Raw genomic sequence first — 57,671 nt, 5'->3', positions numbered from 1 at the left:
CGAACTGCACTCTGTACGACCCCGAGCTGACCGGCGCGGGACTGGAACAACTCGTGCCGCAGAAGCGGCTCGCCGAGGTGAGCGACTTCCAGGACCTGCCGATCTGGCGCCGGCTGGTGGTCGACACGGCGGCGGCGCTGCTCGCCGAGGTCGGCGGCGTGCTCGTCGTCCCGATGACGCTGCTGCGCCAGGAGTACCGCGACGAGATCTTCGGCGGGCTCGCCGCCCGCCGCATCCCGGTGCGGCATGTTTTGCTGGCAACGGATGAAACGATACTGCTCAAGCGTATCGCGGGCCGGGCCGCCCACGGTGACGACCACGAGGCGAACGAGCGCAACCGGCAGTGGTGCTACGGGCACATCGAGCCCTACCGCGCCGCGCTCGACTGGCTCACCGCGGACGCCCACAAGATCGACAACACCTGCCTCACGGCCCGTCAGACAGCCGTGTCCCTCGCGGCGGCCGTACAGACCGGCGCGGCCGCCGTCTGCGAGATCGTCCAGACGCCGGAGCCGACGGGCGAGACCGTCGCTGCGGGCGTGCTCCTCTTCGACGAGCGGGACAGGGTGCTGCTGGTCGACCCCACGTACAAGCCGGGCTGGGAGTTCCCCGGCGGCGTGGTGGAGCGGGGCGAGGCGCCCGCCCGCGCCGGGATACGGGAGGTCGCCGAGGAGATAGGGATCGAACTCACCGAGGTGCCGGGGCTGCTGGTGGTCGACTGGGAGGCGCCGCGGCCCCCGGGCTACGGAGGGCTGCGGCTGCTGTTCGACGGCGGGGTGCTGCCCGCCGGGGACGCGGGCCGACTGCTGCTGCCCGGGCCGGAGCTGCGCGGCTGGCGCTTCGTGGACGAGGCGGAGGCGGCCGTGCTGCTGCCCCCGGCCCGCTACGCGCGCCTGCGCTGGGCGCTGCGGGCCAGGGAGCGCGGGGTGGTGCTCAACCTGGAGGACGGCGTCCCGGTCGGCTGACGCCCCCGTCGGGCGCGGCGTGCGGACGGGTACGGACACGGACGCGGACAGCGGGGCGAGGACGGGGCGGGGAGAGCGTGTGCCCCGGGCCCGGCACCGGCGGGCGCAGCCGGTGCGGGACGCCCGGCCCGGCACCGGGGGAGCCCCGGCACCGGGCGGACCGTCCCGCGTGCCGTCAGGCCCGCTTGGAGCGCGCGTAGTTGGCCAGGAAGTGGGCCTCCGCCACGGAGAGCCGCTCCAGCTCCTCGGGCGACACGCTCTCGTTCACCGCGTGGATCTGCGCCTCCGGCTCGCTCAGCCCGATCAGCAGGATCTCGGCCGCCGGGTACAGCTCGGCCAGCGTGTTGCAGAGCGGGATGGAACCGCCCATACCGGAGGTCTGCATCTCCTGGCCCGGGTACGCCACCCGCATCGCGTCGGCCATCGCCGTGTACGCCGGGCTGGAGGTGTCCGCGCGGAACGCCTGGCCCCGGCCGATCTGTTCCACCGCGACCCGGGCGCCCCACGGCGTGTGCTTCTCGATGTGCGCGGTGAGCAGCTCGGCCGCCTCGGTGGCGTCCTGGCCCGGCGGCACCCGCAGGCTCACCGTCGCCCGCGCGCTCGCCTGCACGGACGGTGTGGCGCCCACGACCGGCGGGCAGTCGATGCCCAGGACGGTCACGGCGGGGCGGGCCCAGACCCGGTCGGCGACCGAGCCGTGCCCGATCAGCCCGACACCGTCGAGCACCCTCGCGTCCTTGCGGAAGTCGCTCTCCGGGTAGTCGAGTCCGTCCCAGTCGCCTTCGGCGGCCAGCCCGTCCACCGTGGTGGAGCCGTCCTCGGCGCGCAGCGAGTCGAGGATCCGGATGAGGGCGGCGAGGGCGTCGGGCGCCGCCCCGCCGAACTGGCCCGAGTGCAGGTTGCCTTCGAGCGTGTCGACGGAGACCCTGACCATGGCCATTCCGCGCAGTGTCGCCGTGACCGTGGGCAGCCCGGTCCGGAAGTTGCCCGTGTCGCCGATCACCACGGCGTCGGCGGTCAGCAGCTCGGGGTGCGCCTCGGCGTAGCGCTCCAGGCCGCCGGTGCCCTGCTCCTCGGAGCCTTCGGCGATCACCTTGACGCTCACCGGCACCCCGCCGTTCGCCTTGAGGGCGCGCAGGGCCAGCAGATGCATCAGGAAGCCGCCCTTGCAGTCGGCCGCGCCGCGTCCGTACCAGCGCCCCCCGCGCTCCGTCAGCTCGAACGGCGGGCTCAGCCAGGCGTCCTCGTCCAGTGGCGGCTGCACGTCGTAGTGGGCGTACAGCAGCACCGTCGGCGCGCCCTCGGGGCCCGCCAGCAGCCCGTACACGGACTGTGTGCCGTCCGGGGTGTCGAGGACGGCGACATCCTCGAACCCCTCGGCCCGCAGCGCGTCCGCCACCCAGCCGGCGGCGGCCTCGCACTCGCTCCTGGGGGCCACCGCGACGTCCGCCACCGAACGGAAGGCGACCAGTTCCGCGAGCTCCGTACGGGCGCGGGGCATCAGGGAAGCTACGGTCTCGGCGATCGGATTCGCGGTCATGGGCACGCTCCAGGTGGGTACGACGTTGTTTCAGTCAGGTGTACGTCGAAGGCAGTGTCGATCCTCCCACAGTGGGTGTGCGGCGTCGGCGCCGTAGGATGCCGTTCGACAGCAGGGGCCACCGGTCGGATCAGGAGCAGAAGCACATCGTGAGCAGCGAGAACGCAGACGCCGGAAGTGTGCACGACGAGCCGGTGTGGGATGTCGTCGTGGTCGGCGCAGGGCCGGCGGGAGCCTCCGCGGCATACGCGGCGGCGGTCGCGGGCCGTCAGGTGCTGCTGCTGGAGAAAGCCGAGTTGCCCCGCTACAAAACGTGCGGGGGAGGAATCATCGGCCCTTCGCGGGACTCGCTGCCCCCGGGCTTCGAGCTGCCGCTGAAGGAGCGGGTGCACGCGGTGACCTTCTCGCTGAACGGGAAGCTCGCCCGCACCCGCCGCTCCAAACGCATGCTCTTCGGGCTCATCAACCGCCCGGAGTTCGACGCGAGTCTGGTGGAGCACGCCCAGAAGGCCGGGGCGGTGCTCAGGACCGGCGCGGCCGTCTCCCGCGTCGAGCAGCACGGTCCTGCCGTGCCCGACCGCCGGACGGTCGCCGTCGTCCTCTCGGACGGCGAGACGGTGCTGGCGCGGTCCGTGGTCGGCGCGGACGGCAGCGCCAGCCGGATAGGCGGCCACGTCGGAGTCAAGATGGAACAGGTCGATCTCGGCCTGGAGATGGAGATCCCCGTCCCGGCGACGGTCGCGGAGGACTGGGCCGGGCGCGTGCTCATCGACTGGGGCCCGCTGCCGGGCAGTTACGGCTGGGTGTTCCCCAAGGGCGACACCCTCACGGTCGGGGTGATCTCGGCGCGCGGCGAGGGTTCGGCGACCAAGCGCTATCTGGAGGACTTCGTCGCGCGGCTCGGGCTGGCAGGGTTCGAGCCCTCGGTGTCGTCCGGGCATCTGACCCGGTGCCGCAGCGAGGACTCGCCGCTGTCGCGCGGCCGGGTGCTGGTGTGCGGGGACGCGGCGGGACTGCTGGAGCCGTGGACCAGGGAGGGGATCTCCTTCGCCCTGCGCTCCGGCCGGCTCGCGGGGGAGTGGGCGGTCCGGATCTCGGAGTCGCACGACGCCGTGGACGCCCGCCGCCAGGCGCTGAACTACGCGTTCGCCGTCAAGGCGGGGCTCGGTGTGGAGATGGGCGTCGGACGGCGGATGCTCTCGATCTTCGCGCGCCGTCCCGGGGTCGTGCACGCGGCGATCACGGGTCTGCGGCCCGCCTGGAACGCCTTCGCGGACATCACCCGCGGTTCGACCACGCTGGCCGGCATCGTGCGGACCCACCCGGTGGCCCGGCGCGCGCTGGACGTGCTGGACCGCAGGCACGCGGCGGCGAAGGACGGCGGCGCCGGTTCGCCCGCCGAGCCCGCCGGCGCGGCCGCCGAGGCCGGCGGTGTTCCGGAGCCGGGCGCCCGGGACTGAGCGGGTCTCCGGACCGGCTCGCGGCAACGGCCCGCGGGCACCGATGTGCAGGACCGGTTCTGCGGGGCCGGTCCTGCCGGCCACGCGTCCCGCCGGGCCGGCGCTCGTGGGTGGGCCGGCGGCGGGCCCGTGGAAGGCGTTTCCGCCGGCCGTACTGGGCCGGTGGCGACGACCCGGAACCCACGGGGCCGGCCTGGCGGCCGTCCCTCTTCCTGGCCTTCCGCGTCCTCGTGGGACCACCTTCACGGCGCGCGTCCAGCCCGACCGGGTGCCGCTGGATGTGGACGCGGGGCTGCCGCTCCTCGCGGGACCCGCCCTGCTGGTGCTGCGTCACCGCCACCGCGCGGTCTGCGTCTTCGCCGTCCAGGCCACCGTGCCGGCCTACGTCGCCCCGGGCTGTCCGTACGGGCCGGTCGTCCGGGTACGCCGCGAGCGGTGGGCCCGGGAAGCCGCCGAACGGGCGGCGGCCAGGAAGCGGCGGGAGGGTGAGGAACGGATGCGCGTCGCCCGGGGTCACCCGCCGGCTCATCGCCGAGTTCGCATCCCGTTCCGAGGAGTCGGTCGCCTGCGGGACCGGGCGATCTCACGGACCGGGAGCGCGAGGGGATGGCCCTCGTCGGAATCGGCCGGTCCGACGTCGAGATCGCCCGCCGACTGGTCGTCAGTCCTCTCGCGGCCAAGACGCACGTCAGCCGGACGATGGTGAGGCTCGGCGTCCGCGACAGGCCCAACTGGTCGTGCCGGCCTACGAGTCGGGTCCGGTGAGGCCGGGCTTACCGCCGCGGCCCCGGAAGCGCCACAGCACCTGGACGACCCGCGCCACGAAGACGAGCCCCGCGACGGCGGCGCCGCCGGGCAGCAGCGCCGGGGGCAGATCGAGCCAGTACGTGGGAAGCGCGACGGCGGCGAACACCAGTCCCGCCGCGAGCACTCCGGTCGCCAGCGCGAAGCCGATCTCGATCGTGACCGCGTCCCGCTCGGCGTCGCTCCGTGTCCCCACGCGGATGAGTCTGGCCGAGGCGACGGCCCGGGGCAAGCCGCGGGTACGGCATGACGACGGCCGAGGCGTCCCGCCGGAGCCGGACGCGTGCGGGCAACCGGCGCGGGGTGACGACGCCGAGCGCCCCGGGTGCCGGGGAGGTCCGTACGGGCCGCACGTCGTCCACCCGTTCGGTAGCCGGTAGCCGGTGCCCGTGGCAGCCGGGGTGTCGCTTGGCCCGCCCGGCCGCGCCCGTGGGCGGGCAGACGCCTACGCGCTCACCGGCCGCGCCGACGTCTTGCGTGCCGCGTACCCGATGGCCGCTGCCGCCGCCGCCAGCAGGGCCACCGTCGTCAGCGCGAGCGGCAGGGTGAACCAGTCGCTGAGGAAGCCGATCGCCGGCGGGCCCAGCAGCATCCCGCCGTACCCCAGCGTGGACGCCGCGGCGACACCGCCGGGTCCGGCCAGCGCGCCCGCCCGTCCGATGGCGACGGGAAAGATGTTGGCGAGGCCGAGACCGGCCACGGCGAAGCCCGCCAGCGCGGCCCACGTGGACGGCGCGAGCGCGCCGAGCAGCATGCCGAGCGCGGCCGCGACCCCGCCCCCGACCAGTGCGTGGGTCTGGCCGAACCGTTCCATCAGGGCCGTACCCGACAGCCGGCCCACCGTCATGGCGAGGGCGAACAGCGCATATCCGGCGGCGGCGACCCCGGGGGAGGCGCCGAGGTCCTGGGTCAGATGGAGGGCGCTCCAGTCGGCCATCGCTCCCTCCCCGTAAGCCGTGCACAGCGCGATCATCCCGAAGAGGAGCACGAGCCGCCCGGTGCGCCGGTCCGGCCGCCGGCGCCCGGCGGCCGTCCTCCGTGCCTCGCGGTCCGGTCCGGGCGGGGCGTTGCGCAGCAGCGGCGGCCCGGCGAGCGCGGTCACCAGCAGGCCGACGCCGGTCAGCAGGGAGAGGTGGACGGCGGGGGAGAGTTCGCCCGCGACCAGGCCGCCCAACCCCGCGCCGATCATGCCCCCGAGGCTGAACGCGGCGTGGAAGCTGGAGATCACCGGGCGCCGCAGCGCGGCGACGAGATCGACGGCGCCGCTGTTCATCGAGACGTTCAAGGCTCCGTAACCGGCGCCAAAGGCGAGCAGAACCAGGCCGAGAGTGAGGGCGGAGTGCGTCTGCGGCGGCAGGGTGATGCTCAACGAGAGCAGCACGGCGCAGACCACGGTCACCGGATGGCTGCCGAAGCGCCGGCAGAGCCGGCCGGTCAGCGTCATGGTCACCACCGCACCGGCGGACACCCCGAGCAGGGCGAGCCCCAGATCGCTCGCGGAGGCCCCGGTCTGCTGCTTGATGGCCGGGATGCGGACCACCCAGCCGGCGAACAGGAAGCCGTCGAGTGCGAAGAAGACGGTGAGGGCGGCACGCGACCGGGACAGCGCGGAGGGCGGGGACGTCCGGGACCCGCGCAACGGCGGGAAGGGGAAGGGGCGCCGAGGCGGTCGGGGCTGTGCGCCATGGGGCCCGGAGCGCCCTCCCCGCACGGCGGACCTTATTTTGTTCAGATTGGGCACAAAGTGAGGATAGGTGCCTCGTCCCCTCCGTACAAGGCGACCGTACGAGGCGCCCTCGACGCGTGGGGATCATGGGAGACTCGCCTCCATGGACGGCAAGGGGACCACCACCCGGGCAAGGCTGGAGAGAGGCCGCGGCGCGCTCGGCCCGGCACTGGAACTGGTTCACACGGGCCGCGCGCCCACCCGCGCCGTGCTCACCGCGGAGCTGGGGGTGACCCGGGCCACGGCCGGCGCCGTCGCCGCCGAACTGGAGGCGCTCGGCCTGATCCTGGTGGACTCCAGGCCCGGCGCGGCCGCCGGATCCCAGGGGCGGCCCTCGCACCGGCTGTCCGTGGACGAGAGCGGTCCCGTCGCGCTCGCCGCCCAGGTGCACGCGGACGGATTCCGGGTCGCGCTGGTCGGGCTCGGCGGCCGTATCGTCGCCACCGCGCCCACGCGCGGTACGGTCACGGCCGACCCCGCGCAGGTGCTCGGCGAGGTCGTGGAGGCGGGCGCCGCGCTGCTGCGCGCGGGCGGGCACCGCTGCGTGGGCGCCGGTCTCGCCGTACCGTCGGCGGTCGCGGAACCGGAGGGCACCGCCCTCAACCCCCTGCATATCGCCTGGCCCGCCGGGGCCCCGGTGCGGGAGATCTTCGCCGAGAAGGTGCGTGCGGCGGACATCGACGGCCCCGCGTTCACCGGCAACGACGTCAACCTCACCGCTCTCGCCGAACACCGGCACGGCGCGGGCCGGGGCGCCCAGCATCTGCTCTGCGTCGCCACGGGGCACCGCGGGGTGGGCGGGGCCCTCGTCCTCGACGGCCGTCTGCACAGCGGCAGTTCGGGTCTCGCCCTGGAGGTCGGCCATCTCAGGGTCAACCCGGAGGGGCGTCCCTGCTACTGCGGCGGCAAGGGCTGCCTCGATGTCGAGGCGGACCCGCTCGCCTTCCTCACGGCGGCGGGCCGCGCGCCGGGTCCGGAGGTCTCGCTGCTCCAGCAGTCGCGCGATCTGCTCCGTACGGAGTACGCGGACCCTTCCGTGCGGGGAGCCGCAGAGGAGCTGATCGACCGGCTGGGGCTCGGGCTCGCCGGGCTGGTCAATATCCTCAACCCCGACCGGATCATCCTCGGCGGACTGCACCAGGAGTTGCTCGACGCCGATCCCCAGCGGCTGCGCGCCGTCGTCGCCGACCGCAGCCTGTGGGGCCGCAGCGGCGGCGTGCCGATCCTGCCGTGCACGCTCGCCCACAACAGCCTTGTCGGCGCGGCCGAGTTGGCATGGCAACCGGTACTGGACGACCCGCTGGGCGCGCTCGCCCGCTAGTGGCCCGGGTCCGGCACCGGGCCCGGGTCCAGCACCGGCCCCGGTCCGGAACCCCGTCCGGACTCCGGCGGCCCGGCGCGGGTTCGACCCCCGCGGACAGCCGCGCGGTCATGTGTCCGCAGCCGCCGTGGGCAGGGGCGGCGCCCCTGGTGCTTCCCCGGGCCGTGGTTCCTTCTGTTCCCGCTGATGTGGGGGGCCGTCTTCCTCGGTGCTCGGCCGCCGTTTCGCCGCGGGCGAGGTCGACGAGGACGAGTGCCGGCGGCGGCTGTCCGTGCCGGACGGGCGGTTCGGCCGGACGGACAGGCTCGGGGCCGTATGAACGCGCGGGACCGGTGAGCGCGCGCTGCCCCGGTGGTCGTGCCGCGCCGGGCGGAGGGGCCGGTGCGGTCCGGTGGAGCCCGGGTCAGCCGACCATGGTGGACCGGGCCGTGCGGCGCCCGTGCTCGTGGACCGCCGCGCCGAACACCGCGCCGGGAAACGGGCCGTCGGTCGTCGCGCCGTACACCGCGCGCAGCGGCAGGGCGAGGGCGGAGGGCGGCGCGGGCAGGGTGAACCAGATGCTCTTTCCCGTGTCGCCCCGGCGCCTGATGCCCCAGCTCTCGCTGACGGCGGCGATCAGCGCGAGACCTCGGCCGCCGGTGTCGAAGAGGCCCGCGTGGTTGACGGCGGGCAGCCGCGGATCGTGATCGCTGACGGAGACGGTGAGCCGATCGAGCAGCAGCTCGATGTCGACGGTGCAGATCTTGTCCGGCTCGGCGTGCCGGTGCACGTTGGTGAGCAGCTCGGTGACGCCGAGTGCCACGCGGTCGATCAGCGGATCGAGACGCCAGTAGCGCAATTGCGCCGAGGTGATTCTGCGGACCTGTCCGATCCGCGACGGCAGGGCTTGCAGCTCCACCGTGCAGTGCCTGCTGGGAAGGCTTATCACGGCTGCGACTCCCCGAATGAGGTCCGGAAGAAGACGAAGATCGGATCCGAAGCGACGCGCTGCTGATCCCGCCCGGCGCGGCCGAAGCCTCACGTCACCGCCGGTTAACCCTGAGTGATATGAGTCCAGCGTGACTCAGGGGTCGTGACTTCGCAACTCGCGGACGCGGGACCGGCCGACCCCGCGCCGACGCGGCTGCCCGCTCGCGGGTCGGTGCGGTCGGCCGCGGGGTCAGTGCGGTTGGCGCAGCCCGGCCACGAGCACCTCGGCCAGTCGGCGCGCGTCGTACCGGGGGTCGCTGTCCGCGCCGATGCAGAGGTTCCCGACGCCGCGCATCAGTTCCAGGGCGTTCAGGTCGGAGCGGATCTCGCCCGAGGCCACCGCCGCGTCGAGCAGTTCGGAGCAGACGGGCACGAGACGGTCGAGGAAATAGGCGTGCAGGGTCTCGAAGCCGCTGTCGCCGGACCGCAGCACGGCGGCGAGTCCATGCTTGGTCACCAGGAAATCGACGAAGAGGTTGATCCATCGCCCCAGCGCCGCGTGCGGGCTCGCGCAGGTCGCCAGCAGGTCGGGTCCGGCCTCGGCGCACGCCTCGACCTGATGCCGGTAGACGGCGATGATCAGGTCCGCACGCGTCGGGAAGTGACGGTAGATCGTGCCCGTCCCGACACCGGCCCTGGCGGCGATGTCGCGCACCGGCGCCTCCACGCCCGACGTCACGAAGATCGCGGCGGCCGCGTCGAGCAGGGTCTCCTCGTTGCGCCGGGCATCCGCCCGCTTGGGCCGGGCCGATCGCCCCGCGTCCCCGTCCCCGTCGCTGTCGCGCACCGCGCAGTCCTCTCCGCTACCGAGCCCGTCCGGCGGAGCAGAGTTCCGGCGGATTGGCGGAACGATGTTCCGATTGCCCATGATGCCAGAGCGGAGAGGGCGGCACCCAAACGGGCGGGTGCCGTGCCGTGCCGGGCGGGGCGAGCCGCGCCCGGCGGGCGTACAGCGTTATTTCTCGGTCAGGGCCTGGCTGTGACTCGCTCTGCTCACGGTCTCCATGAAGCGTCTGACCAGTGCCGTCGCGTCCGGTCTCAGGCCGCGCTGCCCCATGGTCAGCCGGTAGCGGATGCCGTTGACCGTGGCGATGGTGCTGCCGCTGCCCGCGAACCACGGCCGCGCGGCTCTCACGGCCCGCAGGGGAGCGCTGTCGATCACCCGGCCGTAACTGGTCAGCAGCGCCAGCCTGCCGTCCTGGATCAGCACCTGACCGGCCGTGGTGAGTGAGCGGGGCCACCGCTCGATCAGGACTCCACGCGCGTTGAACTCCGGTTCGGCCATGGCTTCTCAGCCCCCTCCATGCCATTTCCTGCGAATCCCGGTAAATCCCCTCAAGGCAGTGTGCACAAGTATCCGGCCGCGCACCAGGGCGCACCCCGCGCAGCGCTCCCGCCCGTCCCGGCCCGTACCCGCGCGCTCCCTCCAGTAGGCATCCCTATGGAACCCCAAAGTCAGCGTTTGCGCAGGTGATGGCGGTACGGTGCGGTCGGGGTCCGGATCGAGGAGTGAGGAACGCCGCACATGACGCACAGAGACGTAGCCGGTTCCGGAGCCGGCGGCGGGGCCGGGTCCGGCGAGGGCGGGACGCGCGCCACGGCCGGACCCGCTGCCACGGGTCCCCTGCCGTCCCCCGACGGCCGCGCCACGGCCACCATCGACATGGACCGCAGCGATCCCGGCTACCGCGCGTGGCTCAAGGAGGCCGTACGCAAGGTCCAGGCCGACGCCAACCGCTCCGCCGACACGCATCTGCTGCTTTTCCCGCTGCCCGAGCGGTGGGGCATCGACCTCTACCTCAAGGACGAGTCGACCCACCCGACCGGCAGCCTCAAGCACCGGCTGGCGCGTTCCCTCTTCCTCTACGGACTGTGCAACGGCTGGGTCCGGCCCGGGAAACCGGTGATCGAGGCGTCCAGCGGCTCGACGGCCGTCTCCGAGGCGTACTTCGCGAAACTGATCGGCGTGCCGTTCATCGCGGTCATGCCGCGCACCACGAGTCCCGAGAAGTGCCGGCTGATCGAATTCCACGGCGGACAGTGCCACTTCGTGGACGAGGCCCGGATGATCTACGAGGAGTCCGCCGGGCTGGCCGCCAGGACCGGCGGCCACTTCATGGACCAGTTCACCTACGCGGAGCGGGCCACCGACTGGCGGGGGAACAACAACATCGCCGAGTCGATCTATCAGCAGCTGAGGCTCGAACGCTATCCGGAGCCCACCTGGATCGTCGCCACGGCGGGCACGGGCGGCACCTCCGCGACCATCGCGCGCTACGTCCACTACATGCAGTACGACACCCGGATCTGCGTCCCCGACCCGGAGAACTCCTGCTTCTTCGACGGCTGGACCCGCCACGACCCCGGTGCGCGCAGCGAGCGCGGCTCCCGCATCGAGGGCATCGGCCGGCCCCGGATGGAACCGAGCTTCGTGCCCGGCGCCATCGACCGGATGATGAAGGTGCCGGACGCGGCGAGCGTGGCCGCCGTACGGGTCCTGGAGCGGGCCATCGGCCGCAAGGCGGGCGGCTCCACCGGCACCGGGCTGTGGAGCGCGCTGAGGATCGTGTCGGAGATGGTCGCCGCCGGCGCCACGGGCAGCGTGGTCACGCTGCTCTGCGATCCGGGCGACCGCTATCTCGACAAGTACTACTCGGACGCCTGGCTGGCCGAACAGGGCCTGGACATCGCCCCGTACACGGTCACACTCGACCGCTTCCTGGCGACGGGGTCCTGGCCGGACTGACTCTCGGACACCTCCCGGGCTCCGGCCGGCGCCTCCCGGCTCCACCGGCACCCGCGCAGAGCGACGGGCGCTCGGTCCGCCGGACAGTCGTACGGTCATACTCCGGCCATGACTTCAGAGATGATCAACGCGGCGTCGGCAGGCACCTGGGAACTCGGCGACCTGAAGGTCAACCGGATCGGATTCGGCGCGATGCGTCTGACGGCGAACGCCGACGGCACCCCGAGCGACCGGGAGCGGGCCACCGGAATCCTGCGCAGGGCACTCGAACTCGGCGTGAACCACATCGACACCGCCGCCTTCTACTTCTCCCCGCTGCGCTCCGCCAATGAACTGATCAACCGGGCGCTGCACCCGTACCGGGAAGGGCTGGTCATCACCACGAAGGTCGGCCCCGGCCGGGACCCTTCGGGCGAATGGGTGTGGGCCACCCCCGAGCTGCTGCGCGGTCAGGTGGAGGAGAACCTGCGCCAGCTCGGCCGCGACCACCTCGACGTGGTGAACCTGCGCCTGCCGCGCAGCGCCAAGGACGCGTCGATCGCCGCGCACTTCGGGGCGCTGGCCGAACTGCGCGACGAAGGGCTCATCCGCCATCTGGGCATCTCCCACGTCCGCGCCCCCCAGCTCGCCGAGGCGAGGTCCATCGCCCCGGTGGTCTGTGTGCAGAACGCGTACGGGATCGGCGCGCCCGCCGAAGAACGCGCGATCCTGCGGTCCTGCGGCGAACAGGGCATCGCCTACGTGCCGTTCTACGCGATAGCGGGGGCGGGGCGCGAAGCCGGGGTGACCGGGAGCGAGCACGCGCAGGTGCTCGCCGTCGCCCGCGCGCACGGCGCGTCGCCCGCCCAGGTCCGGCTGGCGTGGACCCTCCAGCAGGGGCCGCACGTGCTGGCCATCCCCGGCACCGGTGATCCCGATCACCTGACCGCCAACGTGGCCGCCGGGACGCTACGCCTCACTTCGGAGGAAATGACGCTCCTGGACGGGGTGGACCCCGGCCGAAAAGGTGAGTGAACCGGGCGACACCGGCCGGTTCACAAGGGGGCCACTGGCCTCATACAGGTTCGTCGTCCATACTGCCCGCCGTGGAGCAGCGCATAGATCCGAAGATCCAGCCCGAGTTCGCCGTGGGAACAGACCCGGCATACATCCCCGGACTGACGGCCCCCCGCCCCGGGGCGTCGGACACCGCGACGGAGGAGAAGACGGATCCGGCCGTGGAGCCGGAACCCGGGGGCACCGTCCTCGACGACGCCGTCCCGGAGGGAGCCGGCCGGCCGGACGGTTTTGACGCCGAGGCTGAGCCGGAGGAGGAGGCAGAGCCCGAGAAGCCCGAGACAGCGGAGGCTGAGACGGCGGACACCGCGGACGGCCCCGTTTTCGAGGTCAGCGACCGGCGCGGTTCGATCGCGGCCGACCACGAAGGGGTCAGGTTCCGGCTGGACGAGGAAGAGGCCGACTTCCGCTGGGACGAGATCGGCGCGGTGGAGATCACCACCCCCCGGTTCGCCCGGCGGTTCACCGTCACCGTCCACGTCTCCGACCGCCGTTGGTTCACCGCCGAGGTCGAGGCCCCGGCCAGGAGCAGCCTGAAGGAGTGGACGGCGGACCTCGACAAGGTTCTGGACACCTACTTCGAGGAGTCCTGACCGACCGAGGGCCCGGTCACCGATCGGCCAGGAGCTGATCAATCGTCAGGACTGTCCGAAGGGCGCCCGGTTGAGCGGCCGTCCGGACCCCCACCCGGGCGGTCCCCGGGGCGACCGCGCAGCAGACGGTCGACGGCGCGCCCGAACACCACCCGTCCGGTGCGCGCCGTCAGCGGATCGAACAGGCGCGGCAGCCGGCCCACCCGCAGGTCCTCCTCCCAGCACACCCGGGTGACGCCCCCGCCGGCCGCGTCCTCGCGTACCCGGATCTCGGCCCAGCCCGTGACGGCCCTGCCGCGCTTCTCCAGGCGGCAGCGGCCCGGCACGCCCGGCGCGGGCGGCTGCCAGTGGACGACCTCCATCGGGTCGTCGAACGCGGCCGGGCCGATCCCGCTGCGGGCCACGAAGCGCGTCCCGACCCGGGTGGGGCCCGGGGTCACGACGGAGATCCTGGTGAACGGGACCCCGTTGGCGTGCGCGGGCCAGTCGGTGAGCCGCCGCCATGCCTCGTCGGCGAGGAGCGGGGGCGTACGGTCGATACGGAAGACGCTCACCCGGCGATCGTAGGCCGGACCGCGTCCCACGGCCGCACACCGCCACAGCGCGGCGCACGTCCACAGCGGGCCGCCGGCCGCCGGACGTGGTCCGTACGGCCCCCGCAGGACCGTCCGGGCCCCTGCCTAGGGGCGGCCGGGGTCCGCTTCGGTATCCGGGCCCGCCACCACCAGCCCCGGCAAGTGCTCGGTGATCTCCTCACGGGCCCCCTCCGACAGCCCGGCGTCCGTCACCAGGGTGTCGACCTGGCCGAGGGTGGCGAACGAACTCAGCCCGACCTTCCCCCACTTGGTGTGGTCCGCGACGACCACCACCCGGCGGGCCGACCGCATGAAGCGCCGGTTCGTCTCCGCCTCCCCGAGGTTCGGTGTGGACAGACCGGCCTCCACCGAGATGCCGTGCACCCCGAGGAAGAGCACATCGAAGTGGAGCGAGCGGATCGCCAGATCGGCCACCGGACCGACCAGCGAGTCCGACGGGGTCCGCACCCCGCCCGTCAGCACCACCATGGCCGCTCCCGGCCGCGCCCCGCCCGCCCCGCCCGTCTGCTGCTGCGCCGTGTGGAAGACATCGGCCACCCGCGTCGAGTTGGTCACCACGGTCAGCTCGGGAACATCCAGCAGATGACGCGCCAGCGCGAACGTGGTGGTCCCGCCGGACAGCGCGATGGCGCTCCCCGGCTGGACCAGGGCCGCCGCCGCGCGGGCGATGTCCTCCTTGGCGGTCAGCTCCAGCGCGGACTTCGCCTCGAAACCGGGCTCGTGCGTGCTCGCCTCGACCACCGGCACCGCGCCGCCGTGCACCTTCTCCACCACGCCCTGCCGGGACAGCGCGTCCAGATCCCTGCGCACCGTCATGTCCGAGACATTGAGCCGGCGCGTCAGCTCGTTGACACGGACCCCGCCGCGCCGCCGCACCTCGTCCAGGATCAGGGCGCGGCGCTGCTCCGCGAGAAGGCTCTGATTGTCGCTCACCGCCTGGCGGGTCCTTCCGCTTCGTCCATGGGGAACTCATCCTCGCACGGGGACCCGGCACCCGCCCCGGTGGTTGGCGGTGGCGGGGGCAGGGGAGATTCGGTGACGACCGGGTGCGCGACGGCTGTCGTGGGCGATTCTGGTGGGCCGCCGTGCCACCGTTCCGTCTCCGTTTCCGTCTCCGCACGTGCCCCCCGCCCCCGCCTCCGACCTCTGCCCCGTACCGGCCCCTTCCCTCTCCCGCCACCCCCCTGTCCTGTCACCGTGAGAGCGAGCCCCCCAAGTGCCCCCTGACACACCGGAACCGCAGACACCGCAACCACGAAGCGGCGGAGCCGCCCTCGAACTGCTCGTCCACGGCGTCGGCGGGGCCACCCCACAGCAGATGCTCGACGACCCGCGCGCCGTCAGGATCACCGGCGACGAGACCGCCGCCGTGTACCGCCGCCCCGACGACGTCGACGCCGAGCTGCACCCCGAGCGCTACCGCGACCGCCCCATCCCGGAGGCGTACTGCTGGTCCCACCTCACCTCGGGCAACGGCTCACGGGCCCTGTGGCTGCTGCTGCTCCCCTTCATGGTGGTCAACCTCGCCCACTGGATGCGGCCGGCCAGCAGGGGACTCGCCAAGTCCCAGCGGATGTACGGGGTGTTGGTCCGGCTTGTCGCGCTCACCCTCACCATCCTGCTGACGGCCGCCGCCTGCGAGGTCGCCCTCGACCTGACGGCGTGGCAGTGCGCCGGGTCCGCCGAGTGCGTCGCCCACCGCTCCTGGCTCGGCTTCCTGTCACCGGAGCGGCACGGCTGGTGGTCGCAGCCCGGCCGCAGGCTCGCCCTGGCCGCGACGGTGCCGACGGCGCTGGTGGCGCTGTTGTGGTACCTCTCCAACCGGACCTGGAGCGCGTACGAGGCCCAGCGTCCGCCCGGCGACGAACGTCCGAGTGTCCGCATCGGCCCCACCGCCCCCGGGCCGTCCGCCGCCGAGACCGTACGGCCCGCGCTCGGCCGGCCCGGCTTCTGGTACGGCCGCAGGCTCGTCGCCCGGCTGCGCGCCGCGCACACCGCCGCCGGATTCCTCACCGTCGCCGCCGCGCTCACCGCCGCCGGGGCCGCCCACGACCGGCGGACCGGGAGCCTGCCACTGGCGGCGATCGGCGTGCTGCTCCAGGCGACGCTGCTGTGCTGCGCCGCCGTCGTCGTGTGGGTGGTGTGCAGCAGGGGCCGCAGCGAACGCAGGCGCGACGGCTCCCTCGACGGGCTGCTGACCACCCGGCTGCCCGAGGGCTCGCTCGTCGTCCTCGCCCTCGCCGTCGTGTACGCGGGCTGGTCGCGGCCGGACTGGGTCTCCGGCGGCGCGGTCCCCGGCAATCTCATCTTCCGGGGGCTCGCCCTGGCGCAGGTCGTGCTGATCGTCGCGCTCGTCGTGATCGCCCACCGGCTGTACGGCCGTGTGCCGCAGCCGCGCACCGCGATGCGCGGCCTCGGCGGGCCCGCCGTCGCGATGCTCGCCTGCGCCCTGGGCGGCGTGATGACCGGCGGCGTGGCCCAGCGCGTCGCCGACTGGCTGGACGGCGACGCCACCCCCGGCATGGGCGGCGGCCTCATCCCCGGTCCGCCGGTGCTGCTGAGCTGGCAGGCGTCCATCATCCCGGTGCTGATCGTCATGCTGCTGGTCCCGGCGGGCGTGCTCGCCGTCCGCACCGCGCGCACCGCCCGCGCGCTCGTCCCCGGCGTCGAAAAGGAGTACGGCCCGGTGCGCGGCGACACCCTGCGCAGCCGTCAGGTGGCGGGCGCCCGTGCCAGGGCCGCGCTCACCGACGCCATGCCCCGGCTGGTCGGGGTGATCGCCGGCTCCGCCCTGCTGCTCGGCGCCGCCGCCGTCGCCGGATCGTGGCTGAGCGGCGAGGTGCCGGGGCAGGCCGCACGCGGCACCGACTCGTTCGTGGAATCCGTCGCGGACAGCGCGCAGGCGGTCGGCTCCTGGCTGATCGGGCTCGGCTTCGTCCTCTTCGTCACCTGGGGCCGACGTGCCTACCGCGACCCCTCGGCCCGCCGCACCATCGGCATCCTGTGGGACGTGGGCACCTTCTGGCCGCGCGCCGCGCACCCCTTCGCACCGCCCTGTTACGCCGAGCGCGCCGTCCCCGACCTGACCTGGCGCATCGTCGCCTGGACCGGCCGTACCGGCGGCAGACTGGTCCTGTCCGGCCACTCCCAGGGCAGCGTGCTGGCCGCCGCGGCCGTCTGGCAGCTGCCGGCGGCCACCCGCCACCGCGTCGCGCTGCTGACGTACGGCTCGCCCCTGGAGCGGCTGTACGGCCGCTGGTTCCCCGCCTACTTCGGCACCGGCCAACTGGCCCAGTTGTCAGGCGAGGTGCACTGCTGGCGCAACCTGTGGCGGGCCACCGACCCCATCGGCGGGCCTGTCAGAGTCCCCGCCCGAGGCGAGCGCCCCGAGGTCGACCGGGGACCGCTGACCGATCCGTCGGCCTACAGCCGTACGGTGGAACACCCGCTGCCCGAGCCGATCCTCGGGCACTCCGACTACCAGGCCGACCCCGTCTTCGCGGAGGAACGCACCGCACTGCTCGACCGGCTGCCCCCACCACTGCTGCCCCCGCAGCGCGACGAGCGGCGCGCTCAGGACAGTTCGGGCAGATCGTCCGGGTAGAGCAGGGTCAGATCGTCGGTGCTGGTCTGCGGCAGCTGCGCCACCCGGCCGGCGTGCCGCTCCACCATCGACTCGAACGTCTGGCGCGCGGTACGGCCGTTGCCGAAGGCCGGCCCCTTGGGCAGGGCCGTGAAGTAGCTGAGCAGGGCCTCGGCCGTGCCCTCGCCCAGCCGGTACTCCTGCTCGTCCGACTGCTGCCGCACGATCCGCAGCAGCTCCTCGGGCTCGTAGTCGTTGAAGGTGATGGTCCGTGAGAAACGGGACGCCACACCGGGGTTGACGGTCAGGAAGCGGTCCATCTCGGCGGTGTACCCGGCGACGATCACCACCACCGCCTCCCGGTGATCCTCCATCAGTTTCACCAGCGTGTCGATGGCCTCCTTGCCGAAGTCCCGCCCGGAGTCCTCGGGGGAGAGGGCGTACGCCTCGTCGATGAACAGCACCCCGCCGCGCGCCCGGTCGAACGCCTCCTGGGTACGGATCGCCGTCGACCCGATGTGCTCGCCGACCAGGTCCACCCGGGAGACCTCGACGAGATGGCCGCGCTCCAGCACCTTCAGGGAGTGCAGGATCTCGCCGTAGAGCCGGGCCACCGTCGTCTTCCCGGTGCCGGGGTTGCCCGTGAAGACCAGATGGCGGCGGACCGAGGCCGCCTTGAGGCCCGCCTCCTTGCGACGGCGGCCCACCTCGATCATGTCGGTGAGCGCCCGCACCTCGCGCTTGACGCTCTCCAGGCCGACCAGCGCGTCGAGTTCGCCGAGGACGTCCTCGGCGTCACGCGCCGTCGTCGCGGGCGCGGTGTCCGGCGCCGCGGTGACGGTGGCGGGGGCCGGCGGAAGCGCGCCGAGGAGTCCGGGGGAGGACTGCCGCGCGGTCAGCGTGGCCGGAGCCTCGGCGGCCGGGGAGGACGCGCCGGGGGACGGCGGGGCCAGCACACCGCTCTCGTCGCTGGTGCAGTCCTCGGCGGTCGGCCCGTCCTCGGCGAAGTCGTACCCACCGCGCGCGCACCGCTCCGTACGGCACCGGGTGAGCGTCGTACGGCAGCCGTCCATCACATGGAAGCCGTATCCCCCACTGCCCGTCACCCGGCAGTTGTGGAAGGTGCCCCGGCCCTCGGCGGAGACGTAGAAGCCGGCCTCGGCGGTCGAGGTCACCGTGCAGCGCTCGATGGTGGGGTCGGCGCCCTTGGTGACGATCACTCCGGTCTGGACGGTGTCGATCGTGCAGGAGTTGAGGGTGCCGCCGCTGCCGTGGTCGCGGAACCAGGCTCCGGTGGACGCCTCCCTGATCCGGCAGTCGTCGAGCTGCGCGGTCGCGCCGTCGCTCACGGACACCGCCGTGTTGCGCACCTGGGAGATGTCACTGTCGACCACGTCGGCGCGGGAGCCCCGGTCGAGGACGAACAGCGCGTCGGGCACGTCGTGCACCCGGCAGGAGTCGAGCACGACGGTCGCGCCGTCACTGATCCAGACCGCCGGATAGTCGCCCGTGCTGTCGTGGATCTCGCACTGGTTGGCGTCCACCCGGGTCCCCGGATCCCAGACGGAGAGTCCGTTGCGCCCGAAACGGCGCACCGTGGAACGGGTCAGGGTCAGCACCGAGCGGGAGCGCAGATCGACCGCGTTCTCCGGGATGTCATGGATGTCGCAGTCGGAGAGGGTCAGTACCGCGTCGGTGTCCAGGGTTATCCCGTCGGCCGACGTGCGGTGCACCGAGGAGTCGGTGAGATGGGCGGCGGCACGGGACGCGATCTGCACACCGGTGCCCTTGATCTCGTACACCTCGCAGCCGATCGCCTCCAGGCCGCTGCCCTCGCCGGTCACCGAGAGCCCGGAGCCCGAGGCGTGGTGGACGCGGCAGCGCTCCAGCCGGGGGTGCGCGCCGCCGCGCACGGAGATGCCGGCCTGCCCGGCCGCGACGATCTCGCACTCCTCGAACACCCCGCCCGCGCCGTCGAGCACCCCGATGCCGACGCCGGCCGGATTGTCCACCGTGCAGCGGCGGACGGTGGGCCTGGCGGCTCCGCGCACCTCTATGCCCGCAGCGGAGCGGGTCACGATCCGCAGATCCGCCAGATCGGGAGTGCCGTCCTCCACCAGCAGCGCGGGGGCCGTCGCGTCCTGGCCCTCCACATGCAGGTCCTGGACGGTGGCCGAGGCACGCACCGTCAGGGGCACGCCGTCGGCGGGCGCGATACGGACGGAGCCGAGCGAGCCCTCCGGGCCGCGCAGCGTCACCGCCCGGGTGACCACGAGGTTCTCCCGGTACGTGCCCGGCGCGACGGTGAGGATGTCGCCGTCGCCCGCCGCCTCCAGGGCCGCGGCCAGAGAGGCGTACTCGCCCGTGCGGCGGCGCCAACGGGATGTGCCGGTGTGCGTCACCTGGACCGTGCCCTGTGCCATGGCGTTGTTCTGTCCCCACCTCGTGCGATTGCCCGTGCCGTGCCGTTCCGGGGGCCTGCCCCCGTTTCCCGGCCTGGGCTGCGGACCGGGCGGCACCACCGTAGCGCGCGTGGCGCCGCGCAGTTGACGCGAGAGCCGGGTCCGGCCCGGCCTGCGACGGTACCGGGCGGGCGGCTCAGCCGCCCGCCCCGGTGCGCCCCCAGTCGGGACCGGTCCGCGCCCACGCCCGGTCCAGCCGCTCGTACCGCCGTTGTACCAGACGCCATACGATCAGCCGTCGGCCGCACTCCACCAACGCGACGGCCAGCACCGCCGATCCGAAGCCCGCGAGGGCGGAGTGGACCCGGGCGGCGGTCGCGGTCATCGGGGCCCGTGCCTCGTCGCCCTCCCGGTCGGTCCAGAAGACGAAGGTGTCGCCGGGGCGCGGCGCGCGCAGTGGCGAGGAGAGCGTGCCGGTGCGGGCCGACCCGTCCGGCGCGCGCCAGGTGGCCACCACCCGGCGGCCCGGGTCGCGCTGTTCGGGCGACTCGACGTCGTACACGATCATGCCGCGCTCCTTCGGGACCGCGACCACCTCGGCCTTCGTACGGTGCCGTTGTTCCTGCTGGAGCCGTACGGTCTCGAGCAGCGAGGCGTCGATCGTGTCCGCGCAGACCAGGCCGACCGCCGGCGCTGCCAGCGCGATCAGCACGGCGGCGGCGAGTGCCAGCCATGCCTCGACGAGATCGGTGCGGCGGCACAGGGGGTTGCGCCGCCAGCGCCGCAGTCCCACGATGGTGCGCACAGTTCCGCACCCCCTTCCGCACTCCGTTGTAGCCCCGGGCCACCGAGAACGCGTGCGACGGCCGGGAAGAGAGAGCAACCTCACCCGGTCCTCAGCGCCGTCCTTTCAGCTGCCACACCGCCCCAACAGACTTACCGCGCGGCGCCGTTGGGAGGACCGGCGGGAGCGGGGGCACGGCGCTCCAGGACGGTCACCGGGTCGCCCGCCCGCAGGGTGCCGGTGCCCTCGGGGACCAGATTCTGCCCGAAGACCAGCCGGCCGTCGAAGCGCCGGTGGCGGCCCAGGGTGCGCAGCGGTTCCCGGCCGCGCTCGGCCGTGCGCTGGTCCGTGGTGGTGATGACACACCGCCCGCAGGGCTTGGCCACCCGGAAGGTCACCTCCCCGACGGCGATGCGCCGCCAGCCGTCCTCCGCCCAGGGCTCCGTCCCGGCCACCACCAGATTGGGCCGGAACCGGTCCATCGGCAGCGGCGCCTCCGCCGGATGATCCCCCTGCCGCACCAGGGCGTTGAGGGCGTCGAGGGACGCGAGCGTGGTGACGAGCAGGGGGAACCCGTCCGCGAAGCTGACCGTCTCCCCGGGCCGCCCGTAGTCCGGATCGACGGGCCGCCGCCGGGCCGGGTCGTCGAGATGCACGAGCCTGACCTCCACCCCGAGGTACCTGCTCAGCCGACGGTGCACATCGCACGGGCCGGCGGCCGCCGGCACCGACTCGACCCGCGTCCCGAAGATGTCCACCACCGTCGTGCCGACGGCCGCGCCCCCGCCCGTGGTCCTCCCCGCCGGGCCTCCCGCCGGCGGCACCGCGACCGTCAGCGGCTCCAGACCCGGGCCGGACAGCCGGACCCCGCCGTCCGGCCGCGGCTCGACCGCGATGAGCGCCAGCCGCGGCTGCTGACGCTGCGTGACCGCCTTCCCCGTTCCGTCGATCAGCGTCCAACGCCGGTCCCCGGCAAGCCCCCACGGCTCCACGACGGCGCCGGCCGGCGTGTGCCCGGCCATCGACTTGACCGGATGGACCCACAGGGCGTGCAGAACGGCGTCGGGCGGCTTCGGCATGACGCCATCCTGCCACCGGCCCTCGATCTCCGGCGGCCCGGACCACCGAGGAGCGCGGAACGGTGGCTCCGGTCAGTACCCCCGGGTCTGGTAAGGCCGGTTGTACGGGTCGTCGTACGCGGCGGGCTGCGCGGGCACGGGCCGGGGGGCCGCGGGACGCATCGCCTCGTAGCCCGTACCGGGCATCGGGCGCTGCGGCTGCTGCTGGGGCTGCTGCGCCTGCGGGTAGGGCTGGCCCGGGTAGCCGCGCGGCGCGCTCTGCTGCGGAATGTACGGCGCCGGTGCCTGCTGGAGCGGCATGGGCTGCGGCGCCGGCTGCATCTGCTGCTGTTGCTGGTAGCCGCCGCCGTACGACGGCATGGACTGCGACGGTCCCGACGGCAGCGCCGGGAGAGCGGCGGGCAGGGCCGGCAGGTAGCTGTTGTTCGTGTCGTACGCGGCGGGCACTCGGATCGGGGCGATCTGAGGCGTGCCCCGCTCCGCGACCAGGGAGTCGTAGATAGGGGTGTCCGGGAAGGACGGCGCGGAGTAGTAGCCGCCGCCGTAGGTGGAGCGGGGGGAGGTCATGGAACATAAGTTAAGCCACGGTGCGCCGGGTTGGGGAGTCGGTAAGGCGCTTGTTTTGGGAGGTGTGGGTGACTTCGGATCCCCAATGCGAGCGAACTTGGGAAAATCGGTCGTCTTCGCGTGTTTGGATCGTGTAAAGGGCGAGCTGACGGTGGGTTACCGGCGGGTCCCGCCGGGGTCCGCCGGGGCTGCGCCGATTAGGTTGGACGGATGGAATCCTCGGGCGCCGCGACTGATGATGGGGGCGATCATGTCCATGCTTAAAGGAGCGAATCTTCCGGTGTCCGCACCGGCTGTCCGGGTGGAATTGGGATGGGGTTCAGGACCGGGGGTGCCGGACGTCGACGCCTCCGCGCTGCTCCTCGTGTCCGGCAAGGTCCGTTCCGACGCCGACTTCGTCTTCTACAACCAGCCGGAGCACACCTCGGGGGCGGTACGGCACGAGGGGAAGCGGTCCGGCGGGAACGGCTTCACCGACACCCTCGCCGTCGACCTCACGCGCGTGGAGCCCACCGTCGAACGGATCGTCCTGGCCGCCTCGGCCGACGGCGGCACCTTCGGCCGGGTGCCGGAACTCCGGGTGCGGGTGCTGGACGCCGGGGCCGGGACCGAGATCGCGCGGTACGAGAGCCACGACGCGAGCGTCGAGACGGCGTTCGTCCTCGGCGAGCTGTACCGCCGTCAGGGACAGTGGAAGTTCCGGGCGGTGGGACAGGGCTACGACAGCGGACTCGCCGGTCTGGCCACGGACTTCGGGATCTCGGTCGACGAACCGGCCGGGCCGCCCGCGCCGCCGGCTCCCGCAACGCCCCCCGCTCCTCCCGTACCACCACCCGCCGCCGCCCCCGCGTACCCGCCCGCCCCGCCGTCACCGGCACCTGCCGCCACGCCCGCGAGCCCGCCAACGGCCCCGCCGGCCCCGCCGACCGCTCCCGTACGGCTGAGCAAGGTGACGCTGACCAAGGAAACCCCGTCCGTGTCCCTGGCGAAACAGGGCGGCACCTCGGGCATCATGCGCGTCAACCTCAGCTGGCGGTCGCGCAAACAACTCAAGGGCTGGGGCGCCAGACTCGGCAGCGCCTTCGCCGCGCAGAGCGAACTCGATCTGGATCTGTGCGCCCTCTATGAACTGACCGACGGCCGCAAAGGTGTGGTGCAGGCACTCGGCAATGCCTTCGGCGCACTCGACAGGCCGCCGTACATCCATCTCGACGGCGACGACCGCACCGGCGGGTCGGACAGCGGAGAGAACCTCACCGTCAACCTGGATCACAAGGACCGGCTGCGCCGCCTCGTCATCTTCGTGACCATCTATGAAGGCGCGAGCAGTTTCGCGGATCTCGACGCGACGGTCACTCTTCAACCGCAGCACGGTGCTCCGATCGACTTCTCGCTCGGGGAATGCACCGTTCCCTCGACAGTGTGCTCGCTGGCGCTGATCACCAATACCGGCTCGGATCTCGTCGTCCAGCGCGAAGCGCGCTTTCTGGTACCCGAACGCGGCGTGAGCCCGCAGCGCACCATCGATTACGCCTATGGATGGGGCATGAACTGGACACCAGGGAGGAAGTGACCTACGCCGAAGACCGGCCGGATGCGGGCGCCCGCGACCGGCCGGTCTACGCCGGGCCCCCCGCGGCCCCGGTGTCACCGGGGTCCGGGGCGGCATTCGGACGGGCATAGGTGCGGCCCTTCCAGGCGGCGCCGCGCCCCCGGTAGTGCTGTACGGCCGAGTCGACCGTCATCAGCAGATACAGCGACGCCGTGAGCGGCAGGACCGGGGCCTGCCACAGCGAGAGCCGGTAGTAGCGCAGTATCGGGATGTACGTCCCCGTCATCACCGCCCACGCCGTGAGCCCCAGCACACCCGCCACCGCGTCCCCGCCGAACACCCCGGCGCAGAACGCGACGGGCGGCGCGAGATATATCACCGCGAGCCCCGCCACCGTCCCCACGAGAACCAGCGGATTGTGTCGGAGCTGGGCGTACGCGCTGCGCGAGACCATGCGCCACAGATCGGCCAGTTCCGGGTACGGACGGACGCTGTCCACCCGCTCCGCCAGCCCGAGCCAGATCCGGCCCCCGCCCCGCCGCACCGCCTTGGCCAGGGAGACGTCGTCGATGACGGCCTGGTGGAACGCGTCCGGCACCCGCGCCCGCACGGCCGTCTCCGTGCGCAGCAGCACACAGCCCCCGGCCGCCGCCGCTGTCCGGCCGCCGGGCCGGTTGATCCAGCGGAACGGATACAGCTGCGCGAAGAAGTACACGAACGCCGGCACGACGAGCTTCTCCCAGGCGCTGGCCACCCGCAGCCGCGCCATCTGCGAGACCAGGTCCAGATCGTGTGCCTCGGCGGCGACGACCAGCTCCCGCAGACTGTCCGGCTCATGAGCGATGTCCGCGTCGGTGAGCAGCAGGAAGTCGGGGGCGCGGGCGCCGGACCTGGCCAGCGCGATGCCGTGCCGCATCGCCCACAGCTTGCCGGTCCAGCCCGGTTCCGGATCGCCGGGCGACGCCACCGTCAGCGGCAGACCGCCGTACCGCGCGGACAGTTCACGGGCGAGCGCGCCCGTACCGTCCGAGCTGCCGTCGTCCACGAGGAAGATCTCGGCCTCTCCGGGATAGACCTGGGAAAGGAGGGACGGCAGTGACTCCGGGAGCACCGCCGCCTCGTCGCGCGCGGGCACCACGACCGCGACGGACGGCCACGGGAGCGCCAGGTCGTCCTGGCCCAGCTCCTTGGGGCGCCTGAGACGCTCGTACTCCGCCCGCGCTTCGCCCCCGCGTCCGGGCAGCCGCTGATCGGTACGCCAGAAGAACCCCTGACCCAGCAACAGCCAGCCCCAGGCGGTCAGCGAACCCACGGCGATCCAGGCAACGGCACTCATTCGCCGCAGTCTGCACCACGACGCGCTGACCGCAAGTGCCGTCGACTATGGTGACCGGGTGAAGATCGCGCTCATGGACTCCGGAATCGGCCTGCTCGCGGCGGCCCGCGCGGTTCGGGGACTGCGCCCCGACGCCGATCTCGTGCTCTCCTCGGCCCCCGACACCATGCCGTGGGGGCCCCGCACTCCGCAGGACGTCACCGAGCAGGCGCTCGCGGTGGCCCGCGCGGCGGCCGAGCACCGCCCGGACGCGCTCATCGTCGCCTGCAACACCGCCAGCGTGCACGCCCTGCCCGCGCTCCGCGCCGAGTGGGAGCCGCTGCTGCCCGTGATCGGCACGGTCCCGGCGATCAAGCCCGCGGCGGCGGGCGGCGGGCCGGTCGCGATCTGGGCGACCCCGGCGACCAGCGGCAGCCCCTACCAGCGCGGCCTGATCCGTGACTTCGCCTCCCATGTCCCGGTCACCGAGGTGCCCTGCCCCGGTCTCGCGGACGCCGTGGAGCACGCCGACGAGGCGGCGATCGACCGGGCCGTGGCCGCGGCCGCCGCGCGGACGCCGCACGACGTGCGGACCGTCGTCCTCGGCTGCACCCACTACGAGCTGGTCGCCGACCGCATCCGCACGGCCGTCCAGCGGCCCGGCCTGCCGGCCCCCCGCCTCCTCGGGTCGGCCGGCGCCGTCGCCGCCCAGGCCCTGCGCCGTATCGGAGAGCCGGCCGCCGACCCGGCGGGCGACCCCGCCGAGCGGCCCATGGCCCGGCTGACGGTGCTGCTCGGCGGAGTGGAGAGCGAGCTTCCGGCCAACGCGCTGGCCTACGCCGAGGGACGGCTTCTGACCGCCGTGGGACAGCCGCGCTGACGGAGGCGGACGCTTGGCTACGGCTACGGCTACGGCTACGGCTACGGCTACGGGTGCGGACGCCGTGCCGCGAGCCGTGAGCCGTGGTCCGGGCGCGTGCCGGGTGCCCTGGGGGTGAGCCGTGGCCGGGTGACCGTATCCCCCCGTCCGGCGGTCCACAGCGCTCCCGTACGCCCGGAATCTGAGTACGCTGCTGGGCATGAGGGAGCACCCCCGGCAAGAGGGCCACTCCGCTGAGCCCCCGCCCGAAACCTGGACCGGCCGAGCGACCAACCGCGCGCAGTGGCTGCTGGCAGCCGCGGGCGCCGCGTGCGTCGCGCTCGGTGTGGAGCTGGCCGTCGACTCCAACTGGACCTCCGGAATCGCCGCGCTGCTGATGTCCGTCGTCGGCTGCGTGGCGGCCGGTCTGCTGATCCTTTTCGGCACGCTGGCCTTCGTGCACGTGGCCGTCCGGATCGAGGGCGACTGCCTGGAGGTGCGCTGCGGGCACATGGGCCTGCCGCGCCGCCGCATCCTGCTGGCCCACGTCGTGGACGCCGACTTCGTCCCCAAGGTCACCCCGCGCCAGTGGGGCGGCTGGGGATACCGCTGGCGACCCGAGATGGGCACGGCCGTGGTGGTGCGCAGGGGCGAGGGCGTGGTCCTCAAGCTGGGCGACGGCCGGATCTTCACGGTGACGGTGGACGACGCCGAGGCCGCGGTGCGGGTGATCCGCGGCCGGCTGCGCCCGCTGCCCGAGCCGGACCCGGCGGGCGTCTGAGCGGTGCGGCCGCCCAGGCGCCCGGACGCCGGCCCCTTCCGTACCTGACCCTGACGGGCTCGCGGCCCCTCCGCGGAGGCCGATGCGGCGGGGCCGCTCCATCGCCGCCGCATCGGTCTCCGGTCCGTCCCCGGTCAGGCGCGGGCGGTGCCCCGGCTGTCCTGCCACACCGCCGGTGCGACGGGCGGTGGTACGACGGTGGGCCGCGCCGTGGCCAGTCCCGCGAGGAGTCCCGCGCCCGCAGTCACCGAGGTGAAACTCAGCGCGTCGCCCACACTCGCCAGCGCGGCCACCCCCGTCAGGGCGGCTCCGGCGGTCAGGGCCACCGGAGTGGAGCAGGGCGAGCGGCCCAGCGCGATCAGCAGCCCGATGAACACCGCACCCAGCAGCACAAGCCCCACCACGCCCTGTTCCGCCGCCTGCTGGAGCGGCGCCGAGTGCGGCTTCCCGTCGTTGACCAGCGACTGCGCGGCGGCCGGGGACAGATCGCCGAACCGGTCGGGCCCCACACCCAGCAGCGGACGCTCCTTCGCCAATGCCACCGCTTCCTCCCACAGCCGCACCTGATGCCGGCCGAGCTGCCCCTCCAGCGAGACCGACAGCCCCTCGGGCAGCGCCCGCTCGGCCACCGCCCAGTCTGTTCCGGCGACCACCGCCGTCAGCAGCGCGAACCCGGCGAGCCAGACCGCCCGGCGCCGCACCCGTTCCGCCGCCAGCGAGCACAGCAGGACACCGAGCGTCGCGAGGAAGCCCACGACGGACCCCAGCACCACCGCGACGCCCGCGATCACGAACGCGAACAGCCACAGCGCCGACCGCGTCCGCGCCCGCCGGGCCGCCGAGGCCGCGCAGCACGCCGCCCCGGCGGCCAGCACCAGCAGCGCGGCCACCGCGCCCGTGCCGCCGGGCGGGGTGGCGGCCGTCAGGGCCGTACCGAACGCCCCCTGACTCGATGCCACCGCCCCGGCCAGCCCCAGCAGCGCCATGGCGCCGGAGGTCGCCACCGGCACCAGCGACCCGGAGATCCGGCCGCAGACATACCCCGAGGCGACGGCGAGCACGGCCAGCAGCACCCCCTCCGGCCTGCCCCCGCCCGCCGCCGCGCTGATCAGCGCCCACGCCGCGCAGCCGCCGAGCATCGCGGCGGCCAGCACGTCGGCGGCTCTGCCCCGGTCCCGTGCCGCCTCCGGCACCGCGGGCCGTTCCACCGGTGCGGCCATCGTGTCCCACCCCTCAGCTGTGCCAGGTCCTGTCCCACGACGGCCGGATTCGGCCAAGTGGCATGGACTGGCGCATACGGTATCGGCAGGAACATGGTTTTGTGGAGGGAATGCGAAGCTTCATCGCCGGCCGGAGGAGGCCCGTGCGGCGGCGGCCACCGCCCCTCGCGCGGGTTCCTCGCGCGCGGAGGCGAGCCGGTCGCACCGACCGGAGGAAGACCGTCCACGTAGACTCCGCCGAGTGAGCGCCACCATCACCACCGCCGAACCCACCCCCTCCGCCCCCGCGCCCAGCGGCGGGCGGCGCCTGCTGCGACGGCTGGTCAGGCCCGGTGGGGCCGTACTCTCCGGCGTCCTGCTCTACGCGAGCTTCCCGCCCCGCTCCCTGTGGTGGCTGGCCCTGCCCGGCTTCGCCCTGCTCGCCTGGAGTCTGTACGGGCGCCGGCTCCGGGCCGGCTTCGGCCTCGGCTATCTCGCCGGACTCGGATTCCTGCTGCCGCTGCTCGTCTGGACCGGCGCGGAGGTGGGCCCCGTACCGTGGCTCGGTCTGGCGGCGGTCGAGGCGCTGTTCGTCGGCGCGGTGGGGCTCGGCGTCGCCGCTGTCAGCCGGCTGCCCGGCCGGCCCCTGTGGGCCGCCGCGGTGTGGATCCTCGGCGAGGCCGCGCGGGCGCGGGTGCCGTTCGGCGGCTTCCCCTGGGGCAAGATCGCCTTCGGCCAGGCAGACGGTGTCTTCCTGCCGCTCGCCGCTCTCGGCGGCACCCCACTGCTCGGCTTCGGTGTCGTCCTGTGCGGCTTCGGACTGTACGAGGTGGTGTGCCGGGTCCTCGCCTACCGCGCGACGGGGCAGGTGCCCCGCACGGCGGTGACCGCCGCAGCCGTCTCCGTCCTGGCCCCGGTCGCGGGCGCCCTCGCCGCCCTGCCGCTGGTGAGCGACAGCGCGCAGAGCGGCACGGCGACCGTCGCCGCGATCCAGGGCAATGTGCCGCGCGCCGGGCTCGACTTCAACTCCCAGCGCCGCGCCGTACTCGACAACCACGTCCGCAGGACCGAGCAGCTCGCCGCCGACGTGCGGGCGGGCAAGGTGGCCAGGCCCGACTTCGTGCTCTGGCCCGAGAACTCCTCGGACCTCGATCCGTACCGCAACGCGGACGCGCGGGCGGTCATCGACCGGGCCGTGAACGCGATCGGGGTGCCGACCGTGATCGGCGCCGTGCTCGCCCCCGACACCGGCAAGCTGCGCAACACACTGATCCGGTGGGAGCCCGGAAGCGGCCCGACGGCCACCTACGACAAGCGGCATGTGCAGCCGTTCGGCGAATACATCCCGATGCGCTCCGTCGTCCGCCTCTTCAACTCCGATGTCGACCGCGTCCAGCGGGACTTCGGACCGGGGGACAAGGTCGGGCTGTTCGACCTCGCGGGCACCAAGGTGGGGCTCGCCACCTGCTTCGAGGCGGCCTTCGACGGAGCCGTCCGCGACCCGGTCGAGGCGGGCGCCGAGCTGATCGCCGTACCCAGCAACAACGCGACCTTCGACCGCAGCGAGATGACGTACCAGCAGCTCGCCATGTCGCGGGTGCGCGCCGTGGAGCACAGCAGGTCCGTGGTGGTCCCGGCGACCAGTGGGGTCAGCGCGATCATCCGGCCCGACGGCACGGTCGTCCGGCAGACGGCGATGTTCACGCCCGACGCGCTCGTCGAGACCGTACCGCTGCGCACCTCGCTCACGCCCGCGACCCGTCTCGGCGCCATCCCGGAAGGGTTGCTCGCGGCCGTCGCCGCCACCGGGATCGGCTGGGCCGTCCTGCGTTCCGTACGCGACAGGCGCCGTACGCAGGCCGGTTAGGGTCGTTTCATGGGAACTCCTGACTTCATCGAACGGATCCGGGCCACGGCGGGCCACCAACTGCTCTTCCTGCCGGGGGTGAGCGCCATCGTCTTCGACGACGAGGGCCGCGTGCTGCTCGGGCGCCGAGCCGACACGGGGCGCTGGTCGATCATCGGCGGCATCGCCGAACCGGGCGAGCAGCCCGCGGTCACGGCGGTGCGCGAAGTGTACGAGGAGACCGCCGTGCGCTGTGTGGCGGAGCGGATCGTGCTCGTCGAGACGCTGAAGCCGGTTGTCTACCCGAACGGGGACCACTGCCAGTTCATGGACACCGCGATCCGCTGCCGGGCGCTCGGCGGCGAGGCGCGGGTCAATGACGACGAGTCCCTGGAGGTGGGCTGGTTCCCGGTCGACGCGCTACCCGACCTGCCGGAGTTCGCGATGTTCCGGATCAAGCAGGCGCTCACGGACGAGCCGGCGTGGTTCGAGCCGGCCGCCGCGGAATGACGCACACCTCCTGACGGCTGACGCACACCTCCTGACGAGCGGGCGGCGGGCCCCACGGGGACCTGGCGGTGCGGGCGTTGCCCTTTTGCCGGGCGTTCTTTTTCTCAGGTGCTCATGTGTCTTCTCCCGGCCTCCCGGGACCACTCGGAAACGCGGCTGTGACCTGCGGACCGTGAGCGGGTAACACGCACTGCCTAACGTGCCGCGGTGGGAACGGCGTTGAACGCGCGGTCGCCACGGGGTCGTGCTCGCTGCCCGGGGTCCGGGCCCCGGCGTCGCGCCCTCATCCCCCACAGGAGGCGTGACATGAGCATCGAATCGCGGCCTACGGCGGCGCCCGCCGGCGCTCCGTCGGAGGCGGCTCCGCAGGGCGCTTCACAGGCCGACGACCGAAGTTCCGAAGCCGCACGCTCCGGGGATCCGCGGGACGGGGCCGCCGGGCCGGCCGATGGTGCGGGCGGCGGCGCCGACCGCGCCGTCAGCGAGACGCTGGAGGACTACACACTGCGGTTCGCCCCGCGCCGCTACCGCCGCTGGACCCCGATGGTCGTGGCCACGACGGCGCTCGGCGGCATCGCGTACCTCGCCGACTTCTCCATCGGCGCGGGGATCGGCCTCACCCACGGCACCGGGAACGCGCTGGCGGCCATCGCCCTCGCCGCCGCCGTCATCTTCCTCACCGGTTTCCCGCTCGCGTACTACGGCGCGCGCTACAACATCGACCTCGATCTGATCACCCGGGGGTCCGGCTTCGGGTACTACGGCTCGGTCCTGACCAGCGTCATCTTCGCCAGCTTCACCTTCATCTTCTTCGCACTCGAAGGCTCGATCATGGCCCAGGGACTGAAGCTGGGTCTCGGACTGCCGCTGTGGCTGGGGTACCTGGTCTCCACCCTGATGGTCATCCCCCTGGTGATCTACGGGATGAAGGCGCTCAGCAAACTCCAGGTGTGGACCACACCGGTCTGGCTGCTGCTCATGGTGGGTCCGCTGCTCTACCTGGTGAGCACCGATCCGGGTACGGTCACCCGCTTCCTCGCGTACCCGGGCGACGGCGGCGACGGCGGTGTCAACACGGCGTCCGTGCTGCTGGGGGCGGGGGTGTGTCTCTCGCTGATCGCCCAGATCGGCGAGCAGATCGACTACTTGCGCTTCATGCCGCCCAAGTCCCCGGCGAACAGGCGCGCCTGGTGGACCGCGGTGGTGATGGCCGGCCCCGGATGGGTGGTGCTGGGCGCGCTCAAGCAGGCCATGGGGGTGTTCCTGGCGGTGTACATCCTCTCCGAGGTGGGCCCGGCGGCGGCCACCGAGCCCATTCAGCAGTTCCGGGGCGCCTTCGACGCGATGATGCCGTCGTGGCTGGTCGTACCGCTCGCCGTGGTGCTCGTCGTGATCAGCCAGATCAAGATCAATGTGACCAACGCCTACTCCGGTTCGCTGGCGTGGACGAACTCCGTCACCCGGGTCACCCGGCACTATCCGGGCCGCATGGTCTTCGTCCTGGTCAACCTGACGTTCGCGCTGATCCTGATGGAGGCCGACATGTTCAGCTTCCTCAACGACATCCTCAGCTTCTACTCCAACTGCGCCATCGCCTGGATCGTCACCGTCGCCACCGACATCATGGTGAACAAGTACGTGCTGAAACTGTCCCCCCTGGCCCCCGAATTCCGCCGGGGCATGCTCCACGCGGTCAATCCGGTGGGTGTGGTGGCCTTCGTCGCCGCGTCCGGGCTGTCGATCGCCATGTACTTCCACGCGCTGGGCGACAGGCTCCAGCCCTACTCGCCGGTCGCGGCCGCGCTGATCGCCTTCGTCGTCACCCCGCTGATGGCCGTGGTCACCCGGGGCCGTTACTACCTGCGGCGCGCCGACGACGGTATCGACGAGCCGATGCTCGACGAGGACGGCAACCCCAGCGCGGTGCGGTACGAGTGCCACGTGTGCCGGCAGGAGTTCGAGCGGCCCGACCTGGCCGCCTGCCCCGCGCACGACGCGGTGGTCTGCTCGCTGTGCCTGAGCACCGACAGGTCCGGCGCGCATCTGCTCCCGGCCGGGCCCGCCACCGGATGACACCGCGCCGTGCCGACTGCCCGTACCGACTGCCCGTACCGACCGCCGCCGGTCAGCCGTACTGAGCGGAGTACTCCCAGGACTGCGTCGCGGGCGCGTTGCTCCACTGACTGACGATGCCGTTCCAATCGGTCCCCGCCGTCGTGGTGTTGTCCCACGGCGGCGTGTGCGGCGGGGCCTGCTGCCACGAGATGTCGTCGTTGGGCCGGGGGCCGGGAACCGCCTGGCCCGAGGGGGCGCCGGGGGAGTGCCCGCCCTGCTCGGCCTGGACCGCGTCGAGCCGGCGGTGCCGGCCCGCCCGGTCCTCGTGCGACGCGGGCTGGTTGAGCCGGCCCTCGGCGGTGAGCTTCTGGGCCCGCGCGATCAGTTGGGCGAGGTCGAGCCCGAACTCCGCCGCCAGGGACGTCAGATCGAGGCCGGTGTGCCAACTGCCCACCAGGACCGCGTCCAGCGCGGCCGACCAGGTGGACTCCGCCGCGGGCAGCGCGGGGGCCTGCGGGGACTGCCCGGCCTGTGCGGCCTGCCCCGGGTGCGACGGAACCCCCTTCGCCTGCGGTCCGGTGGACTCCCCGGCCTCGGCCGCCGGCCCGGCGACGGTCGCCCCGCCCGGCGGCTCGGGCCGGCCCTGGGGCTGTGAACGGGGCTGCCGTTCGGCCGGCTCGACGGCGAGGAGGCACTCGGCGACCGTACGGGCGTCGTCCTTGCCGACCGTGCGCCGGGCGATCCGTACCTCGCGCTCCGTGAGCCCGAGCAGATCCGCCACGGCGCCGTCACTGCCGACGGTCACGGCGAAGGCGGCGAGCATCCGTGTCCGGGCGGCCTGCGCCTCGTCGAGGACGCCCTGCGCGTCCCGCACCTGGTCGTCGCTGCCGCAGAACGCCACGGCGAGTACGGAGTGACGCTCCCACAGCTCTCTGGGTTCCATGTCAGGGTCAACGTTCCTGCTGCACTTATGGGTCGTTTTGCCGCTATACATCACCAGATTGAGTGGTATGGATGACAAATAGCCAATCGGCCTAGAGAGTCGATTCTGCGCGCGGCACCCCGGCCGCCTTCCGTGTTCCACTCGGCCGGGCGGCGTGCCACAGCAGGCTTCACGGGCATTCCTCGTCGAATTTCACCGTCTCCAGCCGGACGGGCTGCCCGGTCAGCTTCGCGCCGGACTTCGGGTCCTGTCCGCACACCTTCCAGTTGGACTCCAGCAGGATCTCGCGGTCCTTCCCGGAGGCGTCCTCGGCGCCGAGGCTGACCGCGTCGCCGAGCGCGGCGCGGGCGAACCGTACGGAACGGCCGGTGAAGTCGGGCATCGTGTCACCGACCGGCGCGGGCTCTCCGGCGTCCTTCGGCGGACAGTCCTCCTCCGTCTTCACGGCGCCGAGGTCCACCGTGGTGCCGGTCGGCAGGGCGCCGGCCGGCGGGGTCTGGGAGCAGACCTTCCAGTTGCGGTCGAGGAGTACCGCCCGGCCGCGTCCGAGCGCGTCGTGCGAGGTCAGCTCGCGAAAGCCGGCGGATTTGGCGGTATCCCGCGCCGACTGGAGTCCCTTGCCCACGAGGTCCGGGAGGGCGGCCCGCGCCGTGGGCGTGCCGCCGGCGGGCGCTGAGGTATCGGTGTCCTCGCACGCGGTCAGGGCGAGAAGCGCGGCGGCGCCGACGAGCGCGCGGGCGGTGCGGGTACGCATGGGGTCCCCCTGGGGCTGTCTTCGGAGTCCCGGCCGCCCCGCGACGCCTGGCACGCACGCCCGTCGCTTTGCCGGGATCGCTTCGGTACGTCCCAGGACTCGCGGGTACGGTGGGTAGGGGCTACATCATGCGGGAAGCCCGGCGCGGCAAGCCGGGAAACACCGCAAAACCCGGAAACGAACGACGAGTTCAGGACATAGTCGGGCACCACGGCCGCCGGTTCGGCCGCGTGGGCGGCGTCGGCCGCGTCCGTGGCGCGCGGGGTGTCGGCTGTGTCGGCGGCATCGGAGGCCGCGTCAGGAGAACGCCCCGCTGTACGCGTTCAGCGCGGGCTGCCCGCCCAGGTGGGCGTAGAGCACGGTCGAGTCGGGGCCGATCTCCCCGGTGCGCACCAGATCGATCAGCCCGGCCATGGACTTCCCCTCGTACACCGGGTCGATGATCATCCCCTCCAGGCTGCCGGTCAGCCGGATCGCGTCCGTCGTCGACTCGACGGGCACGCCGTAGAGGTCGCCCGCCCACCCTTCGAGCACGGTGATCTCCTCGTCGCGCAGCTCGCGGCCCAGGCCGATCAGGTCGGCGGTGTGCCGGGCGATCCGTTCGACCTGGGCGCGGGTCTCCTCGATCCGGGCCGAGGCGTCGATGCCGATCACCCGGCGGGGCCTGCCCTGCCCGGCGAACCCGGCGATCATCCCGGCGTGGGTGGACCCCGTGACGCTGCACACCACCACGGTGTCGAAGAAGACGCCGTGCTCGGCCTCCTGCCGCTCCACCTCGTACGCCCAGTTCGCGAACCCCAGCCCGCCGAGCGGGTGTTCCGAGGCGCCGGCCGGGATCGGGTACGGCGTGCCGCCCTCGGCCCGTACCTCGTCCATCGCCCGCTGCCAGGAGTCCTTGATCCCGATGCCGAATCCGTCGGAGCCGAGCCGCACGTCGGCGCCCATGATGCGGGACAGCAGGATGTTGCCGACCTTGTCGTTGACCGCGTCCGGCCAGTCGACCCACTTCTCCTGCACCAGGCGGGCCTTGAGGCCGAGATGGGCGGCGACGGCCGCCACCTGCCGGGTGTGATTCGACTGGTAGCCGCCGATCGACACGAGGGTGTCCGCGCCCCGCGCGAGGATGTCCGGGACGAGGTACTCCAGCTTGCGGGTCTTGTTGCCGCCGTACGCGAGCCCCGAGTTGCAGTCCTCGCGCTTGGCCCATATCCGGGCCCCGCCGAGATGGTCGCTCAGCCGGTTCAGCGGATGGATCGGACTGGGGCCGAAGAGCAGCGGGTAGCGGGCGAAATCCTCGATGGGCACGGGGGGTTCCTCTCCTCGGGGGTGCGCCGGCCGGACCGCGCGGGGGCCCCGCGTCCGGTGCGGCGGGTGGGGTGTGCTCAGTGGACGCGGACCAGACCGTGGCCGCCGGAGACGGCCGGGGCACGGGACACGGCCGGTACGGGAGGTCCGGGTTGTCCGGCGGGCGGACCGGGGAGTGTCATCCAGGTCGTGCGGGCGACAGCCGCCGCGAGCGCGGTGTCGCCCGCCGCGCAGGCGTCGATCATCCGCCGGTGCAGTGCGACGGACTCCAGCCCGGCCGCCGAGGAGAAACGCGCCCGCTCGATACGGCGCATCAGGGGGGAGTACTGATCGAGGACCTGGGTGACGACGGTGTTCGACGCGGCCGTCACACACACCTGGTGCAGCGCGTCGTCGGCCGTCAGCGCGGCGTCGGTGTCGCCCCGCTCCAGCGCGGCCGCGAACGTCTCGTTGGCCGTCCGCATCGCCGCGATCCGGTCCGCGTCGAGTACGGGAACGGCCAGCCGTACGGCCAGTTCGTGCATCGCAGCGACCACCGGCTGGGCGTCCCGTACGGCCGTCGCGTCCAACTCGCTCACCGTGGTGGACCGGCCGGGCCTGGTGATCACCAGCCCGCTGCGCTCCAGTCGCATCAGCGCCTCGCGGATCGGAGTGCGGCTCACCCCGATCCACTCCCGCAACTCGCCCTCGCGCAGCCGCTCCCCGGGCCGCAGCGTCCCGTCGACGATGGCGTCCCGCAGCGCGACGAAGGCGCGGTCGCGCAGCAGGACCCGGGCGGTCAGAGGGGTCGTGGGAACCGGCATGCAATATATTGCACGGTGCTCCGCTCGCCCTGTCAAGCTCCCTGCCGAGGAGGGGCGCCCGCGCTCAGCCGGCGGGCGCGGGTGGCCAGACGCCCGGCGCCAGCAGGCCCGTCACGTAGGCGTGCGCCACCAGCGCGGCTCTGTTGGGTAGGCCCCAGCGCCGGGACATCCGCCCCACGTGGTAGTTGACGCCGTCGACGGTCAGCCCCACCTCTCCCGCGACCCGCGCCGTGGTGGCACCGCCCGCGAGCAGGGCGAGGATACGCAGCTCGGCCTCGCTCGCCGTGGTGGCCCCCGCCGTCCCGGTCGCGGAGCCGGTCGGCGGCGACGGGGCGGCCCGCTCACCCCGTACCCGCAGATGGAGCAGGAGCACGGGGGGCGAGGCCGGCGTGTCGCCGAGCAGATCGACGGTCAGCTCGCCGTACCGCTCGGCGCCCGTGGGAGTGGACCACGAGACCTCGACCGGATACCGCGATCTGCGGCCCCGGCGCACCGCGTCCACGATCGGGTGGAGCTGTCCGGGCCCGGATATCCGGAAGATGTCCATCACGCTGCGCCCCCGCAGCCGGGCCGGCAACTCGCCCCACTGCGCGGCCATCGCCGGGTTCGCCATCAGCACCCGGCCGTGCGGGTCGCAGATCGCCACCGGCACCGGGAGCCGGTCGAAGAGGAGAAAGGCCCGGTTGCGCCAGGAGACCGCGTCGCCCGGCCAGGACTCCGGAGCGTCGGACGTTCCCGGCGCCGCCGCGTGCGCCCCCGGCGGCCGGTGCGCGTCGTGCGGCTCGTACACCTCATGTGCCTCATCTGCCCTACGTGCCGCGAGCGGTCCGCGCGCCTCACGCGCCCAGTGGGTCTCGTGCGTCCCGTGTGTCTCATCGGTGTGAGCCGGCCCGTCCGCCTCACCGTTCCCGCTGGTCCCAGCGGTCCGGGGCCCCATACCGCCTTCCTCTCCCCTCTGCTTCCGTATCGCCTGCGCTGCCACGTCCTGGCCTCGACCGCAAGGCCCTCGTGGCGCGGGACACTACACAAACATGTAGTCGCGACGCCGTCCAAAGCCCCCCTGCGGGGCGAGGGTTGAGACACGCCTCGCCCCCAGTACCCAGCGGAAGGTGACCCACCGGCATGACCGAGACCCTCTCCCCGGCACAGGCCGGGACCGAATCCCCCGGCCCCGCCCCCTCGCCCGCGTCATCCTCGCTCTCCACCGTCGACCCGCCGCCCGTGCCGGTCGTGGACATCTCCGACAGCGATCCGGGAATCGCACCCGTCCTGCACCACATGGAGTTGCTCCGCGTCCACGGTTCGCCCCTGATCGTGCGCCGGCACGGCCGGGATCTCCTGCTGGTCAGCGACCTCGCCCTGGTCACGGAGCTGGCGGACGAGCAGCGGTTCAGCAAGTTCGTGGGCGCCGCGCTGGAGAACGTACGGGAGTTCGTCGCCGACGGCCTGTTCACCGCGTACAACGACGAGCCCAACTGGGCCAAGGCGCACGACATCCTGATGCCCGCCTTCTCGCTCGGCTCCATGCGCACGTACCACCCGGTCATGCTGGACGTCGCCCGCAGGCTGATCGGATCCTGGGACCGCGACGCCGCCTCGGCCACTCCGGTGGACGTCGCCGACGACATGACGCGGATGACCCTGGACACCATCGGGCTGACGGGTTTCGGCTTCGACTTCGGATCGTTCGAACGGGACGGTACGCACCCCTTCGTCGAGGCCATGGTCCGCTGTCTGGACTGGGCGATGACCAAGCTGTCGCGCGTACCCGGCACCGATCACACCGCGCGTGACGAACGCTTCCGCGCCGACGCGGCCCATCTCGCCGCCGTGGTGGACGAGGTCGTCGCGGCGCGCACCAAGGACGCCGGCACTCCGGGGGCGGCCGACGACGGGAAGGACGCGCGGGACCTGCTGGGGCTGATGCTCACCGCGACCCGCCCCTCGGACGGGCCCGGCGGCACCACGCTCGACCTGGAGAACATCCGCAACCAGGTCATCACCTTCCTGATCGCCGGTCACGAGACCACCTCGGGGGCGCTCTCCTTCGCCCTCTACCACCTCGTCAAGGACCCGACCGCGCTGCGTATGGTGCAGCGCGAGGTGGACGAGTTGTGGGGGGACACCGCCGACCCCGAGCCCAGTTACGAGGATGTCGGCCGGCTGCGCCACACCCGCCAGGTGCTCAACGAGGCGCTGCGGCTCTGGCCGACAGCGCCGGGGTTCCAGCGGCAGGCGCGCGAGGACACCGTCCTCGGCGGCCGTCTTGCGCTGCAAGCCGGACAGGGCGTACTGGTCGTCCCCCCGATGCTGCACCGCGACCCGGTGTGGGGCGACAACCCGGAGCTGTTCGACCCGGCGCGCTTCACGCCCGAGGCCGAGGCCGGTCGCTCCCCGCACGCGTACAAGCCGTTCGGCACCGGTGAACGCGCCTGCATCGGAAGGCAATTCGCCCTGCACGAGGCCACGATGCTGCTCGGCATGCTGGTCCACAGGTACCGGCTGATCGACCAGGACGACTACCGGCTGAAGCTGAAGCAGACCCTCACCATCAAGCCGGACGGTTTCACCCTCACTCCGGTGCGCCGCACCCCCGCGGACCGCGCCGCGCTGCCGCTCGCCACCGCGCGGCCCACCGCGCCGGGCACCGCCGCGTCGAGCGCGTCCGCCCGGGACGCCGGTGACGCGCGGCGGTTGCCCTCGCGAGTGCGGCGCGGCACCGGGCTGCTGCTCCTGCACGGCTCCAACTACGGCACCTGCCGCGACTTCGCCGCGCGACTCGCGGACAGCGCCGACGTCCTCGGCTGCGACACGGCCGTCGCCTCCCTCGACGAACACGCGGGGCGACTGCCCACCGACCGCCCCGTCGTGATCGTGGCCGCCTCCTACAACGGCCGGCCCACCGACGACGCGGCGGCCTTCCTGCGCTGGCTGGAGCGGGCGGAACCCGGCAGCGCGCGGGGTGTCACGTACGCGGTCCTGGGCGTCGGCGACCGCAACTGGGCCGCCACCTACCAGCGCGTCCCCACCCTCGTCGACGAACGGCTCGCCGCCCTCGGCGCGACCCGGCTCGTGGACCGCGCCGCGGCCGACGCCTCCGGCGATCTCACCGCGACCGTCGCCGACTTCACCGTCGCGCTGCGCACCGCGCTGCTGGAGCGCCACGGCGATCCGGACGCCGTCGCGGACCCGGCGCCCGCGACCGTGGACGACGGGCCCGCGCACACCGTCATGGAGGTCACCGGGGGACCGCTGGACGCGCTGGCCGCCCGGCACGGCATGGCGGCGATGACCGTCACGCAGGCCGCGTCGCTCACCGACCCGGCGCACCCGCGCGCCAAGCGCCTCGTACGGCTCGCGCTGCCCGAGGGGACGACGTACCGCACCGCCGACCATCTGACGGTGCTGCCCGCCAACGACGCCGGGCTCGTCGCCCGCGCCGCCGGGCTGTTCGGCGTCCGTCTCGACACCGTCCTGAGCATCGCCCCGACCCGGCCCGGTGGCACCGGCGGCCCGCGCGGCGCCACGCTGCCCGTCGACCGGCCGCTGACCGTAAGGGAGTTGCTCACACGTCACGTGGAACTCCAGGACCGGCCCGGCCAGGCGCAGTTCGCCGCGCTGGCCGCGCTCAACCCGTGCCCGCCGGAGCGCGCGGCCCTGGGAGCGCTCGCCGAGGACGCGAGCGCACGCGCCGCCGACCACCGCACGCTCCTGGATCTGGTCGAGGACCATCCCGCCCTCCGTACGGCGCTGACCTGGCCCGTACTGCTGGAGCTGCTGCCGCCGATGCGGCCCCGGCACTACTCGGTCTCCTCCGCGCCGGCCGGTGACCCGCGCCACGTCGACCTGATGGTCTCGCTGCTGGACGCCCCCGCGCGCTCGGGCCGGGGACGCCGGCGGGGCACCGGGTCGGGCCATCTGCACACCGTACGTCCCGGGGACACGGTGCTCGCCCGGCTCCAGCCGTGCCGCGAGGCGTTCCGCATCGCCCCCGAGGACCACGCCGCCACCCCGCTGATCATGATCGCCGCCGGCACCGGTCTCGCGCCCTTCCGAGGGGCCGTCGCCGACCGCCGCGCGCTGGCGGACAGCGGGGCCGCACTCGCGGAGGCGCTCTGCTACTTCGGCTGCGACAGCCCGGACGCCGACTATCTGTACGCCGGGGAACTGCGCGCCGCCGAGCGGGCCGGAGCGGTGTCCATGCGGCCCGCCTTCAGCGCGGCGCCGGCCGGCGGCGTGCGGTACGTCCAGCACCGTATCGCCGCCGAGGGCGACGAGGTGTGGGCCCTGCTGGAGGCGGGCGCCCGGGTATTCGTCTGCGGCGACGGAGCCCGGATGGCGCCCGGCGTCCGGGAGACCCTGCGCGACCTGTACCTGCGCAGGACCCCGGGCGCCGACGAGGCGGCCTCCCACGACTGGCTCCAGTCACTGGCCGACCGCGGGCGCTACGTGGAGGACGTGTACGCGGGCTGATCCGCGGGATCAGTCGAGCATGCTGCCGAGCCTTCCTTCGAGCAGCACCAGCAGCTCGCCGAGTCCGTCGGCGAGCTGCTCCTGACTGCTCGCGCCGAGCCCTTCCAACAGGGCGGCTTCGTAAGCGAGTTGCGCGGGCAGCAGCCGGTCCAGCAGCGCCCGCCCTTCGGCCGTCAGCGACAGATGGGACACCCTGCGGTCCCGGTCGTCGGGGCGCCTGACGATGAGGCTGTCGCTCTCCAGCCGGCGCAGCCGTTTGGTCACGGCGGCCCCGGAGGCGAAGGTCTCGCGCGCGATCCGGCCCGGGGTCAGCTCGCGGTCCGTCCGGCGCAGGGTGCCCAGGATGTCGAACTCCGGCCGGGTCAGCCCCTCCCGTCGCAACGGGGCGTCGGCGGCCTGCTGCAACAGGGCGGAGCAGCGGTTCAGACGTCCGATGACGGCCATGGGCCCGGTGTCCAGCGCGGGCATCACCTGCTGCCATTGCCGCATCACCCCGGCGACGATGTCCTCGGCCACGCGCACTCTCCTTCGTGTGTTGCGTGTGTGGTGGATCAAGCGCCTACGGTACGGGGGCCACGGGCGAGGTACGCCCTACGAGCAGGGCCAGCGTGCGATGGCCCTCGGCTTCGGCGGCGGCGACGCGTTCGGCGGGCAGGGCTCGCTGCCACCACTCGCCCGAGGCGACCTCGAAGGCGTCGCGCAGTTCGACCAGGGAGAGCGCGAGCCGGTCACGGGCCCACCCGGCCTCCGCGCCCCATCCGTCCTTGCCCGCGCCCGCGCTCCCGTCCGCCGCCCGCAGTGCCGTGCTCCGGGCCGCCGCGACCTCCGCGAGCGCCCGGTCGATCCGGTCCGTGGCCCGGCGGTTGGTGACCAGCACACAGCAGGCCAGCCCCACCGCTGCGCCGACCAGTGTGTCCACCATGCGGTCGTGGACCAGTGTGCCCGCCGGCAGATGGCCGCCGAACTCGGTGAGCAGCAGCGCCATCGGGGTGACGCACACCGAACCCAGCCAGTAGTTACGGGTGATGAGCGCCTCCGCGCCGATCTGGAAGGCCAGCGCGAGCAGCACCATCGCCAGGTGCCCGGTACGGATCAGGGGCAGCAGCGCGATGAAGAGGACCAGCCCGAGAACATTGCCGAGAACACGCTGGACGGCCCGCTGCCAGGAGAGCGTGGTGTTGGCCTGGTAGAGGGAGGCCGCGGTCACCACCGCCCAGTAGGGGTGGCCGACCCCCGCGGCCAGCGAGACCCAGCCCGCGAGCGCGCACCCGACGGCCACCCGCGCGCCGATCGGCAGCAGCGGGGACCCCGGCCGCAGCCGGTCGCGCACGGCCCGGACGCCCCGCGGCCCGTCCGGCGCGGGACGGCGCGGTACCCCCGGAGCCCGGCGTTCGGCGGTGACCCCGGTGACCTCCCGGATCTCACCGGGCGTCAGGGCGACGGTGGGCAGGGCCCGGCCCCGGCGCAGCGCGCGGGCCGAGGCGGCGCAGCGGTCCGCCTCGGCCTCGGGGTCGACGCCGCCCGGGAGATGGGCGGCCCGTCCGGCCAGGTCCCGGCCGTCGCCGGTGTGTTCCTTGCCCGTGTGGTCGTGGTCCCGCGCGGCGAGGGCCGAGTCCGTACCGTCGTGGTCCCGCGCGGCGAGGGCCGACTCCGCGTGGACGAGCAGCCTGTCGAGCCCGGCGCGCTCCGCACCGTCGCCCGGGACCAGGAAGAGGGTGTGCCACGCGGCGTTGACCGCACCGGCCGTCGCCCGGCGCGCCGGGAACACCTCGGGCCCCCGGGCCCGCCACAGCGCGGCCGACGCCTCCAGTGCCCGGGCGACGGCCACCCGCTCGGGCCCGTGCGGCCGGAACAGACGGGGCGCCATGCAGACGAGCCACGCCACCGCGCCCCCGCCGAGCGCCAGGGCGAGATGGAACGGAACGTCCGCGAGGCGCTGGGGCACGAAGAAGGCGGACGCCGAGATGAAGGTGAGGATCAGATTGCCCGGCGGCCCGATCCGGGTCGCGTCGCAGACCGTCTTGTGCGCGGCCGCCACCAGCGCGGCGAGCGCCACCAGCAGCGCGGGCGAGGAGACCAGCGAGGCGCAGACCAGCGCGATCCCCAGGCTCGCCACCATCCCGAGGACCACCAGGGCCACGGAACGGGCCCGCGCCGCGTACGGCTGCCCGTGCGCGTACAGGGCGCACATCGCGCCCGCCGAGGTGTACAGGACGAGATCGAGGCGGCCCAGCGCCAGCAGCGTGAGATCGGGTACGGCGAGCGCGCCCGCCGCGCTGAACGCGGGTTTGTGCCAGATGTCGACCGGCCGCCGCAGCCGGACGGTGCTCCTGATCGGGAGCGCGGCCGGACGCGGGCGCGTCGTCGTACCGCGTGTGGTGTGCTTGCCCATCCCAAAAGATTAGCATGTGTTTTACCAGTGAAATATTTACCGAGGGAAGCCGGATATGTAGGGGAATCGACCTACACAAAACATAAAAAAGCGCGCAGACTGGAACCCGGCACGGCTCGGTGCCGTGCCGCACGGTTCGTGACGTGCGTGACAGAAGGAGGCGAGTCGTATGGCCGACGTCTCACACCACAGGGAGACGGGACAGCAGGATCTGTCCGGTCACCCCGACGTTCCCGAGATGCGCGAGCGCTATGCCCGCATGCTCGACGGACGCGGCATCACGGCGATGGCGGGACCGGTCTTCCTGGTCGGTCTGTTCTGCGCCCTGTCGCCCTGGATCATCCACTTCACCACCAGCCAGCCCGCGCTGGCGACGCACAACCTGATCATGGGGATCGCGCTCGCCGTCCTGGCGCTCGGTTTCTCGTTCGCGCCGGGGAGGATCTCCGGTCTGAGCCCGGCCATGTGCGCCATGGGCGTCTGGATGATCGTGGCTCCCTGGATCGTGGGGAGCGGCCCCGACAAGGGCATCATCTGGACCAACGCCGTCATCGGCGGTCTCACCTTCCTGCTGGGACTGGCATGCGCGGGCATGGCGATGCGCAACAGCCGGAGGGGTGTGAGACGAGCGGCGTGACCCGACCGGGGCGCGCCGGGGGAGCGCCCCACGTGACGCGGAACACCACACCTGCCGGGGGGATGCGAACGGGGGAGCAGCTGAAGCGACCGGGCCGGTCCGCCCACGCGCGGGTCGGCCCGCGCGTGTTCCGCACGCCCGCCCGGTGGGTCGGCCGGACCGGGGGGTGCAGACTGGCGGACGGAACTGAGGTACGGTGCCTCCCATGGGACCGTACGTGAACCACCGTGCAGCGGAGCCGCGCAACAGCGGCCCCCACGGTGTGTGCGCGCCCCGCGGCCAGAGCTTTCTGAGCCGCCGCGGCCGGGTGGGTTCTCCCCCGGCTCGTTCCTGTCGCTGACCCGCGGTATTTCGCCGAGCGCCGCCGGGCCCCTCGCCGGGCTCCGGACACCTCGCCGGCGCTGAACCCGGTTCCACGCCGCTCCCTCCGGCCCGCCCAGGGCCGTCCGCCCGCGTCCGCGCCCCACGCGGACCCGTCATCAGAGGAGATCCGTGTCCGTCACCACCGTATCCGCAGCCGCCTCCACGCTTCCCGGCGCCGACGCCGCACCCGCCGTGCCGCGTCCGTTCCACATCCCCGCCGACGGCCTGTACGAGGGCCACCGGGAGCTGCGCCGCGTGCCGGAGGGGTGGGAGGATCGCCCGTACGAGCTGTTCGAACTCGTCCCGCAGTCCCGCACCATCGGCGCCGAGATACGCGGGCTCGACCTCGCCCGGCCGCAGTCGCCCGCCGTGCGCGAGGAGATCAACCGCGCCCTGCTGGAGTGGAAGGTGCTCTTCTTCCGGGGGCAGCACCTGACCTCCGCGGCGCAGCGCGCTTTCGCCCGTGGCTGGGGCGAGTTGGAGACCAATCCGCTGCTCGCCACCGGCGACGACCCCGAGGTGGTGCGCTTCGACCGTTCGGCCGTCCCCAGCTTCGAGAACGTCTGGCACACGGATGTCACCTTCCGGGAGCGGCCCGCGCTCGGCGCGGTGCTGCAACTGCGTGAGGTGCCGCCGTCCGGCGGAGACACCATGTGGGCCGACATGGCGGTGGCGTACGACAACCTGCCCCGGGACGTGAAGGACCGGATCGACGGCGCACGTGCCGTGCACGACTTCCTGCCCGGCTTCGCCCGCTTCACCCCGCCCGCCCAACTGGCCGCCTTCCAGGACCTGTTCCCGCCGGTGGAGCACCCGGTCGTACGACGGCACCCGGAGACCGGCCGGCGGATGCTCTTCGTGAACGCCTCCTTCACCACACACCTCGTGGGATTCGGACGGGAGGAGAGCGACCGGCTGCTGCGGCTGCTGTTCCAGCAGGCCCATGTACCGGAGTTCCAGGTGCGCTTCCGCTGGCAGGCGGGCGACATCGCCTTCTGGGACAACCGTGCCACCCAGCACTACGCCGTCAACGACTACGGCCCGCACCGACGCGTCGCGGAGCGCGTCGCCATCGCCGGCGACCGTCCCTTCTGACCCCCCTCCGACCCCCTTCCGGCTTCCTTTCCGACGGCCGAGGGCTTCGATCACACCGACACACTCCACCCGCCGGGTTCCCGGTGCCCGGTCCACACCGACACACCGGGGGCCGCCGGTACGCCGCGGACACCGGCACACCGGCATCCCCCTACGGCGCCGTTCCCGCGACACCACGCGCGGGAGCGGCGCCACCGGTCGCCACCCCCTTTGCCGACGGTGACCGGCCCGCTCGCGTCCGTACCCCCCTTGACAGTGCTCCTTCGGGCCGCTCAGGATGCCCGGGTGAACCTGTCAGACAGCCAGACAGCTGGCGATGCGCCCAGACGGATCAGCGCCATGGAAGCGGTGCTGAACCATCTGCGCGGCGCGATCGAGCGGAGCGAGTACGCGGTGGGGGAGAAACTCCCCTCCGAGGCCGAACTCTGCCGCCGCCTCGAAGTCAGCAGGCCCGTGCTGCGTGAGGCGCTGCGTGCCCTGCAGACGATGGGGCTGACCGTGTCCCGGACCGGAAAAGGCACCTTCATCGTGTCCAACGGCCCGGTCGAGGACCCGGTCTTCGGCGACTACACCGCGAGCGACCTGCTGGAGGTCCGCCGGCACGTGGAGATCCCGGTGGCCGGATACGCGGCGGTGCGCCGTACCCCCGAGGACCTCGATCACCTCGCCCATCTGCTGGAGCGGATGGAGCGGGAGACCGACACCACCGCCTGGGTCGCGATGGACACGCTGTTTCATCTCGCCGTCGCCCAGGCGGCCCAGAACCCCGTCTTCCGCCGGGTCATAGAGGAGATCCGCGACGCGCTGGCCCGCCAGTCCGCGTTCCTCAACGAGCTGGGCGGCCGGCGCGAGCAGTCGAACCGGGAACACCGTGCGATCGTCGAGGCCCTCGTCGACCGGTCGGAACAGGATGCGGTGGCGGCGATGACCCACCACCTGGCCCGCGTCGAGTCGACACTGACCACCATCGTGCGCCCCCCGCACCGTACGAACCCCCCACAAGAAGGCGAAGCCCACGCGTGAGCGAGCAACTCCAGCAGGCGGAACAGTACGAGGCGCCACAGCAGGGCCAGGACGCCACCCATGTCGACGCCGGTGACGCCGGATACAGCAAGACCCTGAAGTCCCGGCATGTCAACATGATCGCCATCGGCGGCGCCATCGGCACCGGACTCTTCCTCGGCGCCGGCGGCCGGCTCGCCAGTGCCGGCCCCTCCCTGGCCATCGCGTACGGGGTCTGCGGCGTCTTCGCCTTCCTCGTGGTGCGCGCCCTCGGCGAACTGGTCCTGCACCGGCCGTCCTCCGGGGCGTTCGTCTCGTACGCCCGTGAGTTCATGGGCGAGAAGGGCGCCTTCGTCGCCGGCTGGATGTACTTCCTGAACTGGGCGACCACCGGAATCGCCGACATCACGGCGGTCGCCACCTACACCCACTACTGGGGGATGTTCACCGATGTCCCGCAGTGGGTGATCGCCCTGATCGCGCTCGCGGTCGTGCTGACCGTCAACCTCATCTCCGTCAAGATCTTCGGCGAGATGGAGTTCTGGTTCGCGATCATCAAGGTCAGCGCGCTGGTGGCCTTCATGCTGATCGGCATCTTCCTGCTGGTCACGCAGCAGCCGGTGGACGGCCACAGCCCCGGCCCCTCGCTGATCGCGGACAACGGCGGTTTCTTCCCGGTCGGCATGCTCCCGATGCTGCTGGTGGTCCAGGGCGTCGTCTTCGCGTACGCCTCGGTCGAGCTGGTCGGGGTCACGGCGGGCGAGACCGCCGAGCCCGAGAAGATCATGCCGAAGGCCATCAACTCGATCATGTGGCGGGTCGCCCTCTTCTACGTCGGCTCGGTCGTCCTGCTGACGATGCTGCTCCCGTGGGACAAGTACTCCGCGAGCGAGAGCCCCTTCGTGACCGTGCTGTCGAACATCGGGGTGCCCGCCGCCGGCGGAGTGATGAACCTGGTCGTACTCACGGCCGCCATGTCGAGTCTCAACTCCGGCCTCTACTCCACCGGACGCATCCTGCGCTCCATGGCGATGTCCGGCTCCGCGCCGAGGTTCACCGGCGTGATGAGCCGCAGCCAGGTCCCGTACGGCGGCATCCTGCTCACCTCGTCCATCTGCGTCCTGGGCGTCGGCCTCAACTTCGTCGTACCGAAGGACGCCTTCGAGATCGTGCTGAACTTCGCGGCCATCGGCATCCTGTCCACCTGGGGCATGATCATGGTCTGTCACCTGCTCTTCTGGCGGAAGACACGGCTCGGAAGGCTCTCCCGGCCCGGCTACGCCCTGCCCTTCGCGCCGTGGACCCAGATCATCACCCTGGTCTTCCTCGTCTCGGTGCTCGTCCTGATGTACGCGGACGGCGGCGCCGGCCGCACCACCGTCCTCGCGCTGCCCGTGATCATCGCGGCGCTGGTCGCCGGCTGGTTCCTGGTACGGACCCGGGTCGGCACCATCCGGGACACGGCCGCGACGGGACCCGCCGGACACGACGGCGTCACCCGCACCACTGGTCACACCGATCACACCGATCACACCGAAAGCTGAGCATGACCGAGATCACCGCCACCCCGTCCCCCATACCCGGACCGCCGCCCGCCGTCCGTGAACCGGCCCACGTGCCGCTCGCCCATGTCGAACGGGGCGGTGTCATCGAGGGCGTCCACCACGGCTCGGTCGTCGTCCTGGCCGCCGACGGGCGGGTCGAGTTCCGGGCCGGGGACATCGAGGCGGCGTTCTATCCGCGCTCCGCGCTCAAGCCGCTCCAGGCGGTCGGCCTGCTGCGCGCGGGACTGCCGCCCCTGGACGACGAGTCGCTGGCCCTCGCCGCGGCCAGCCACTCCGGCGAGGAGCGGCATCTGACCACGGCCCGGCGCATCCTGGACGCCGCCGGGCTGACCGAGGACGATCTGCGCAACGTCCCCGACCTGCCGTACGGCGCCGAGCGGCGCGAGGAGTGGCTGCGGCTGGGCCACGGCCGTACCCGCCTCGCCCAGAACTGCTCGGGCAAGCACGCCGCCATGCTGATGACGGCGCGGGCCAGGGGATGGCCGCTGGACAGCTACGCCGACGCCGGGCACCCGCTCCAGCAGGCGCTCGCGGCGACCGTCGAGGACCTCACGGGACAGCGCGTCGCACGGGTGACGGTCGACGGATGCGGCGCGCCGCTCTACGCCGTGTCCCTGCACGGTCTCACCCGCGCCGTCGCCCGGCTGGCGAGCGCCGCACCCGGCACCGAGGAGGGCCGGGTCGCGCACGCGATGCGCGCCCACCCGGAGATCGTCTCCGGCACCGGGCGCGATGTGGCCCGGCTGATGCGCGCGGTGCCGGGACTCCTCGCCAAGGACGGCTTCGAAGGAGTGCAGGTCGCCGCGCTGCCGGACGGCCGGGCCGTCGGTGTGAAGATCTCCGACGGCGGCGACCGCGCGCGGATGCCGGTGACAGCGGCGGCCCTCGCCCGGTGCGGGGTCGACCCCGCGGTCCTCGCCGAGTTCGCCCGTACCCCGGTCCTCGGAGGCGGCGCGGAGGTGGGGAGTCTGCGGGCGGCGGGCGCGCTGGGCGGGTGACGCCGCGGCGCCGCCGCCCGTCCCCTCCCCGCGGGCACGGACCCTGACCCCGACCCGCCTTCCCGGCCCCGGCAGCGCCTCCGGAGCCCGCCCCGAAACCGCCCCCTACCCCGTACGGACCCACCGGACCCACCCCACGAAGGGCACCTCCGCCATGACCGCCGGCCACCGCCGCGAACACGATCTGCTCGGCGACCGCGACATACCCGCCGACGCGTACTGGGGCGTGCACACCCTGCGCGCCTCCGAGAACTTCCCCATCACCGGCACGCCGATCTCCGCGTACCCGCATCTGATCAACGCGCTCGCCGCCGTCAAGGAGGCCGCCGCCCGCGCCAACGAGGACCTCGGCCTGCTCACCGAGGAGAAGGCCCGCGCCATCGCCGCCGCCTGCCGGGAGATCCGGGAGGACGGCGCCCTGCACGACCAGTTCGTCGTCGACGTGATCCAGGGCGGCGCCGGCACCTCGACCAACATGAACGCCAACGAGGTGATCGCCAACCGGGCGCTGGAGATCCTCGGCCACCGCAAGGGCGACTACGCCCGGCTGCACCCCAACGAGGACGTCAACCTCAGCCAGTCCACCAACGACGTCTACCCGACCGCAGTCAAGGTCGCCACGATCATCGCCGTGCGCGAACTGCTCGACGCGATGGCGGTGTTGCGCCGGGCGTTCGCCGCCAAGGCCGAGGAGTTCCGCGAGATCCTCAAGATGGGACGCACCCAGCTCCAGGACGCGGTGCCCATGACGCTGGGTCAGGAGTTCTCCGCGTACGCGGTGATGCTGGAGGAGGACGAGAGCCGGCTCGCCGAGGCCGTGCTGCTGGTGCACGAGATCAACCTCGGCGCGACCGCCATCGGCACCGGGCTCAACGCCCCCGCCGGCTACGCCGAATCGGCCCGCGGCCATCTCGCGGCCCTCACCGGGCTGCCGCTGGTCACCGCCGCCAACCTCGTGGAGGCCACTCAGGACTGCGGGGCCTTCGTCCATCTCTCCGGCGTCCTCAAGCGCATCGCCGTCAAGCTCTCCAAGAGCTGCAACGACCTGCGGCTGCTCTCCTCCGGGCCGCGCGCCGGTCTCGCCGAGATCAACCTGCCGCCGGTCCAGGCGGGTTCCAGCATCATGCCCGGCAAGGTCAACCCGGTGATCCCCGAGGTGGTCAACCAGGTCGCCTTCGAGGTGATCGGCAACGACGTCACCATCACCATGGCCGCCGAGGCCGGGCAGCTCCAGCTCAACGCCTTCGAGCCGGTCATCCTGCACTCCCTCTCGGAGTCCGTCACCCATCTGCGGGCCGCCTGCCTGACCCTCGCCGAGCGCTGCGTCAGCGGCATCACCGCCAACCCGGACACACTGCGCGCGACCGTGCGGAACTCGATCGGACTGGTCACCGCCCTCAACCCGCACATCGGCTACACCGCCGCGACCGAGATCGCCAAGGAGGCACTCGCCACCGGGCGGGGCGTCGCCGAACTGGTCCTGGAACGCGGCCTGCTGCCCGCCGACACCCTGGCCGCACTGCTGCGTCCCGAGGTCATCGCGGGCACCGGCGTGGGTTCCTGAGCGGCGCGCGCCGGCCCCTGTCCCACCGGGACACGGACCGGCGCCCGCCCCGCCCGTCAGACCTCCTGCACCCCCGGCCGGCCCGCCTCGGTGACGAACGAGATACGGGTCGAGACGGGGGCGCCCGGCTTCGTGACGTAGGGCAGCACCCGGAAATCGGCCCGGCAGCTCTCCGCCGTGGCGGTACAACGGACGTAACCGCGCTGGTAGTTGGTGAACTTGATGTGTTCGTTGGCCGCGAGCAGGCTGGCCCCGGAGGGGTCCAGGTCCACACCGTCCTTCTTGGTGGAGATCGAGGTGCCGACGAACTCCACCCCGATGGTCGGTGAGTCCGGCCGGTCGAAGTCCCGCTTCAGATCGGCGACGAGATGGCGGTGCATGTCGCCCGTCAGCACCACGGGGTTGCGGACGTTCCTGGTGACGATCTCGTCGAACAGCCGCTGCCTGGACGCCGCGTAGCCGTCCCAGAAGTCCATCACGAAGGACTGCCCGGGACCGGGATCGGTGTCGACCTGGTTCATGGCGATCTGCTGGGGGATCAGGTTCCAGGTCGCGTCGGAGCGGCCGAGGCTGTTGTAGAGCCAGCGCTCCTGCTCGGCGCCGAGGATGGTGCGGTCCGGCGACAGCCGCTCCTCGCACCCGGTCTTCGTCCCGTCGCCGCACGCCTGGTCGTCACGGAACAGCCGGGTGTCCAGGATGTGGAAGGTACCCGTCCGGCCGTAGCGCAGACTGCGGTACATCCGGGCGTCGAAGCCCGCGGGCTTGTTGGGCAGGCGCAGGGGGAGGTGCTCGTAGTACGCCTGGAACGCCGCCGCGGCGCGCTGCCTGAAGGCGGCCGGGTCCACGTCGGTGTGTTTGGAGTGGTCACCCGCCCAGTTGTCCTCGACCTCGTGGTCGTCCCAGACGACGGCGAAGGGATGGGCCTGGTGGGCGGCGATCAGGTCGCTGTCGTAACGGTGCAGGGCGTGCCGGTTGCGGTACCCGGTCAGATCCGTCGGCTCCGGCCGCAGCTCGGCGGCGACCGGGGTCTTGCGCACCCCGCCCATCGCGTCGATGGCGTTCTCGTAGATGTAGTCGCCCAGGTGCAGGACGAGGTCGACATCCTCCTCGGCGATGTGACGGTACGCGGTGTAGAAGCCCTCGAACCACGCCTGGCAGGAAACGAAGGCGAACTTCAGAGAGTTGGGGCGGCTGTGGGGGGCGGGCGCGGTACGGGTACGGCCGACCGGGCTGACCACGCCGCCCGCCTGGAAGCGGTAGAAGTAGGTGCGGTCCGGCTGGAGGCGGGAGACCTCGACATGCACCGAGTGGGCGAGTTCCGCGACCGCGCGGGTCCAGCCCCGGGCGACGACACGCTGGAAACGTTCGTCGTCCGCGACTTCCCAGAGGACCTTGACCGCGCGCGGTGACATACCGCCCGTGCCGTCGGGGGCGAGCGGCTGGGGGGCGAGGCGGGTCCACAGGACGAAGCCGTCCGGCCAGGGATCGCCCGAGGCGACGCCCAGCGTGAAGGGATCCTCCTTGAACCGCTCGGCGGCCCCGGCCCGTCCGGCCGACAGGTTCCCGGCGGCGACCGCCATCGCGAGCGTTCCGGTCGCTCCGAGCATCGCCCGTCTGCCGAAGCCCGAAGTGCCGCTGATCCCACAGTTCTTACGCATGAATCCTGGTCCGTTCGTCGTGCGGGGATCCCGCCCGGGGCGGAGCCGAGGCGAGATCGGCGCGTGATTTAACGTCAGATCATGTTGTAATCACACGGTGAATATCACATCGGAATCACGGGTCACAAGAGCACCCGCCACCGAGCTGACAAGGCTTGTCACCACTGACTCTACGGCTGCCGTACGGGGAAGATCAGTTGCGCCATGGGGTGGCGGATTCGGTACGTGTCACGTGCCCACGTAACACCCTTGACACTCCTCGCGAGCGGCTCATAGTGTCCACGCCACAGAAATGGCGTTAGATTTCACATCCGAGAGTGGTCGTCTTCACGTCGGGTTCACGCCAGGTGGGCGCGGCGGGCGGCCCAGGTGACGCGCCGTCTGTCCGGCGCCAAGGAAGGACGTGCCCGTGTCCGGTCCCTCGGCAGCGGAAGGCGCGTCGGCGAACGGCGTGTCGCGGGGCCCGCGCCCCTACGCCCTGCGCTGCGACCACCGCACCACCCCGCTCGGCATCGACGAAGGCGCCCCGCTGCTCGGCTGGCGGCTGCTCTCCGACCGCCGGGGTGAGGACCCCGCCGCCTACCGGGTACGGGTCGCCGAGCGGCCGGAGGATCTCGACGAGGGAGGACGCCCCCTCTGGGACACCGGCCGGGTCGAGGACCCCGACGCGATCGGAGTCGTCTACGCGGGCCCCGCCCTGACGGCCCGTACCCGCTACCACTGGCGGCTCTCCGTCTGGCCGGCCGGTCCCGGCGCGCCCGCCGAGGAGACATCCTGGTTCGAGACCGCCTTCACCGGCACCCCGGACTGGCGCGCCTCCTGGATCGCCCACGACCCGCACCCCCTCCCCGTCATGGACGCGCCCACCGAGGGCGCCCACGCCCTGGACGACCACGGGCTCGCCCCCTGCCCCCAGCTCCGGCGCGCCTTCACCGCCTCGTCCGTCACCCGCGCCCGGCTCCATGTGACCGCGCGCGGACTGTACGAGATCCGGCTCGGCGGCGTCCGGGTCGGCGACGCGGAACTCGCCCCCGGCTGGACCGACTACACCCGCCGCGTCCAGTACCAGACCTACGACGTCACCGGACTGGTCCGCGACGGTGAGAACGTCCTCGCCGCCACCCTCGCCGACGGCTGGTGGAGCGGCTTCGTCGGCTTCGAACCGCGCAGGGCGGGCGCCCACTACGGCGCCTTCCCCCAACTCCTCGCCGAACTGCACCTCACCGGCGCGGACGGCCGTACGACCGTGATCGCCACCGACTCCACCTGGCGCACCGGCACCGGGGCCGTCCGCCACGCCGACCTCCTCATGGGCGAGTGCCACGACCTGCGCCACGCCACCGACGGCTGGGAACTGCCCGGCTACGACGACTCCGGCTGGTCGCCCGCGCTGGTCACCGACGCCGACCACACCCTCCTCGTGGCCTCCGTGGACGAGCCCGTACGGGCCATGGCCGAACTGCCGGCCCGCTCGGTGACCCGGATCGCGGCGGCGGTCCATGTCGTGGACTTCGGCCAGAACATCGCCGGACGGGTGCGGCTGCGCGTCGACGGACTGCCGGCGGGCGCCCGCGTGGCCATCCGCCACGCCGAGGCGCTGGACGCGTCAGGGCTTCCGTACACCGCCAATCTGCGCACCGCCGCCGCCACCGACGTACTGATCGGCGACGGCCGCGCGCACACCGTCTTCGAGCCGGCCTTCACCTACCACGGCTTCCGTTACGCGGAGATCAGCGGCGTCCCCGAGCTGCGCGCCGCCGACACCGTCGCCGTCGCGCTGCACAGCGACACGCCCTGGGCCGGCGCGTTCGACTGCTCGGACCTCGATGTCAACCGGCTGCACTCCTGCGTCGAGTGGGGCCAGCGGTCGAACTTCGTCAGTGTGCCCACGGACTGTCCGCAACGCGACGAGCGGCTCGGCTGGCTGGCCGACGCGCAGGTGTTCCTGCCGACGGCCGCGCGCAACGCCGATGTCGCCGCGTTCTTCACCAAGTGGCTGCGCGACGTCGAGGACGCCCGCACCCCCGACGGCGGCTTCAGCAACGTCGCCCCCCGGCTCACCGGAGTCGCGGACGAGGGCGCCCCCGGCTGGGGCGACGCCGGCGTCATCATCCCCTGGCATCTGTACCGCACCTACGGCGATCCGCGCTTCCTCTCCCGCGCGCTGCCCGGCATGCGCGCCTGGGTCGACCTGATTCACCGTCACAATCCCGACCTGGTCTGGCGGCACAAGGTGGGACCGCACTTCTCCGACTGGCTCGCGCCCGGCACCCCCACCCCGCGCGAGCTCGTCGCCACCGCGTACTTCGCACACAGCACACGGATCACCGCACGCGCCGCCCAGGCGCTGGGGGAGTGGGACACGGCGCACACCTACCACTGGCTCGCCGACGAGATCCGTGCCGTGTTCGCCGACCGGTTCGTGGTGCACGACGGGGAGAACCTGTCCATCGAGGGCGACACCCAGACCGGCTGTCTGCTCGCGCTCGCCTTCGGGCTGCTGCCCGAGGACCGCGCCCCCGCCGCCGCGCGCCGGCTCGCCGAACTCGTGGAGAGCGCCGGCCCCGCCCTGGTCACCGGCTTCCTCGGCGTCGCCCTCGCGGCGCCCGTACTGGACACGTACGGCAGGGCCGACCTCGCGCACGCCCTGCTGCGCCGTACCGAAGTGCCCTCCTGGCTGTTCCCGCTGCGGCACGGCGCCACCACGATCTGGGAGCGCTGGGACGGCTGGACCCCGGACGCCGGATTCCGCGCGCCGTCGATGAACTCCCTCAACCACTACGCGCTCGGCTCCATCGGGGAATGGCTCCACCGGGGTGTCGCCGGACTCGACCAGCACCCGGACTCCACCGGATACCGGCGGCTGCTCGTCCGGCCCCGGCCCGGCGCGCTCAGCCACGCCCACAGCCGGTACGAATCGGCGCGCGGCACGGCCGAGGTGCGCTGGGAGCGCCGGGACGCCACCTTCTCCCTGCGGGTACGGGTCCCCCCGGGGGCCGACGCCGAGGTGCACGTACCCACCGACGAACCCGGCTCGGTCCGCGAATCGGGCGGCGACCCGGCGGACCGCGACCACATCGCGTTCCTGCGGACCACACCCGGCCACGCCGTCTACCGGGTCGCCTCGGGGACCTACCACTTCACCGCCGCGGCCCCCGGCCCGGCCGCGCCCGCCACGGCCTCCGCGCCCGCCGGCGCCTTCGCCGCCGCCCCGGCGGCACACGCCCCCGCGCCGCTCACCCGTGTCGGCTCACCCGAGGAGGGCACACCATGACCACCGGCCCGCACCGCCCGGCAGCCCCCGTCGGGCGCCCGGTCAGCCGCCGGGGAGCGCTCCGCATCGGCGCTGGCTCCGCCGCGGCCCTCGCGCTGCCCCCGCTGCTCGGCGCGTGCTCCGGCTCCGACCGCGCCGGAACGGTGCGCGTGGTCGGCGTCGCCGACCAGCAAAAACCCCTCGACGCGCTGATCAAGCGCTACCGCGCGGGCCACCCCGACGCCCGTTTCTCCACCTCCTTCGCCCCCACCGACCAGGTGCAGACCGTCGTGCGCACCCAACTCGCCGGCGGCAACGCCCCCGACGCGCACGTGCTGTTCCCCGGCAGCGGCAGCGCGATGTCCATGGTCGAACTCGCCAGGACCGGCCTGCTCACCGACCTCTCGGAACAGGAGTGGACCCGCGGCATCCCGAAGAACTTCGACCCCGCCTACCGGCACGAGGGCCGGACGTATCTGTACTCGGCGGGCAGCAGTGTCATCGGCGCCATCTACAACAAGAAGGCGTTCGCCAGGGCCGGCGTGGAGCCGCCCGGCACCTGGAGCGAACTGCTCGACGTCTGCGTCAAACTCAAGGCCGAGGGCATCGTCCCCCTCGCGCTCGGCGCGCAGACCCCCTGGGTGACCCAGCTGATCAGCTACGCGCTCGTGCCCAACGCCGTCTACGCGAAGAACCCCGGCTTCGACGCCGAAATGGCCTCCGGACGGGCCACGTTCGCCGATTCCGGCTGGACCGAGGCGCTGGGCAGATACCAGGAGCTCCAGCGCCGGGGCTTCTTCAACGCCAACCCCAACGGCACCACGTTCGAGCAGCAGACCGCTCTCGTCGCCGGGGGCAGGGCGGCCATGGCCGTCCAGGTCTCGGCGGTCCTCGCCACCTTCCGCGAGGCCGCCGCCAACCCCGCCGACCTCGGCATGTTCCCCTTCCCCGGCGGCGACGACCCGGCGGACCTGTGGATTCCGGCGGGCATCGTCGTCGGCCTCGGCGTCGCCGCCCACGCCAAGAACCCGGCGCGCGCCAAGGAGTTCATCGCCTTCCTCGGGCAGCAGGAGAACATCGACCGCTGGGCGGCCGACGTCTCGGCGATCCCGTTCAGCCGCGCGGCCTCCACCCGGATCGACCCCGTACTGACGGACTTCCTGCCCGTCGTCGACGACAACCGCGCCGTGCCCTTCATGGACCAGAGCTGGCCCAACGCCGAGGTGCAGCCCGCCCACTTCGCCGCCGTGCAGGACCTGCTCGCCGGCAAGACCGATGTCAAAGGAGCACTGGGACAGATGGACACCGCCTACCGGAAGAAGCCGTGAACTCCCTTCCCCGGACAGCCGCTTCGGACACCCCGGCACGGGCCCCCGGCAAGCGCGCCGCGACCGGCGACCCGGACCGTGCCCGCCGCCGTCGCGACCCCACCGTCCCGCCCTGGATGTTCGTCGCGCCCGCGCTCGCCGTGTACGCCGTGGTCGTCCTCTACCCGAGCCTGGCCGGAGTGGGCTACGCCTTCACCGACTGGTCGGGCGTGGGGGACTTCGGCTTCGTCGGCCTGACCAACTTCCGTACGCTGCTCGGCGACGACCGCGCCCTGGAATCCGTCAGCAATACACTGATGCTCACCGTCGCGGTGGTGCTCGTGCAGAACGCCGTCGGACTGCTGCTCGCTCTCGGCGTCAACACCCGCATCAGAACGCGGGCGCTGCTGCGGGTGATCTTCTTCGCCCCGGCCGTCGTCAGCCCGGTGATGGTCGCGTTCCTGTGGAAGTACGTCTACAACCCCGACGACGGCGCCGGTCTCAACGGCGTCCTGGGCGCCCTCGGCCTCGGCGGACTGCGCCAGGACTGGCTGGGCAACCCCTCGCTCGCACTGTGGTCCGTGGCCGCGATGGTCGTGTGGCAGTACGCCGGCTACTCCATGGTCATCTTCCTCGCCGGGCTCCAGGGCGTTCCCGCCGAACTCCACGAGGCGGCCACCATCGACGGCGCGGGAACGTGGCAGCGCTTCCGCTACGTCACCTGGCCGCTGCTGGCCCCCGCCCTCACCATCAACCTCATGCTGTCGACCATCGGCGGGCTCAAGCTCTTCGACCAGGTGTACGCGGCCACCAACGGCGGCCCCGGCACAGCGAGCGAGACGCTGTCCACCGTGCTCTACAAAGAGGCTTTCGTCTTCGGGAAATTCGGCTACAGCACCGCCGTCGCCCTGGTCCTGGCGCTGTTCGTCGCGGCGGTCTCGCTGGTCCAGCTCCGCTATCTGCGCGCCCGGGAGGTCACCGCGTGAGCCCCGCCAAGTACCGCACCTACGGACTCGAACTCCTCATGATCGCCGTCGCGGTGGTCTTCCTCTTCCCGGTGTACGCCCTGGTCACCCTGTCCATGAAGAACCCCCGGCAGATCGCCGACTCCCCGCTGGCCCCGCCCCTGCCGCCCACGCTCGCCAACTTCGGCAACGCCTGGTCCGCCGCTTCGCTCGGCCCGGCCCTGGTCAACAGCGCCGTCATCACCGCCGTCAGCCTGCTGCTGCTCATCGTCCTCGGCTCCACGGG

General features: G+C 72.9%; 46 protein-coding genes and 1 pseudogene (2 of these 47 cut by a window edge). 25 read left to right on the top strand and 22 right to left on the bottom strand.

The genetic code is table 11. From position 1 onward, the window contains the following. On the top strand, positions 1-965 hold the 3' portion of the coding sequence (locus ACFY6S_RS19915; protein ID WP_388819309.1) for an NUDIX domain-containing protein. It extends 73 nt beyond the left edge of the window; 965 of the gene's 1,038 nt are visible here — the last part of the coding sequence; its start codon lies beyond the left edge, outside the window; the stop codon is at positions 963-965. A gap of 175 nt (positions 966-1,140) precedes the next feature. Here the strand turns inward: ACFY6S_RS19915 and ACFY6S_RS19910 are convergent, their stop codons facing one another. Further along, on the bottom strand, positions 1,141-2,505 hold the full coding sequence (locus ACFY6S_RS19910; RefSeq protein ID WP_388819306.1) for a dipeptidase: 1,365 nt from the start codon (positions 2,503-2,505) through the stop codon (positions 1,141-1,143). A gap of 149 nt (positions 2,506-2,654) precedes the next feature. On the opposite strand from ACFY6S_RS19910, the gene ACFY6S_RS19905 reads away from it, so the two are divergent. Continuing rightward, on the top strand, positions 2,655-3,965 hold the full coding sequence (locus ACFY6S_RS19905; RefSeq protein ID WP_388819304.1) for a geranylgeranyl reductase family protein: 1,311 nt from the start codon (positions 2,655-2,657) through the stop codon (positions 3,963-3,965). 500 nt (positions 3,966-4,465) lie between these two features. Beyond that, positions 4,466-4,738, top strand: a pseudogene (locus ACFY6S_RS19900) (response regulator transcription factor); the annotation flags it as partial. Here the strand turns inward: ACFY6S_RS19900 and ACFY6S_RS19895 are convergent. Both ACFY6S_RS19895 and ACFY6S_RS19890 read right to left on the bottom strand, forming a co-directional pair. Next, positions 4,711-4,965: a DUF6332 family protein gene (locus tag ACFY6S_RS19895; RefSeq protein WP_388819301.1), complete on the bottom strand. Its 255-nt coding sequence runs from the start codon at positions 4,963-4,965 to the stop codon at positions 4,711-4,713. The pseudogene ACFY6S_RS19900 and the gene ACFY6S_RS19895 sit on opposite strands and share 28 nt — an antisense overlap. A 249-nt stretch (positions 4,966-5,214) precedes the next feature. Then, a complete protein-coding gene (locus ACFY6S_RS19890) occupies positions 5,215-6,510 on the bottom strand; it encodes an MFS transporter (protein ID WP_388819298.1) in 1,296 nt (431 codons plus the stop codon). An 88-nt stretch (positions 6,511-6,598) separates the two neighbouring features. Between ACFY6S_RS19890 and ACFY6S_RS19885 the strand changes: the two genes are divergently transcribed. Next, the gene (locus ACFY6S_RS19885) at positions 6,599-7,816 is read left to right on the top strand and encodes an ROK family protein (protein ID WP_388819295.1); all 1,218 of its coding nucleotides are present in this window, start codon (positions 6,599-6,601) and stop codon (positions 7,814-7,816) included. Positions 7,817-8,219: 403 nt separating this feature from the next. Here ACFY6S_RS19885 and ACFY6S_RS19880 read toward each other — a convergent pair whose 3' ends face one another. The 3 genes from ACFY6S_RS19880 to ACFY6S_RS19870 form a co-directional block, all read right to left on the bottom strand. Continuing rightward, the gene (locus ACFY6S_RS19880; RefSeq protein WP_388819293.1) at positions 8,220-8,744 is read right to left on the bottom strand and encodes an ATP-binding protein; all 525 of its coding nucleotides are present in this window, start codon (positions 8,742-8,744) and stop codon (positions 8,220-8,222) included. 231 nt (positions 8,745-8,975) lie between these two features. Then, positions 8,976-9,572 carry a TetR/AcrR family transcriptional regulator gene (locus tag ACFY6S_RS19875; protein ID WP_388819290.1) on the bottom strand — a complete coding sequence of 199 codons (597 nt, stop codon included), beginning with the start codon at positions 9,570-9,572 and terminating at the stop codon, positions 8,976-8,978. Between the two features lie 168 nt (positions 9,573-9,740). Beyond that, positions 9,741-10,070, bottom strand: coding sequence for a hypothetical protein (locus ACFY6S_RS19870; RefSeq protein ID WP_388819287.1), 330 nt, complete (start codon positions 10,068-10,070; stop codon positions 9,741-9,743). A gap of 378 nt (positions 10,071-10,448) precedes the next feature. On the opposite strand from ACFY6S_RS19870, the gene ACFY6S_RS19865 reads away from it, so the two are divergent. From ACFY6S_RS19865 to ACFY6S_RS19855, 3 genes are all read left to right on the top strand, one after another. Next, a complete protein-coding gene (locus ACFY6S_RS19865; RefSeq protein WP_388819836.1) occupies positions 10,449-11,531 on the top strand; it encodes a PLP-dependent cysteine synthase family protein in 1,083 nt (360 codons plus the stop codon). A 108-nt stretch (positions 11,532-11,639) separates the two neighbouring features. Then, positions 11,640-12,545: an aldo/keto reductase gene (locus ACFY6S_RS19860; protein ID WP_388819284.1), complete on the top strand. Its 906-nt coding sequence runs from the start codon at positions 11,640-11,642 to the stop codon at positions 12,543-12,545. Between the two features lie 71 nt (positions 12,546-12,616). Then, complete coding sequence (locus ACFY6S_RS19855) at positions 12,617-13,180, top strand: hypothetical protein (RefSeq protein ID WP_388819281.1); 564 nt, start codon at positions 12,617-12,619, stop codon at positions 13,178-13,180. A gap of 38 nt (positions 13,181-13,218) precedes the next feature. On the opposite strand, the gene ACFY6S_RS19850 is transcribed toward ACFY6S_RS19855, so the two are convergent. Together ACFY6S_RS19850 and ACFY6S_RS19845 are read right to left on the bottom strand one after the other, a co-directional pair. After that, positions 13,219-13,734: an SRPBCC family protein gene (locus ACFY6S_RS19850; protein ID WP_388819278.1), complete on the bottom strand. Its 516-nt coding sequence runs from the start codon at positions 13,732-13,734 to the stop codon at positions 13,219-13,221. A 126-nt stretch (positions 13,735-13,860) separates the two neighbouring features. Next, positions 13,861-14,709 (bottom strand): DeoR/GlpR family DNA-binding transcription regulator, encoded by an 849-nt coding sequence (locus ACFY6S_RS19845; RefSeq protein WP_388819275.1) that lies wholly within the window; start codon positions 14,707-14,709, stop codon positions 13,861-13,863. Positions 14,710-14,992: 283 nt separating this feature from the next. On the opposite strand from ACFY6S_RS19845, the gene ACFY6S_RS19840 reads away from it, so the two are divergent. Beyond that, positions 14,993-17,380 (top strand): hypothetical protein, encoded by a 2,388-nt coding sequence (locus ACFY6S_RS19840; RefSeq protein ID WP_388819272.1) that lies wholly within the window; start codon positions 14,993-14,995, stop codon positions 17,378-17,380. On the opposite strand, the gene ACFY6S_RS19835 is transcribed toward ACFY6S_RS19840, so the two are convergent. The 4 genes from ACFY6S_RS19835 to ACFY6S_RS19820 form a co-directional block, all read right to left on the bottom strand. Next, positions 17,350-19,782 carry a right-handed parallel beta-helix repeat-containing protein gene (locus ACFY6S_RS19835; protein ID WP_388819269.1) on the bottom strand — a complete coding sequence of 811 codons (2,433 nt, stop codon included), beginning with the start codon at positions 19,780-19,782 and terminating at the stop codon, positions 17,350-17,352. The two genes, ACFY6S_RS19840 and ACFY6S_RS19835, sit on opposite strands and share 31 nt — an antisense overlap. A 175-nt stretch (positions 19,783-19,957) precedes the next feature. Beyond that, on the bottom strand, positions 19,958-20,566 hold the full coding sequence (locus ACFY6S_RS19830) for a hypothetical protein (RefSeq protein WP_388819266.1): 609 nt from the start codon (positions 20,564-20,566) through the stop codon (positions 19,958-19,960). Between the two features lie 131 nt (positions 20,567-20,697). After that, complete coding sequence (locus tag ACFY6S_RS19825) at positions 20,698-21,624, bottom strand: MOSC domain-containing protein (protein ID WP_388819263.1); 927 nt, start codon at positions 21,622-21,624, stop codon at positions 20,698-20,700. Positions 21,625-21,696: 72 nt separating this feature from the next. After that, entirely contained in the window at positions 21,697-22,191 is a 495-nt protein-coding gene (locus ACFY6S_RS19820) for a DUF6643 family protein (RefSeq protein WP_388819260.1), read from the bottom strand. Between the two features lie 250 nt (positions 22,192-22,441). On the opposite strand from ACFY6S_RS19820, the gene ACFY6S_RS19815 reads away from it, so the two are divergent. Then, a complete protein-coding gene (locus ACFY6S_RS19815) occupies positions 22,442-23,764 on the top strand; it encodes a TerD family protein (protein ID WP_388819257.1) in 1,323 nt (440 codons plus the stop codon). 46 nt (positions 23,765-23,810) lie between these two features. On the opposite strand, the gene ACFY6S_RS19810 is transcribed toward ACFY6S_RS19815, so the two are convergent. Beyond that, on the bottom strand, positions 23,811-25,079 hold the full coding sequence (locus ACFY6S_RS19810) for a glycosyltransferase (RefSeq protein WP_388819254.1): 1,269 nt from the start codon (positions 25,077-25,079) through the stop codon (positions 23,811-23,813). A gap of 58 nt (positions 25,080-25,137) precedes the next feature. Between ACFY6S_RS19810 and ACFY6S_RS19805 the strand changes: the two genes are divergently transcribed. Both ACFY6S_RS19805 and ACFY6S_RS19800 read left to right on the top strand, forming a co-directional pair. Further along, entirely contained in the window at positions 25,138-25,938 is an 801-nt protein-coding gene (locus tag ACFY6S_RS19805) for a glutamate racemase (RefSeq protein WP_388819251.1), read from the top strand. A gap of 199 nt (positions 25,939-26,137) precedes the next feature. Then, positions 26,138-26,698, top strand: coding sequence for a hypothetical protein (locus ACFY6S_RS19800; RefSeq protein ID WP_388819248.1), 561 nt, complete (start codon positions 26,138-26,140; stop codon positions 26,696-26,698). A gap of 134 nt (positions 26,699-26,832) precedes the next feature. On the opposite strand, the gene ACFY6S_RS19795 is transcribed toward ACFY6S_RS19800, so the two are convergent. Further along, positions 26,833-27,918 carry an O-antigen ligase family protein gene (locus tag ACFY6S_RS19795; RefSeq protein ID WP_388819245.1) on the bottom strand — a complete coding sequence of 362 codons (1,086 nt, stop codon included), beginning with the start codon at positions 27,916-27,918 and terminating at the stop codon, positions 26,833-26,835. A 241-nt stretch (positions 27,919-28,159) separates the two neighbouring features. Between ACFY6S_RS19795 and lnt the strand changes: the two genes are divergently transcribed. The 3 genes from lnt (at position 28,160) to ACFY6S_RS19780 (ending at position 32,326) form a co-directional block, all read left to right on the top strand. Continuing rightward, positions 28,160-29,764, top strand: a complete 1,605-nt coding sequence (lnt, locus tag ACFY6S_RS19790; RefSeq protein ID WP_388819242.1) for an apolipoprotein N-acyltransferase — start codon at positions 28,160-28,162, stop codon at positions 29,762-29,764. Positions 29,765-29,773: 9 nt separating this feature from the next. Then, positions 29,774-30,253, top strand: coding sequence for an NUDIX domain-containing protein (locus ACFY6S_RS19785; protein WP_388819239.1), 480 nt, complete (start codon positions 29,774-29,776; stop codon positions 30,251-30,253). A gap of 306 nt (positions 30,254-30,559) precedes the next feature. Continuing rightward, positions 30,560-32,326, top strand: coding sequence for a purine-cytosine permease family protein (locus ACFY6S_RS19780; RefSeq protein WP_388819236.1), 1,767 nt, complete (start codon positions 30,560-30,562; stop codon positions 32,324-32,326). A gap of 52 nt (positions 32,327-32,378) precedes the next feature. Here the strand turns inward: ACFY6S_RS19780 and ACFY6S_RS19775 are convergent, their stop codons facing one another. The 5 genes from ACFY6S_RS19775 to ACFY6S_RS19755 all read right to left on the bottom strand — a co-directional run bounded on the left by ACFY6S_RS19775 (position 32,379) and on the right by ACFY6S_RS19755 (position 36,903). Further along, on the bottom strand, positions 32,379-33,251 hold the full coding sequence (locus tag ACFY6S_RS19775) for a hypothetical protein (protein ID WP_388819234.1): 873 nt from the start codon (positions 33,249-33,251) through the stop codon (positions 32,379-32,381). A gap of 169 nt (positions 33,252-33,420) precedes the next feature. After that, entirely contained in the window at positions 33,421-34,005 is a 585-nt protein-coding gene (locus ACFY6S_RS19770; protein WP_388819231.1) for a PASTA domain-containing protein, read from the bottom strand. A 297-nt stretch (positions 34,006-34,302) separates the two neighbouring features. Then, positions 34,303-35,310 (bottom strand): 1-aminocyclopropane-1-carboxylate deaminase, encoded by a 1,008-nt coding sequence (locus ACFY6S_RS19765; protein WP_388819228.1) that lies wholly within the window; start codon positions 35,308-35,310, stop codon positions 34,303-34,305. A 77-nt stretch (positions 35,311-35,387) separates the two neighbouring features. After that, entirely contained in the window at positions 35,388-36,113 is a 726-nt protein-coding gene (locus tag ACFY6S_RS19760; RefSeq protein WP_388819225.1) for a GntR family transcriptional regulator, read from the bottom strand. Between the two features lie 64 nt (positions 36,114-36,177). Then, positions 36,178-36,903 carry a PAS domain-containing protein gene (locus tag ACFY6S_RS19755; RefSeq protein WP_388819223.1) on the bottom strand — a complete coding sequence of 242 codons (726 nt, stop codon included), beginning with the start codon at positions 36,901-36,903 and terminating at the stop codon, positions 36,178-36,180. Positions 36,904-37,235: 332 nt separating this feature from the next. On the opposite strand from ACFY6S_RS19755, the gene ACFY6S_RS19750 reads away from it, so the two are divergent. Then, positions 37,236-40,586 (top strand): cytochrome P450, encoded by a 3,351-nt coding sequence (locus ACFY6S_RS19750; RefSeq protein WP_388819220.1) that lies wholly within the window; start codon positions 37,236-37,238, stop codon positions 40,584-40,586. 9 nt (positions 40,587-40,595) lie between these two features. On the opposite strand, the gene ACFY6S_RS19745 is transcribed toward ACFY6S_RS19750, so the two are convergent. Both ACFY6S_RS19745 and ACFY6S_RS19740 read right to left on the bottom strand, forming a co-directional pair. Next, positions 40,596-41,102 carry a MarR family winged helix-turn-helix transcriptional regulator gene (locus ACFY6S_RS19745; RefSeq protein WP_388819217.1) on the bottom strand — a complete coding sequence of 169 codons (507 nt, stop codon included), beginning with the start codon at positions 41,100-41,102 and terminating at the stop codon, positions 40,596-40,598. A 43-nt stretch (positions 41,103-41,145) separates the two neighbouring features. Further along, positions 41,146-42,978 carry an FUSC family protein gene (locus tag ACFY6S_RS19740; protein ID WP_388819214.1) on the bottom strand — a complete coding sequence of 611 codons (1,833 nt, stop codon included), beginning with the start codon at positions 42,976-42,978 and terminating at the stop codon, positions 41,146-41,148. A gap of 169 nt (positions 42,979-43,147) precedes the next feature. Between ACFY6S_RS19740 and ACFY6S_RS19735 the strand changes: the two genes are divergently transcribed. The 6 genes from ACFY6S_RS19735 (at position 43,148) to aspA (ending at position 50,202) form a co-directional block, all read left to right on the top strand. Continuing rightward, on the top strand, positions 43,148-43,615 hold the full coding sequence (locus tag ACFY6S_RS19735; protein WP_388819211.1) for an SPW repeat protein: 468 nt from the start codon (positions 43,148-43,150) through the stop codon (positions 43,613-43,615). Between the two features lie 555 nt (positions 43,616-44,170). Continuing rightward, positions 44,171-45,073, top strand: a complete 903-nt coding sequence (locus tag ACFY6S_RS19730; protein WP_388819833.1) for a TauD/TfdA dioxygenase family protein — start codon at positions 44,171-44,173, stop codon at positions 45,071-45,073. Positions 45,074-45,358: 285 nt separating this feature from the next. Beyond that, complete coding sequence (locus ACFY6S_RS19725) at positions 45,359-46,096, top strand: FadR/GntR family transcriptional regulator (protein ID WP_388819208.1); 738 nt, start codon at positions 45,359-45,361, stop codon at positions 46,094-46,096. Continuing rightward, on the top strand, positions 46,093-47,619 hold the full coding sequence (locus ACFY6S_RS19720; protein WP_388819205.1) for an amino acid permease: 1,527 nt from the start codon (positions 46,093-46,095) through the stop codon (positions 47,617-47,619). Before ACFY6S_RS19725 ends, ACFY6S_RS19720 begins: the two co-directional genes overlap by 4 nt. A 2-nt stretch (positions 47,620-47,621) precedes the next feature. Beyond that, positions 47,622-48,638: an asparaginase gene (locus tag ACFY6S_RS19715; RefSeq protein WP_388819202.1), complete on the top strand. Its 1,017-nt coding sequence runs from the start codon at positions 47,622-47,624 to the stop codon at positions 48,636-48,638. 154 nt (positions 48,639-48,792) lie between these two features. Beyond that, entirely contained in the window at positions 48,793-50,202 is a 1,410-nt protein-coding gene (aspA, locus tag ACFY6S_RS19710) for an aspartate ammonia-lyase (RefSeq protein ID WP_388819199.1), read from the top strand. A gap of 56 nt (positions 50,203-50,258) precedes the next feature. On the opposite strand, the gene ACFY6S_RS19705 is transcribed toward aspA, so the two are convergent. Beyond that, on the bottom strand, positions 50,259-51,860 hold the full coding sequence (locus ACFY6S_RS19705) for an alkaline phosphatase D family protein (RefSeq protein WP_388819196.1): 1,602 nt from the start codon (positions 51,858-51,860) through the stop codon (positions 50,259-50,261). A 409-nt stretch (positions 51,861-52,269) separates the two neighbouring features. On the opposite strand from ACFY6S_RS19705, the gene ACFY6S_RS19700 reads away from it, so the two are divergent. The 4 genes in view from ACFY6S_RS19700 to ACFY6S_RS19685 are tightly spaced (each overlapping or abutting the next) and all read left to right on the top strand, a layout consistent with a single transcriptional unit that may run on beyond the window. Next, on the top strand, positions 52,270-55,134 hold the full coding sequence (locus tag ACFY6S_RS19700) for a family 78 glycoside hydrolase catalytic domain (RefSeq protein WP_388819193.1): 2,865 nt from the start codon (positions 52,270-52,272) through the stop codon (positions 55,132-55,134). After that, positions 55,131-56,441 (top strand): ABC transporter substrate-binding protein, encoded by a 1,311-nt coding sequence (locus ACFY6S_RS19695; protein WP_388819190.1) that lies wholly within the window; start codon positions 55,131-55,133, stop codon positions 56,439-56,441. The genes ACFY6S_RS19700 and ACFY6S_RS19695 overlap by 4 nt, the downstream gene beginning before the upstream one ends. Next, positions 56,438-57,406: a carbohydrate ABC transporter permease gene (locus ACFY6S_RS19690; protein ID WP_388819187.1), complete on the top strand. Its 969-nt coding sequence runs from the start codon at positions 56,438-56,440 to the stop codon at positions 57,404-57,406. The genes ACFY6S_RS19695 and ACFY6S_RS19690 overlap by 4 nt, the downstream gene beginning before the upstream one ends. Then, positions 57,403-57,671, top strand: partial view of a carbohydrate ABC transporter permease gene (locus ACFY6S_RS19685; protein WP_388819184.1) — the beginning only. 556 nt of this gene lie beyond the right edge of the window; the window shows 269 of its 825 coding nt (coding positions 1-269); the start codon lies at positions 57,403-57,405; its stop codon lies off the right edge, out of view. The genes ACFY6S_RS19690 and ACFY6S_RS19685 overlap by 4 nt, the downstream gene beginning before the upstream one ends.

The sequence above is a fragment of the Streptomyces sp. NPDC012835 genome, assembly GCF_042900885.1.
Classification (GTDB): domain Bacteria; phylum Actinomycetota; class Actinomycetes; order Streptomycetales; family Streptomycetaceae; genus Streptomyces.
This window is presented reverse-complemented; position numbering and strand designations above follow the sequence as displayed.

Excerpts from the sequence above, each read along its gene's own strand:
- ACFY6S_RS19795 (WP_388819245.1), bottom strand. The coding sequence starts at position 27,918 with ATGGCCGCACCGGTGGAACGGCCCGCGGTGCCGGAGGCGGCACGGGAC.
- ACFY6S_RS19865 (WP_388819836.1), top strand. The coding sequence starts at position 10,449 with ATGGACCGCAGCGATCCCGGCTACCGCGCGTGGCTCAAGGAGGCCGTA.
- ACFY6S_RS19735 (WP_388819211.1), top strand. The coding sequence starts at position 43,148 with ATGGCCGACGTCTCACACCACAGGGAGACGGGACAGCAGGATCTGTCC.
- ACFY6S_RS19885 (WP_388819295.1), top strand. The coding sequence starts at position 6,599 with ATGGACGGCAAGGGGACCACCACCCGGGCAAGGCTGGAGAGAGGCCGC.
- ACFY6S_RS19800 (WP_388819248.1), top strand. The coding sequence starts at position 26,138 with ATGAGGGAGCACCCCCGGCAAGAGGGCCACTCCGCTGAGCCCCCGCCC.
- ACFY6S_RS19760 (WP_388819225.1), bottom strand. The coding sequence starts at position 36,113 with ATGCCGGTTCCCACGACCCCTCTGACCGCCCGGGTCCTGCTGCGCGAC.
- ACFY6S_RS19750 (WP_388819220.1), top strand. The coding sequence starts at position 37,236 with ATGACCGAGACCCTCTCCCCGGCACAGGCCGGGACCGAATCCCCCGGC.
- ACFY6S_RS19775 (WP_388819234.1), bottom strand. The coding sequence starts at position 33,251 with ATGGAACCCAGAGAGCTGTGGGAGCGTCACTCCGTACTCGCCGTGGCG.
- ACFY6S_RS19705 (WP_388819196.1), bottom strand. The coding sequence starts at position 51,860 with ATGCGTAAGAACTGTGGGATCAGCGGCACTTCGGGCTTCGGCAGACGG.
- ACFY6S_RS19780 (WP_388819236.1), top strand. The coding sequence starts at position 30,560 with ATGAGCATCGAATCGCGGCCTACGGCGGCGCCCGCCGGCGCTCCGTCG.
- ACFY6S_RS19715 (WP_388819202.1), top strand. The coding sequence starts at position 47,622 with ATGACCGAGATCACCGCCACCCCGTCCCCCATACCCGGACCGCCGCCC.
- ACFY6S_RS19825 (WP_388819263.1), bottom strand. The coding sequence starts at position 21,624 with ATGCCGAAGCCGCCCGACGCCGTTCTGCACGCCCTGTGGGTCCATCCG.
- ACFY6S_RS19740 (WP_388819214.1), bottom strand. The coding sequence starts at position 42,978 with ATGGGCAAGCACACCACACGCGGTACGACGACGCGCCCGCGTCCGGCC.
- ACFY6S_RS19770 (WP_388819231.1), bottom strand. The coding sequence starts at position 34,005 with ATGCGTACCCGCACCGCCCGCGCGCTCGTCGGCGCCGCCGCGCTTCTC.
- ACFY6S_RS19860 (WP_388819284.1), top strand. The coding sequence starts at position 11,640 with ATGACTTCAGAGATGATCAACGCGGCGTCGGCAGGCACCTGGGAACTC.
- ACFY6S_RS19695 (WP_388819190.1), top strand. The coding sequence starts at position 55,131 with ATGACCACCGGCCCGCACCGCCCGGCAGCCCCCGTCGGGCGCCCGGTC.
- ACFY6S_RS19820 (WP_388819260.1), bottom strand. The coding sequence starts at position 22,191 with ATGACCTCCCCCCGCTCCACCTACGGCGGCGGCTACTACTCCGCGCCG.
- aspA (WP_388819199.1), top strand. The coding sequence starts at position 48,793 with ATGACCGCCGGCCACCGCCGCGAACACGATCTGCTCGGCGACCGCGAC.
- ACFY6S_RS19870 (WP_388819287.1), bottom strand. The coding sequence starts at position 10,070 with ATGGCCGAACCGGAGTTCAACGCGCGTGGAGTCCTGATCGAGCGGTGG.
- ACFY6S_RS19810 (WP_388819254.1), bottom strand. The coding sequence starts at position 25,079 with ATGAGTGCCGTTGCCTGGATCGCCGTGGGTTCGCTGACCGCCTGGGGC.
- ACFY6S_RS19835 (WP_388819269.1), bottom strand. The coding sequence starts at position 19,782 with ATGGCACAGGGCACGGTCCAGGTGACGCACACCGGCACATCCCGTTGG.
- ACFY6S_RS19815 (WP_388819257.1), top strand. The coding sequence starts at position 22,442 with ATGTCCATGCTTAAAGGAGCGAATCTTCCGGTGTCCGCACCGGCTGTC.
- ACFY6S_RS19910 (WP_388819306.1), bottom strand. The coding sequence starts at position 2,505 with ATGACCGCGAATCCGATCGCCGAGACCGTAGCTTCCCTGATGCCCCGC.
- ACFY6S_RS19785 (WP_388819239.1), top strand. The coding sequence starts at position 29,774 with ATGGGAACTCCTGACTTCATCGAACGGATCCGGGCCACGGCGGGCCAC.